This is a genomic window from Streptomyces coacervatus (assembly GCF_029223485.1).
In the GTDB taxonomy this organism is placed as follows: Bacteria; Actinomycetota; Actinomycetes; order Streptomycetales; family Streptomycetaceae; genus Streptomyces; species Streptomyces coacervatus.
Map to the genome: position 1 here is coordinate 57672 of NZ_JARHTP010000022.1, position 55717 is coordinate 113388.

General features: G+C 69.0%; 56 protein-coding genes and 2 riboswitches (2 of these 58 only partly in view). Of the genes, 22 read left to right on the plus strand and 34 right to left on the minus strand.

Going from position 1 to position 55717, the window contains the following annotated elements:
• Nucleotides 1-875, plus strand: partial view of a glycosyltransferase family 39 protein gene (locus P2Q00_RS40920; protein WP_275779672.1) — the 3' portion only. It extends 766 nt beyond the left edge of the window; 875 of the gene's 1641 nt are visible here — the last part of the coding sequence; its start codon lies beyond the left edge, outside the window; the stop codon is at nt 873-875.
• A 24-nt stretch (nt 876-899) separates the two neighbouring features.
• Here the strand turns inward: P2Q00_RS40920 and mnmA are convergent, their stop codons facing one another.
• A complete protein-coding gene (gene mnmA, locus P2Q00_RS40925; protein ID WP_275779674.1) occupies nt 900-2036 on the minus strand; it encodes a tRNA 2-thiouridine(34) synthase MnmA in 1137 nt (378 codons plus the stop codon).
• Between the two features lie 60 nt (nt 2037-2096).
• Between mnmA and P2Q00_RS40930 the strand changes: the two genes are divergently transcribed.
• Both P2Q00_RS40930 and P2Q00_RS40935 read left to right on the plus strand, forming a co-directional pair.
• Nucleotides 2097-2756, plus strand: a complete 660-nt coding sequence (locus tag P2Q00_RS40930) for an N-acetylmuramoyl-L-alanine amidase (RefSeq protein WP_275779676.1) — start codon at nt 2097-2099, stop codon at nt 2754-2756.
• A gap of 186 nt (nt 2757-2942) precedes the next feature.
• On the plus strand, nt 2943-4466 hold the full coding sequence (locus P2Q00_RS40935; protein WP_275779678.1) for a multicopper oxidase family protein: 1524 nt from the start codon (nt 2943-2945) through the stop codon (nt 4464-4466).
• Between the two features lie 20 nt (nt 4467-4486).
• On the opposite strand, the gene P2Q00_RS40940 is transcribed toward P2Q00_RS40935, so the two are convergent.
• From P2Q00_RS40940 to P2Q00_RS40950, 3 genes are all read right to left on the minus strand, one after another.
• Nucleotides 4487-5650, minus strand: coding sequence for a cysteine desulfurase family protein (locus tag P2Q00_RS40940; protein ID WP_275779680.1), 1164 nt, complete (start codon nt 5648-5650; stop codon nt 4487-4489).
• Nucleotides 5651-5766: 116 nt separating this feature from the next.
• Complete coding sequence (locus tag P2Q00_RS40945; RefSeq protein ID WP_275779833.1) at nt 5767-6051, minus strand: DUF4190 domain-containing protein; 285 nt, start codon at nt 6049-6051, stop codon at nt 5767-5769.
• 38 nt (nt 6052-6089) lie between these two features.
• The gene (locus P2Q00_RS40950) at nt 6090-6251 is read right to left on the minus strand and encodes a hypothetical protein (protein WP_030942782.1); all 162 of its coding nucleotides are present in this window, start codon (nt 6249-6251) and stop codon (nt 6090-6092) included.
• Between the two features lie 145 nt (nt 6252-6396).
• On the opposite strand from P2Q00_RS40950, the gene P2Q00_RS40955 reads away from it, so the two are divergent.
• Nucleotides 6397-7023, plus strand: coding sequence for a TetR family transcriptional regulator (locus P2Q00_RS40955; RefSeq protein ID WP_275779683.1), 627 nt, complete (start codon nt 6397-6399; stop codon nt 7021-7023).
• A gap of 60 nt (nt 7024-7083) precedes the next feature.
• Here P2Q00_RS40955 and P2Q00_RS40960 read toward each other — a convergent pair whose 3' ends face one another.
• Entirely contained in the window at nt 7084-7482 is a 399-nt protein-coding gene (locus tag P2Q00_RS40960) for a hypothetical protein (RefSeq protein WP_275779685.1), read from the minus strand.
• 141 nt (nt 7483-7623) lie between these two features.
• The gene (locus P2Q00_RS40965) at nt 7624-8601 is read right to left on the minus strand and encodes a helix-turn-helix transcriptional regulator (protein ID WP_275779687.1); all 978 of its coding nucleotides are present in this window, start codon (nt 8599-8601) and stop codon (nt 7624-7626) included.
• A gap of 114 nt (nt 8602-8715) precedes the next feature.
• Here P2Q00_RS40965 and P2Q00_RS40970 point away from each other — a divergent pair, with 114 nt between their 5' ends.
• Nucleotides 8716-9303 carry a TIGR03086 family metal-binding protein gene (locus P2Q00_RS40970; protein WP_275779689.1) on the plus strand — a complete coding sequence of 196 codons (588 nt, stop codon included), beginning with the start codon at nt 8716-8718 and terminating at the stop codon, nt 9301-9303.
• On the opposite strand, the gene P2Q00_RS40975 is transcribed toward P2Q00_RS40970, so the two are convergent.
• A complete protein-coding gene (locus P2Q00_RS40975; protein ID WP_275779691.1) occupies nt 9290-10150 on the minus strand; it encodes a thioesterase family protein in 861 nt (286 codons plus the stop codon). The genes P2Q00_RS40970 and P2Q00_RS40975 overlap by 14 nt on opposite strands.
• 164 nt (nt 10151-10314) lie before the next feature.
• Between P2Q00_RS40975 and P2Q00_RS40980 the strand changes: the two genes are divergently transcribed.
• On the plus strand, nt 10315-11538 hold the full coding sequence (locus tag P2Q00_RS40980) for an alpha/beta hydrolase (RefSeq protein ID WP_275779693.1): 1224 nt from the start codon (nt 10315-10317) through the stop codon (nt 11536-11538).
• Here the strand turns inward: P2Q00_RS40980 and P2Q00_RS40985 are convergent.
• Nucleotides 11447-12103, minus strand: coding sequence for a trimeric intracellular cation channel family protein (locus tag P2Q00_RS40985; protein ID WP_275779695.1), 657 nt, complete (start codon nt 12101-12103; stop codon nt 11447-11449). The two genes, P2Q00_RS40980 and P2Q00_RS40985, sit on opposite strands and share 92 nt — an antisense overlap.
• A 47-nt stretch (nt 12104-12150) precedes the next feature.
• Nucleotides 12151-13542 (minus strand): M1 family metallopeptidase, encoded by a 1392-nt coding sequence (locus tag P2Q00_RS40990; protein ID WP_275779697.1) that lies wholly within the window; start codon nt 13540-13542, stop codon nt 12151-12153.
• 365 nt (nt 13543-13907) lie between these two features.
• Here P2Q00_RS40990 and P2Q00_RS40995 point away from each other — a divergent pair, with 365 nt between their 5' ends.
• Nucleotides 13908-14432, plus strand: a complete 525-nt coding sequence (locus tag P2Q00_RS40995) for a hypothetical protein (RefSeq protein WP_275779699.1) — start codon at nt 13908-13910, stop codon at nt 14430-14432.
• A gap of 167 nt (nt 14433-14599) precedes the next feature.
• A complete protein-coding gene (locus P2Q00_RS41000) occupies nt 14600-14899 on the plus strand; it encodes a hypothetical protein (protein WP_275779701.1) in 300 nt (99 codons plus the stop codon).
• Nucleotides 14900-14983: 84 nt separating this feature from the next.
• Here P2Q00_RS41000 and P2Q00_RS41005 read toward each other — a convergent pair whose 3' ends face one another.
• The 8 genes from P2Q00_RS41005 to P2Q00_RS41040 all read right to left on the minus strand — a co-directional run bounded on the left by P2Q00_RS41005 (nt 14984) and on the right by P2Q00_RS41040 (nt 24076).
• Nucleotides 14984-16246, minus strand: coding sequence for an ABC transporter ATP-binding protein (locus P2Q00_RS41005; protein WP_275779703.1), 1263 nt, complete (start codon nt 16244-16246; stop codon nt 14984-14986).
• 14 nt (nt 16247-16260) lie between these two features.
• Nucleotides 16261-17358, minus strand: a complete 1098-nt coding sequence (locus P2Q00_RS41010) for an ABC transporter ATP-binding protein (protein WP_275779705.1) — start codon at nt 17356-17358, stop codon at nt 16261-16263.
• Nucleotides 17355-18353 carry an ABC transporter permease gene (locus P2Q00_RS41015; RefSeq protein ID WP_275779707.1) on the minus strand — a complete coding sequence of 333 codons (999 nt, stop codon included), beginning with the start codon at nt 18351-18353 and terminating at the stop codon, nt 17355-17357. Before P2Q00_RS41015 ends, P2Q00_RS41010 begins: the two co-directional genes overlap by 4 nt.
• A gap of 111 nt (nt 18354-18464) precedes the next feature.
• Nucleotides 18465-20255, minus strand: a complete 1791-nt coding sequence (locus P2Q00_RS41020) for an ABC transporter substrate-binding protein (protein WP_275779709.1) — start codon at nt 20253-20255, stop codon at nt 18465-18467.
• Nucleotides 20256-20325: 70 nt separating this feature from the next.
• Nucleotides 20326-21333 (minus strand): ABC transporter permease, encoded by a 1008-nt coding sequence (locus P2Q00_RS41025; RefSeq protein ID WP_275779711.1) that lies wholly within the window; start codon nt 21331-21333, stop codon nt 20326-20328.
• Between the two features lie 309 nt (nt 21334-21642).
• A complete protein-coding gene (locus tag P2Q00_RS41030) occupies nt 21643-22437 on the minus strand; it encodes an enhanced serine sensitivity protein SseB C-terminal domain-containing protein (RefSeq protein WP_275779713.1) in 795 nt (264 codons plus the stop codon).
• 103 nt (nt 22438-22540) lie between these two features.
• On the minus strand, nt 22541-23332 hold the full coding sequence (locus P2Q00_RS41035) for an enhanced serine sensitivity protein SseB (protein WP_275779715.1): 792 nt from the start codon (nt 23330-23332) through the stop codon (nt 22541-22543).
• Between the two features lie 108 nt (nt 23333-23440).
• Nucleotides 23441-24076, minus strand: a complete 636-nt coding sequence (locus tag P2Q00_RS41040; RefSeq protein ID WP_275779717.1) for an AAA family ATPase — start codon at nt 24074-24076, stop codon at nt 23441-23443.
• 191 nt (nt 24077-24267) lie between these two features.
• Nucleotides 24268-24370: riboswitch (glycine riboswitch) on the plus strand.
• Nucleotides 24371-24481, plus strand: a riboswitch (glycine riboswitch).
• A gap of 38 nt (nt 24482-24519) precedes the next feature.
• Here P2Q00_RS41040 and gcvT point away from each other — a divergent pair.
• The 4 genes from gcvT (at nt 24520) to P2Q00_RS41060 (ending at nt 28892) form a co-directional block, all read left to right on the plus strand.
• Nucleotides 24520-25653, plus strand: coding sequence for a glycine cleavage system aminomethyltransferase GcvT (gcvT, locus tag P2Q00_RS41045; protein WP_275779719.1), 1134 nt, complete (start codon nt 24520-24522; stop codon nt 25651-25653).
• Between the two features lie 120 nt (nt 25654-25773).
• Nucleotides 25774-26151, plus strand: coding sequence for a glycine cleavage system protein GcvH (gene gcvH, locus P2Q00_RS41050; protein ID WP_275779721.1), 378 nt, complete (start codon nt 25774-25776; stop codon nt 26149-26151).
• A gap of 14 nt (nt 26152-26165) precedes the next feature.
• Nucleotides 26166-27446 carry a serine hydroxymethyltransferase gene (glyA, locus tag P2Q00_RS41055; protein ID WP_275779723.1) on the plus strand — a complete coding sequence of 427 codons (1281 nt, stop codon included), beginning with the start codon at nt 26166-26168 and terminating at the stop codon, nt 27444-27446.
• A gap of 78 nt (nt 27447-27524) precedes the next feature.
• A complete protein-coding gene (locus P2Q00_RS41060; RefSeq protein ID WP_275779726.1) occupies nt 27525-28892 on the plus strand; it encodes an L-serine ammonia-lyase in 1368 nt (455 codons plus the stop codon).
• Between the two features lie 15 nt (nt 28893-28907).
• Here P2Q00_RS41060 and P2Q00_RS41065 read toward each other — a convergent pair whose 3' ends face one another.
• Nucleotides 28908-30065 (minus strand): AMP-binding protein, encoded by a 1158-nt coding sequence (locus tag P2Q00_RS41065; protein ID WP_275779728.1) that lies wholly within the window; start codon nt 30063-30065, stop codon nt 28908-28910.
• Nucleotides 30066-30213: 148 nt separating this feature from the next.
• On the opposite strand from P2Q00_RS41065, the gene P2Q00_RS41070 reads away from it, so the two are divergent.
• The gene (locus tag P2Q00_RS41070) at nt 30214-31476 is read left to right on the plus strand and encodes an ATP-grasp domain-containing protein (protein WP_275779730.1); all 1263 of its coding nucleotides are present in this window, start codon (nt 30214-30216) and stop codon (nt 31474-31476) included.
• A 101-nt stretch (nt 31477-31577) separates the two neighbouring features.
• Here P2Q00_RS41070 and P2Q00_RS41075 read toward each other — a convergent pair whose 3' ends face one another.
• Together P2Q00_RS41075 and P2Q00_RS41080 are read right to left on the minus strand one after the other, a co-directional pair.
• Nucleotides 31578-32993: an MFS transporter gene (locus tag P2Q00_RS41075; protein WP_275779732.1), complete on the minus strand. Its 1416-nt coding sequence runs from the start codon at nt 32991-32993 to the stop codon at nt 31578-31580.
• Nucleotides 32990-33799 carry an alpha/beta fold hydrolase gene (locus P2Q00_RS41080; RefSeq protein ID WP_275779734.1) on the minus strand — a complete coding sequence of 270 codons (810 nt, stop codon included), beginning with the start codon at nt 33797-33799 and terminating at the stop codon, nt 32990-32992. Before P2Q00_RS41080 ends, P2Q00_RS41075 begins: the two co-directional genes overlap by 4 nt.
• Before the next feature lie 420 nt (nt 33800-34219).
• Here P2Q00_RS41080 and P2Q00_RS41085 point away from each other — a divergent pair, with 420 nt between their 5' ends.
• The 3 genes from P2Q00_RS41085 to P2Q00_RS41095 all read left to right on the plus strand — a co-directional run bounded on the left by P2Q00_RS41085 (nt 34220) and on the right by P2Q00_RS41095 (nt 36574).
• The gene (locus P2Q00_RS41085) at nt 34220-35098 is read left to right on the plus strand and encodes a helix-turn-helix transcriptional regulator (RefSeq protein WP_275779736.1); all 879 of its coding nucleotides are present in this window, start codon (nt 34220-34222) and stop codon (nt 35096-35098) included.
• 92 nt (nt 35099-35190) lie between these two features.
• Nucleotides 35191-35592 (plus strand): LuxR C-terminal-related transcriptional regulator, encoded by a 402-nt coding sequence (locus P2Q00_RS41090; RefSeq protein WP_275779738.1) that lies wholly within the window; start codon nt 35191-35193, stop codon nt 35590-35592.
• Nucleotides 35593-35674: 82 nt separating this feature from the next.
• Nucleotides 35675-36574: a LysR family transcriptional regulator gene (locus P2Q00_RS41095; RefSeq protein ID WP_275779740.1), complete on the plus strand. Its 900-nt coding sequence runs from the start codon at nt 35675-35677 to the stop codon at nt 36572-36574.
• A gap of 58 nt (nt 36575-36632) precedes the next feature.
• Here P2Q00_RS41095 and P2Q00_RS41100 read toward each other — a convergent pair whose 3' ends face one another.
• The 6 genes from P2Q00_RS41100 to leuA form a co-directional block, all read right to left on the minus strand.
• The gene (locus P2Q00_RS41100; protein ID WP_275779742.1) at nt 36633-37325 is read right to left on the minus strand and encodes a M24 family metallopeptidase; all 693 of its coding nucleotides are present in this window, start codon (nt 37323-37325) and stop codon (nt 36633-36635) included.
• A gap of 3 nt (nt 37326-37328) precedes the next feature.
• Nucleotides 37329-39401, minus strand: a complete 2073-nt coding sequence (locus P2Q00_RS41105) for a molybdopterin-containing oxidoreductase family protein (RefSeq protein ID WP_275779744.1) — start codon at nt 39399-39401, stop codon at nt 37329-37331.
• Entirely contained in the window at nt 39398-40279 is an 882-nt protein-coding gene (gene dapF / locus P2Q00_RS41110) for a diaminopimelate epimerase (protein ID WP_275779747.1), read from the minus strand. The genes P2Q00_RS41105 and dapF overlap by 4 nt, the downstream gene beginning before the upstream one ends.
• Entirely contained in the window at nt 40276-40962 is a 687-nt protein-coding gene (locus tag P2Q00_RS41115) for a 2OG-Fe dioxygenase family protein (RefSeq protein WP_275779749.1), read from the minus strand. The genes dapF and P2Q00_RS41115 overlap by 4 nt, the downstream gene beginning before the upstream one ends.
• 42 nt (nt 40963-41004) lie before the next feature.
• A complete protein-coding gene (locus P2Q00_RS41120) occupies nt 41005-42057 on the minus strand; it encodes an iron-containing redox enzyme family protein (RefSeq protein WP_275779750.1) in 1053 nt (350 codons plus the stop codon).
• Nucleotides 42058-42135: 78 nt separating this feature from the next.
• Nucleotides 42136-43860 (minus strand): 2-isopropylmalate synthase, encoded by a 1725-nt coding sequence (leuA, locus tag P2Q00_RS41125; RefSeq protein ID WP_275779751.1) that lies wholly within the window; start codon nt 43858-43860, stop codon nt 42136-42138.
• Nucleotides 43861-44091: 231 nt separating this feature from the next.
• Between leuA and P2Q00_RS41130 the strand changes: the two genes are divergently transcribed.
• From P2Q00_RS41130 to P2Q00_RS41150, 5 genes are all read left to right on the plus strand, one after another.
• On the plus strand, nt 44092-44778 hold the full coding sequence (locus P2Q00_RS41130; protein WP_275779752.1) for a class I SAM-dependent methyltransferase: 687 nt from the start codon (nt 44092-44094) through the stop codon (nt 44776-44778).
• Nucleotides 44778-46274 (plus strand): class I adenylate-forming enzyme family protein, encoded by a 1497-nt coding sequence (locus P2Q00_RS41135; RefSeq protein ID WP_275779754.1) that lies wholly within the window; start codon nt 44778-44780, stop codon nt 46272-46274. Before P2Q00_RS41130 ends, P2Q00_RS41135 begins: the two co-directional genes overlap by 1 nt.
• A gap of 39 nt (nt 46275-46313) precedes the next feature.
• Nucleotides 46314-47705 (plus strand): 3-isopropylmalate dehydratase large subunit, encoded by a 1392-nt coding sequence (leuC, locus tag P2Q00_RS41140; protein WP_275779755.1) that lies wholly within the window; start codon nt 46314-46316, stop codon nt 47703-47705.
• A gap of 11 nt (nt 47706-47716) precedes the next feature.
• Nucleotides 47717-48313, plus strand: a complete 597-nt coding sequence (gene leuD, locus P2Q00_RS41145) for a 3-isopropylmalate dehydratase small subunit (protein ID WP_275779757.1) — start codon at nt 47717-47719, stop codon at nt 48311-48313.
• Nucleotides 48314-48440: 127 nt separating this feature from the next.
• Nucleotides 48441-48998: a GH25 family lysozyme gene (locus P2Q00_RS41150; RefSeq protein ID WP_275779759.1), complete on the plus strand. Its 558-nt coding sequence runs from the start codon at nt 48441-48443 to the stop codon at nt 48996-48998.
• 20 nt (nt 48999-49018) lie between these two features.
• On the opposite strand, the gene P2Q00_RS41155 is transcribed toward P2Q00_RS41150, so the two are convergent.
• From P2Q00_RS41155 to P2Q00_RS41165, 3 genes are all read right to left on the minus strand, one after another.
• Nucleotides 49019-49720, minus strand: a complete 702-nt coding sequence (locus P2Q00_RS41155) for an NADPH-dependent F420 reductase (protein WP_275779835.1) — start codon at nt 49718-49720, stop codon at nt 49019-49021.
• A gap of 130 nt (nt 49721-49850) precedes the next feature.
• Nucleotides 49851-50063 (minus strand): EF-hand domain-containing protein, encoded by a 213-nt coding sequence (locus P2Q00_RS41160; RefSeq protein ID WP_275779761.1) that lies wholly within the window; start codon nt 50061-50063, stop codon nt 49851-49853.
• Nucleotides 50064-50121: 58 nt separating this feature from the next.
• Nucleotides 50122-51069 (minus strand): MerR family transcriptional regulator, encoded by a 948-nt coding sequence (locus tag P2Q00_RS41165; protein ID WP_275779763.1) that lies wholly within the window; start codon nt 51067-51069, stop codon nt 50122-50124.
• 49 nt (nt 51070-51118) lie between these two features.
• Between P2Q00_RS41165 and P2Q00_RS41170 the strand changes: the two genes are divergently transcribed.
• Complete coding sequence (locus P2Q00_RS41170) at nt 51119-51787, plus strand: GNAT family N-acetyltransferase (RefSeq protein WP_275779765.1); 669 nt, start codon at nt 51119-51121, stop codon at nt 51785-51787.
• On the opposite strand, the gene P2Q00_RS41175 is transcribed toward P2Q00_RS41170, so the two are convergent.
• From P2Q00_RS41175 to P2Q00_RS41195, 5 genes are all read right to left on the minus strand, one after another.
• Nucleotides 51741-52340 carry an ADP-ribosyltransferase gene (locus tag P2Q00_RS41175; RefSeq protein ID WP_275779767.1) on the minus strand — a complete coding sequence of 200 codons (600 nt, stop codon included), beginning with the start codon at nt 52338-52340 and terminating at the stop codon, nt 51741-51743. The genes P2Q00_RS41170 and P2Q00_RS41175 overlap by 47 nt on opposite strands.
• A gap of 109 nt (nt 52341-52449) precedes the next feature.
• Entirely contained in the window at nt 52450-53634 is a 1185-nt protein-coding gene (locus P2Q00_RS41180) for a YncE family protein (RefSeq protein WP_275779769.1), read from the minus strand.
• Complete coding sequence (locus P2Q00_RS41185; protein ID WP_275779771.1) at nt 53634-54431, minus strand: polysaccharide deacetylase family protein; 798 nt, start codon at nt 54429-54431, stop codon at nt 53634-53636. Before P2Q00_RS41185 ends, P2Q00_RS41180 begins: the two co-directional genes overlap by 1 nt.
• 88 nt (nt 54432-54519) lie before the next feature.
• On the minus strand, nt 54520-55023 hold the full coding sequence (locus tag P2Q00_RS41190) for an ATP-binding protein (RefSeq protein WP_115905786.1): 504 nt from the start codon (nt 55021-55023) through the stop codon (nt 54520-54522).
• Between the two features lie 282 nt (nt 55024-55305).
• Nucleotides 55306-55717, minus strand: the 3' portion of a protein-coding gene (locus P2Q00_RS41195; protein ID WP_275779772.1) for an enoyl-CoA hydratase/isomerase family protein. The gene runs 356 nt beyond the window's last position; 412 of the gene's 768 nt are visible here — the last part of the coding sequence; its start codon lies off the right edge, out of view; it ends in the stop codon at nt 55306-55308.

Genomic DNA, 55717 nt, shown 5'->3' on the forward strand with positions numbered 1-55717 from the left:
GTGGCGTGCTGCTGGCCGTGGTCACCGCCGTGCTGCTGGGCGCGGGGCTGTACGCCTCCGGGTACCTGGCGGCGATCCAGTCCACCACCACGGCCCGTGCGGCCGGTACGACGCCCTCCTGGACGATTCTGCGGGACTGCGCCCGCTGGGGCGGCCTGGCGGTCGCTGTGGCCCTCCTGGGGGCGTTCAGTTACGTCCGCAGCGGCCGGATGAGCGAGATGCCGGGCTGGCGCGGGGCCCTGCCGGGCGCCCGCTGGCGGGCCGCACTCGGTCTGCTGCTGGTCGGCACGGCCCTGCTCGCACCCGCCTACCAGCTGCACCTGCACACCGAGGTCTCGCTGCACAAGCACATCGGCTACGGCCTGTTCTTCGCCGCACCGCTCGCCGGGGTCGGCGTCACGCGGCTGATGGGCGCGCACTTCAAGTACCCGCAGTGGGCGATCTTCCTGGGCGTGGTCCTGCTGTCCAGCGGCATGTCGCAGGCGTACGACAACTTCCACGCATGGCCCGACTCCAGGGCCCTGGTGGCCGCTCTACGGCCGCATGTCGACGCGCACGGCACGTATCTCGCCGACACCTACGAGGTGCCGGTCTACGCGCTGGGGCGGGACACCTCGTACCGCCGGTGGAACTCGACCTACACGATCGACTACACGAGCCGTTCCGGGCGGCACCTCACCGGGGCCGCGGGCTTCAAGGCCGCCGTGGCGGAGCGGCACTTCACACTGATCGTGCTCGACCGCGGCAACCCGACGGGCCAGAGCACGACCGTCCGTGACGCGCTCATCCACTCGACCGGCTACCGCCTCATCGGCACGGTGCCGTATGCGACGGCCTGGGGCAGCAGCCGGTTCGAGCTGTGGGCGCCTTCCTAAGGTTTCCTAAGGTTTCCTAAGGGCTTACGCGACCGAAGTCGTCGTCCTCGCGCGCGTGGTCGTCGCGATCGTCGCCGAGCCCACCACGCGCGTGCCGTCGTAGAGCACGATCGCCTGGCCGGGGGCGACTCCGCGGACCGGCTCCGTGAAGGAGACCTCCAGGGTGGCGTCGACCAACTCGGCGGTGACCTCGGTCTCGCCGCCGTGGGCGCGCAGCTGGGCCGTGTAGCTGCCGGGACCGGAGGGGGCCGTGCCGCACCAGCGGGGCTTGATCGCGGTCAGCGCGGTCACGTCCAGGGCGTCGGCCGGGCCGACCGTCACCGTGTTGTTCACCGGCGAGATGTCGAGGACGTAGCGCGGCTTGCCGTCGGCTGCCGGGGTGCCGATGCGCAGGCCCTTGCGCTGGCCGATGGTGAAGCCGTACGCGCCCTCGTGCGTGCCGACCTTCGTCCCCGACTCGTCGACGATGTCGCCCTCGGCCTTGCCCAGCCGGCCCGCGAGGAAGCCCTGGGTGTCGCCGTCGGCGATGAAGCAGATGTCGTGCGAGTCGGGCTTCTTGGCGACCGCGAGGCCGCGGCGCTCGGCCTCGGCGCGGATCTCGTCCTTGGTGGTCACGGTGTCGCCCAGGGGGAAGAGCGCGTGCGCCAGCTGCTTCTCGTCGAGGACGCCGAGGACGTACGACTGGTCCTTGGCCATGTCGGAGGCGCGGTGCAGCTCGCGCGTACCGTCCTCGTTCACGATCACCTGGGCGTAGTGGCCGGTGCAGACTGCGTCGAAGCCGAGGGCCAGGGCCTTGTCGAGCAGGGCGGCGAACTTGATCTTCTCGTTGCAGCGCAGGCACGGATTCGGGGTGCGGCCGGCCTCGTATTCGGCGACGAAGTCCTCGACCACGTCCTCGCGGAACCGGTCGGCGAGATCCCAGACGTAGAACGGGATGCCGATGACGTCCGCGGCGCGGCGGGCGTCGCGCGAGTCCTCGATGGTGCAACAGCCACGCGCGCCCGTGCGGAACGATTGCGGGTTCGCGGAGAGCGCGAGGTGGACGCCGGTCACATCGTGGCCGGCCTCCGCGGCGCGGGCGGCGGCGACGGCGGAGTCCACTCCGCCGGACATGGCGGCGAGTACGCGAAGAGGGCGGGGGCGCTGCGAGGTGTCAGTCATAGCCCTTCAAGAGTAAGGGGGCGCGGGAACCGGAGCCCACGAGTATGCGTTGGTGATCACATGGGGGCAGGGAAGAGCGACGCGGACCGGCGGATCGGGCGCCGTGCGCTGCTGGCGGGCGGGGCGGCGGCCGCCGTCGGCACGGCCGTGCTGGCGCGCGGCGAGCTGTCGCACCTGTGGTGGCGGCTGCCGGGGGTGGAGAAGCCGCGGGTGGCGGGTGCGGTCGACTTCCTGGGTGCGCAGTGGGTGGCGGCCTCGCCCGCGAACTACCGGCGGGCCGACCGGCCGGACGACTACGCGATAGACCGGGTGGTCATCCATGTCACCCAGGGCGGCTTCACGAGTGCGGTCAAGGCCTTCGAGGATCCGGACCACAAGGCCGCGGCGCACTACATAGTCCGCAAGGACGGGCACATCACACAGATGATCCGCGAGCTGGACGTGGCGTTCCACGCGGGCAACCGGGAGTACAACGAACGCAGTGTCGGCATCGAGCACGAGGGCTTCGTGGAGCGTGCGTCCTCGTTCACGGACGCGATGTACGCGGCCTCCGCGCGGCTGACGGCAGGGATCTGCAAGCGGTACGGCATACCCGTCGACCGGCAGCACATCATCGGGCATGTGGAGGTACCGGGGACGGACCACACCGACCCGGGGCGGTACTGGGACTGGGACCGGTACATGGGGCTCGTGCGGTCGGCGAAGACAACGAAGTCGTAAAGCCTTCCGCCCGGACGAGGTGTCCGTTGCGTCCCTCACGCCATGCGCGATCTGGCCTTCCTCAACTCGACTTTCCCTCAAGGGAGTTGAGGGGCACCAGACGCTCAGGGCGCCTTCACAGCCCTCGCGGCTGCTTCCTAACTTCGCCCCAGTGCTTACACAGCCCTTAGTTCAACGATCCCGCCCATGACTCACACCACAGAGCACGGCTCGGGCACGGACGGACACGGTGAGAACGCCCGCAAGGGCAAAGGCATGCACCGCCGCAGGTTCCTCGGCGGCATGGCCGGAGTCGGCCTCGGGGCCGTCGCGGGGGCCGGGGCCGCCTTCTCCCTGCTGACCGAGGCGGGGAAGAGCAAGGCCTCCGCCGCGACCAACACCGCGACCCTGACCGTCCCCGACCTGCTGGAGGGCACCACCTCGGACAGCACCACCACCTTCACGCTGGAGGCGCAGACCGGCACCGCCGAGGTGATCTCCGGGGTCACCAGCGACACGATGGGCTACAACCAGTCGTTCCTCGGCCCCACCATGAAGTGGACCAGCGGCGACACGGTCCTCCTCAACATCACCAACAGCCTGGGCGAGGACACCACCGTCCACTTCCACGGTGCCCATGTCCCGGCCAAGATGGACGGCGGCCCCCAGGTCGCCTTCGCCGACGGGGAGACCTGGTCTCCGACGTTCACGGTCAAGGACGACGCCAAGACCCTCTGGTACCACCCGCACGCCCTCGGCACCACGGCCAAGCAGGCCGTGCACGGCCTGGCGGGCATGATCATCGTCGAGGACGACTCCACCGCGTCCTCCGACCTTCCCAGCACCTACGGCACCGACGACATCCCGCTCATCTTCCAGAGCCTCGCCGCCGACAGCGCCGGCGACCTCAAGTACAACCTGACCGGCTATCTGACCAGCGGGCTGGAATTCCCGCTGCTGCTCAACGGCACCAACGTCGACGACACCACGCTCACCTTCACGGCGACCAAGACCCGCACCCGCTTCCGCGTGCTCAACGCCTCGCCGTCGGACATCATCACCATCCAGCGCAGCGACGGCGGCAACCTCAACCAGATCGCCACCGACCAGGGCTATCTCACCGCGGCCACCGAGGTGACCAGCATCCGGCTGGTGGCGGGCGCCCGCGCCGAGTTCGTCCTCGACCTGTCGGACGCGGTCACGCTCCAGGCCGTCGTCACCACCGGCTGGGTGCGCGGCGGCAGCGGCACATACGACGTGCTCGCGATCACCGCGTCCGGCACCGACACCCCGGACGACCTGCCGAGTTCGCTCAACACGATCGACCGGTACGACACCAGCGACTTCACCGCCCGGACCATCACGCTGGGCCAGAGCGGCACCTCGATGACGATCAACGGCTCGGTCGGCACGAGCATGTCCGCGATGGCCATGATCAGCACCACACTGGGGTCCAAGGAGATCTGGACGATCAAGAACAGCACCCAGCTGGAGCACTCGTTCCATCTGCACGACGTGCCGTACCAGTTGATCTCCATCAACGGCTCGGATCCGACCGGTGTCGACCTCGGCTGGTTCGACACCTACGAAGTGGTCGGCGGCGGATCCATCGAGATCGCCATGGAGTTCACGGACTTCTCCGACGACACCTACATGTACATGCTCCACTGCCATCTGCTGCAGCACGAGGACGAGGGCATGATGGCGTCCCTGATGATCACCGACAGCTAGCGCGGTCGGATCGGTGCGCCTCAGGTCAGCCCGGCGGCGCGAGCACGCTCGACCGCCGGGCCGATCGCCTTCGCGACCGCCTCGACGTCCGCCTCCGTGGAGGTGTGGCCGAGGGAGAAGCGGAGGGTGCCGCGAGCCAGGTCGGGGGCGGTGCCGGTGGCCAGCAGCACATGGCTGGGCTGGGCGACGCCCGCGGTACAGGCGGAGCCGGTGGAGCACTCGATGCCCTGGGCGTCGAGGAGCAGCAGCAGCGAGTCGCCCTCGCAGCCGGGGAAGGTGAAGTGGGCGTTGGCCGGCAGGCGGTCCACCGGGTCCCCGCCCAGGATCGCGTCCGGGACGGCCGTACGGACGGCCTCGACCAGGCTGTCGCGCAGGGCGCCGATCTCCCGCTCGAACCACTCGCGCTGCTCGGCGGCCAGCCGGCCCGCCACCGCGAAGGAGGCGACCGCGGGCACGTCGAGGGTGCCGGAGCGGACGTGGCGCTCCTGGCCGCCGCCGTGCAGGACGGGTACGGGGGTGTACTCACGGCCGAGGACCAGGGCGCCGATGCCGTACGGGCCGCCGATCTTGTGGCCGGAGACCGTCATCGCGGCGAGGCCGGAGGCGGCGAAGTCGACCGGGACCTGACCGAAGGCCTGGACCGCGTCGGCGTGCAGCGGGATGCCGAACTCCCGGGCCACGTCGGCGAGTTCACGGACCGGCATGACCGTGCCGATCTCGTTGTTCGCCCACATCACGGTGGCCAGGGCCACGTCGTCGGGGTTGCGGGCGATGGCCTCGCGCAGTGCCTCGGGGTGGACCCGTCCGTATGTGTCGACCGGGAGGTACTCGACGGTGGCGCCCTCGTGTTCGCCGAGCCAGTGGACGGCGTCGAGGACGGCGTGGTGCTCGACGGGGCTGGCGAGGACGCGGCTGCGGGCCGGGTCGGCGTCACGGCGGGACCAGTAGAGGCCCTTCACCGCGAGGTTGTCGGCCTCGGTGCCGCCGGAGGTGAGAACGACCTCGCTGGGGCGGGCGCCGAGCGCTTCCGCAAGGGTCTCGCGGGCCTCCTCGACGGTACGTCGGGCCTGCCGGCCGGAGGCGTGGAGGGAGGAGGCGTTGCCCGTGACGCTCAGCTGGGCGGTCATCGCCTCGACCGCCTCGGGGAGCATCGGGGTCGTCGCGGCGTGGTCGAGGTAAGCCATGGTGGGCCCGATTCTACGGGGCCCCTGTCGTCGGCCGTACGTCAAGGCCGGGCTCGGCGACCGGGCCCCGTCGTCCTCGGGGAGGTCGGCCGTTCGTCATGGTGTGTGCCTCGGGCTCACAGGCTCCAGGAAACCGTGTTGGACATCTGCATGGCGATCACCAGGACCGCCAGGTCGGCGACGCCCAGGCCCAGACCCAGGTACGCACGGCCGCGGCGGGTGGTGCCGCGCCAGAGGGCGACGGCGGCCAGGACGATGGCGACGGGGCCGAGGAAGACGTTCAGCACGAGGAGGCCGAGAAGGCCGAGGATGAAGGACGCGACGGCCATGCCGTCGGCGTCACGGGCGGACTTGCGGGTGGTGGTGTCGGTGCGGCTCGTGGCCGGGGCGGTCAGTTGCATCGTGCTCATCTCCAGTGACGGGAAGTCGGGTCGGGCGGTCAGTTGGCCGAGGTGCGGCGGCTGTGGCGCTCACGGGCGGCGAAGATGCCGAGCCAGACGGCGATGCCGGCGGCCACGAGAGCGGTGACGGTGAGCGGCGCGTGGGCCACGGTGCCCAGGACCACGCCGAGCAGCATGAGTGCGGCGACGAGGAACAGCATGGGATTCGATCCCCCTCCGGGCGCCTTGTGAGGGCGCCTCTCGTTAAGTTTCGGTGAACGGTTGTAGTAACACTTGTTCACTGAACCTGAGTCTAGCGCGCCTCACGGCTTTTCAAATCCAGAGAACAGTTGTTAACTGGATGACATGAGTCACACCCTCGGCATCCGGCAGGCCCAGAAGCAGAAGACCCGGCAGGCGCTCCTGGACGCGGCGCTCGGTCTGCTGGAGGAGCAGAGCCTGAGCAGCCTGGGTCTGCGGGAGGTCACACGCGCCGTCGGAGTCGCCCCGACCGCCTTCTACCGCCACTTCCGCTCCACGGCGGACCTCGGCGTGTCCCTGGTCGAGGAGGCGCTGGGCAGCCTGCACCCGATGATCCGGACGACGGTGTCCGCGGCCGACTCCAGCGAGGAACGCATAGCCCGCGCCATCGAGTTGATCGCCGGCCATGTGGACGCGTACCCCGCCCATGTCCGCTTCATCGCCCGGGAGCGGCACGGCGGGGTCCAGCCGGTGCGGGAGGCCATCCGGGACCAACTGGCCCGGTTCGTCAAGGAGGTGAAGGCCGAGCTCGCCAAGGACCCCGTGTCCGCGGGCTGGAACGACGACGACCTGCTCATGCTGGCCCATCTGTACGTGGACCAGATGCTGATCACCGCGTCGTTGTTCCTGGAGGCGCTGGAGGGTCCGAGGGAGGAGCGCGAGCGCGTGGCACAGGTCGCGACCCGACAGATGCGGCTGATCAGCATCGGGCGGCACCACTGGCTGGACTGAGCCCGGGAAGCACGAAGGGGCGGCACCCCCGTTCACCGGGAGTGCCGCCCCTTGCCGTGGTCAGTTCTTGGTCGCCTGCGCGGAGGGGGCGCCGCTGGGCATCGCACCGCCGCCCCCGGCACCGCCCTGACCGCCGCCGCAGCCCCCGCCCTGACCGCCGCCAGGGCCGCCCTGACCGCCGCCGGCGGCCGAGCCGGCGCTGGGCGCACCGCTCGGCATGCCCGAGGGGGCACCGGACGGCTTGGCGCCGGCCTTGCCGGTGGGGGCACCCGAAGGAGCACCCGAGGGGGCGCCGCTCGGACGCCCGGAGGCGTTGCCGGTCGGTGCCTGACAGGCCTGCTGCTGGCCGGAGTTGCCGCTGTTCGAGGACGACGACGAGTCGCTCGAACCGCAGGCCGCCAGGACCAGAGGCGAGAGCGCCAGCAGGGCGACTGCGGGGACGAGACGCACACGCTTCATGAGAAACAACTCCAAGGAAGATGAGGGAGTCTTGAGTGCGGGAACTCAATCAACGGCGCTTAGGGCTTCCTTGAGCCTCCACTGTCCCCGGTCTGTGATTCAGGTAAAGCGCACCTCAAGACATCGCCCTGAACTGCGGATTCACAAACCACGCTCGCCTACTCGCTGGTACAGGTCCGTGACAGAAGCGGCCGCCGCGGCCAGCTCCGCGCGCACCTCGGGAGGCGAGAGGACCTCGACCCGGTCGGTGAACGCGAGCAGCGCGCGGGCCTCGCGGACAACTCCGTACGACAGTCGCGCCGTCACCCACTCGCTCTCGCCGTCGTCGTCGGGGAGTCCGGCGAGCTGCGAGGCGTTCAGGCGCAGGAACATGTCGAGGCGGTCGCGGCGGACGCGGACGGTGACATCGAGTCCGCCGGGGCGCTCCTCGACCTGGCGGCGCAGCACCTCCCAGACATCGGCGAGTTCGACGCCGGGCCGCCGCTTCACGGCGTCGTCCAGGACGGTGGCGGACTGCACCCGGTCGGCCCGGAAGAGCTGCGGTTTCGTACGGCGGTCGGCGACGAGGTACCAGACACCGGCCTTCGACACGAGGCCGTACGGATCGACGGTGTACGTCCGCGCCTCCTGCTCCCCGCTGTGCCGGTAGCGCAGCCGCAGCCGACGGTCGGCGAAGACGGCGTCCTGCAGGGTGCCCAGGTCGACGACGGGCTGCGGGCCGCCCTTCCAGCGTGTGGCGTCGACGAGGATGCGACGGGAGGTCACCTCGGCGGCCGGGCGGTACGGCGCCGGCAGCGCGGCCATCACCTTGCGCAGCGCCGAGCCGAGCGCCGCGTCCAGGCCGAGCGCGGCGTGTGCGCCCTGCGCGGCCAGGATGAACAGCGCCCGGGACTCGTCGGCGGTCAGCCCCGTGACGTCCGTACGGAACCCGGCGAGCAGCTCGATGCCGCCGTGCCGCCCGCGCTCGGCGTAGACGGGGACCCCGGAGGCGGACAGGGCCTCGACGTCCCGGTAGATGGTCCGCACCGACACCTCCAGCCGGTCGGCGAGTTCATGCGCGGGGACGCGGCCGCGGGTCTGCAGGAGCAGCAGGATCGAGAGCAGGCGGTCGGACTTCACAGCACCAGAATCGCGCCGCGCGAAGGTCTCCGGCAAATGTTGACGGAAACTGTCAGGTTATGCGGCGAGTCTCTGACCCGAGAGCCCGTCAGAACCCGCCGAGGAGAGGCCCCCATGAACGCCATCGACCCCCGCCCCCTGTACACCCGCGCCACCGAGCAGATGGCGGCGCTGATCAAGACCGTACGCCCCGAGCAGCTGACGGGCCGGACCCCCTGTACCGAGTACGACGTCCGCACCCTGCTCAGCCACATCGTCGGCGGCACCCTGCGTATCGCGGTGGTCGGCGAGGGCGGCGACGGGCTCGCCGTACGCCCGTTCGCGGACGACGTGGCGGACGACGACTGGACGGCGGTGTACGACGAGGTCCGCACCCGGGTCCTGAAGGCCTGGGAGAGCGACGCGCGCATGGAGGCGCCGGTGCGGGTGCCGTGGGGCGAGGTCCCGGGCCGCGCGGCCCTGTCCGGCTATGTGATGGAACTCGTGACCCACACCTGGGACCTCGCCGAATCCCTCGGTCGCCCTCTTGAACTCGACCCGGAACTGGCCGAGTTCGCCCTCGCCACCGCCCGCCGGGTCCTGCCCGCCCCGGAGCGCGACGAGCAGACTCCCTTCGCCGGGGCCCTGTCGGCCCCCGAAGGAGCCGACATCTACGGGCAGTTGGCGGCCTGGCTCGGGCGGGCGCCGCTCAGCGGAGCCTGACCCGGGCGAGCTGGCGGGACTGGGCGACCAGGCGGTCCGCGCTGTCCCAGACCTCGGCGTCCTCCTCCAGGAAGCCGCCGGCGAGGTTGCGGGTGGTGATCGAGATGCGCAGCGGGCCCGGGGCGGGGCGGCAGCGGACGTGGACGGTCAGCTCGACCGTGGGGACCCAGCCCTTCAGGCCGAGCTCGAAGGCGGTGGGCGGGAGCGCGTCCACCGCCAGGAGGAGGGAGAGCGGGTCGGCGTCCCGGCCGTCCGCCAGGCCGAACCAGGCGCGCATCTCGCCCTTGCCGGACGGTGCACCGAGTGCCCAGCCGAGGGTGGCGGGGTCGAGCTTGATCATCAGACGGTCGGCGATCGCCGAGCTGCCCGAGACGGGCGCCGGGCCGTCCGAGGGGCCGAAGCACTGGTCCAGCGGCGGGATCGCGGGCGGCCGGGCCGTCGTACGGACGTCCTCGGGCAGCGAGTCCAGGTCGCCGTAGGAGGCGAGGACGCGGATGCGTTCCACCTCGCGGCCCTGCTCGTCGTACTGGAAGAGGGAGGCCTGGCCGGTCGAGAGGGTGCGGCCGGTACGTACGACGTCGGTGCGGACGACCGCCGGGCCCGGCTGGGACGCGGTGAGGTAGTGGGCCGAGATCGTGAACGGGTCGGAGTGCGGCAGGGCGTCCGCGAGTGCGCGACCCAGGACGGCCAGCAGATAGCCGCCGTTCACTGCGTTGATGATGGTCCAGCCGGCGGAGAGGTCGATGTCGTACACGCCGGGTGCGCGCGGGACGAGCGCGGTGTCCCGGTCGAACTCGCTGTCGCCGATGGCGGCCCTGACGGCCTGCGCGGAAGCTGCTTCTGACATGCCTGAACCGTACAATGAGAAACTACTAAGCGGTAGCTTTCTGAGTTACGGCTGCGTGACACGTTCGTGCCACCGCCACCCTCCCGGGTGAGGTTCCGGCAATTTCTTGGTAAGTGTCCGCACTCGTCCTCAACCCGGGGCCCCTTCTCCCCCTCTATGGGGACATGAGCCTCACCGGGACTCCGTTCCTCTACACGCTGATCGTGTTGTTCGCGGTCGCCCTGATACTGCCGCTCGCCCTGTGGACGCGGATGCGCGGGCCGAAGGCCCTGCGCACGGCTGCCCGGATGCTGATGCTGCTGTTCGCCCAGGGGACGGCGGTCGCGCTGGTCTTCACGCTCGTCAACAACGCCAACAACCTGTACGACAACTGGGACGACCTGCTCGGCACGGGCAACCATGTGCAGCAGGCCGCCAACCTCGGCGCCGACGGCACCGGCGGAATAGCGCTGAAACGGTTGCCCAAGGTCAGGCAGAACTTCACCCCGGCCACCGGACCGGGGATGCGCGACGTGAAGGAGACCCAGCTCAAGGGCCGGGTCTCCGGTGTGAACGCCGAGGTCTACGTGTGGCTGCCGCCGCAGTACGACGAACCCGCCTATCGGCACCACAAGTTCCCGGTGGTGGAGCTGCTGCCCGGCTACCCGGGCTCGGCGAAGGCATGGTTCGGTTCGATGAAGGCGACCCAGCAGCTGGCCCCGCTGATGCGCAGCGGCCAGGTCGCGCCGTTCATCCTGGTCGCCCCGCGCACCAACCTGCTGGCCGGCGTCGACACGGGCTGCGCGAACATCACCGGCCAGGTCAACGCCGACAGCTGGCTCAGCATCGACGTACCGAAGATGGTCATGGACAACTTCCGCGCCGAGCCGGGCCCCAAGGGCTGGGCGACCGCCGGGTACTCGGCCGGGGCGCACTGCGCGGTCAAGCTGGCGGTGGCGCACCCGAACCGCTACATGGCCGCGATCAGCATGTCCGGCTACAACGACCCGATCGGCGAACGCAATTCGCTCGCCGCGCAGAACCCGACGGTCAGGGCCGAGAACAACCCCTACCTGCTGCTGCGGAAGTCGCCCACCCCGCCCCGGATCGCGCTGTACGTCTCCGGCCAGCCGCACGACGGCTACGAGGCCGGCGTCGCCCTCGAACAGACCGCGAAGGCCCCGACGACCGTGCACGTCATCTTCATCCCGAAGACCGCGGGCGGCCACACCATGGCGCTGTGGCGGCCGCAGGTGGTTCCTTCGTTCCGCTGGCTCACGGTGGAGATGGGCCAGCACCACCTCCGGACCCGGGGCGCTACTCCTCACGTACCGTCGACCGCCGGTTCCACGCACGCGGCGCTCGCCAGTGGTACTTCATCGCGAGCAGCCGCAGGACAAAAGCGGTGACGACCGCGAGCCCGCTGGTGAAAGGGGTCAGGGCGTCGTAGCGGATGCACAGGACGGCCATGGTGGCGCCGACGATCGCCGGGACCGCGTACAGATCGCGGTCCCAGCGCAGCAGCGACGGCACCTCGTTGGCGAGTACGTCCCTGAGCACCCCGCCGCCGACGGCGGTGGCGAGGCCGAGGGTCGCGGACTGGGTGAGGCCGAGCCCGTACTCGTACGCCTTGGTCGTCCCGGCGACGCAGAACAGGCCGAGGCCGGCCGCGTCGAAGACATTGACGGCGACCTGGATGCGCTCCACCTGCGGGTGGAGGAAGAAGACCAGGAGGGCGGCGAGGAGCGGGGTGAGGAAGTAGCCCAGGTCCGTGAAGGCGGCCGGCGGCACGGCCCCGATGATCAGGTCCCTCAGCAGCCCTCCGCCCAGCGCGGTGACCTCGGCGAGTACGGCCATCCCGAAGATGTCGAAATTCTTGCGGACGGCCAGCAGCGCGCCGGAGATGGCGAACACGAAGATGCCGACGAGGTCGAGCGTGTGCTGGACGGAGGGACTGAACAGTTGCGGGAACACCCATACATTCTTACCTATGAGAGGGTGCTCCCCTTGCAATACAAGGGTCAGAGGGTCGGTTTCCCTGTTGTGAACAGCCAGGTCTGGAACAGGTCGTCCAGTCGCTGACCACTGACCTTCTCCGCCAGCCTGATGAAGTCGGCCGTGTTCGCGTTGCCGTAGCGGTGGATCCTCGTCCAGGTCGGCAGCAGCTTGAAGAAGGCGGTGTCGCCGATGCGTTCGCGCAGCATCTGCAGGGTCATCGCGCCGCGCTGGTAGACGGCGGAGGTGAACATGGTGTCGCGCTGCGGATCGGCGACGACGGTCTGCCAGAAGGCGCTGTCCGCCGGGCGGGCGTTGTAGGCGGCCAGGAACGAGTCGTGCGCGCTGCGCGTGCCCTGGTGCTCGGCCCACAGCCACTGGGCGTAGGTGGCGAAGCCCTCGTTGAGCCAGGTGTCCTGCCAGCGCTCGACGGAGACCGAGTCGCCGAACCACTGGTGGGCCAGCTCGTGCACGATCGTCATCTCGCTGCGCACGGCCGAGTAGGCGGGCTTGCTCTGCACCTCCAGCGAGAACCCCGCCTGCGGCATGTCGTCGACGATCGCACCGGTCTCCTCGAACGGGTACGGGCCGAAGACCTGCGACCAGTAGTCGGTGGCGGCGGCCGTGACGGCGTACACGTCGACGCTGTTGCTGTTCGCGAGCACCGGGTCGATCGCGACATAGATCGGGATCCCGGACGGCGTCCGGCCGGTCTTCACGTCGAACTTCCCGATCGTCGCGGTCGCAAGGTAGGTCGCCATGGGCTTGCTCTCGCGCCAGTGGGTGTACGTCGAGTCGCCCTTGTCGTACGTCGAGACGAGCCGGCCGTTGGAGACGGCGGTCAGACCCTTGGGGGCCTTGATGCGGATGTCGTACGTGGCCTTGTCGGAGGGGTGGTCACTGGACGGGAACCAGGTGGAGGCGGCGTTGGGTTCGCAGACGACGAAGACGCCGTCCGCGGTCTTCATCCACCCGTATGGGGAGCCGAAGATGATCGGGCCGCCGAGGGGTTCGGGGACGCCGCCGTAGGTGACGGTGACCATGAAGTCGCGGCCCTCGGGAAGGGCGCCGCGCGGGGTGATGTGCAGTTCGTCGCCGTCCCGGGTGAACTCGGCGCGTCTGCCGTTCACTTCGACCCCGGCGACCTCCAGTTTCTGCAGGTCCAGGTCGAAGGAGGAGAGGCTCTGGGTGGCGCGGGCGGTGAGCGTCGTACGGCCGTCGAGGCGGTCGGTGTCCGGGTTGTACGCCACGTCGAGGGCATAGTGGCGGGCGTCGAACCCGCCGTTGCCGAGATTGGGGAAGTAGGTGTCGCCGATACCGGGGGCGCCCGGAGTGGAGGCGGAGGAGGCGGCGATGACGAGGAAAGAGGCCGCCGCTGTCGCGAGGGCCCCTAAACGTGCCGAACGGGAGAGTGCCATGAGTCGTCCCTTCGGGATGTGTTCCGATCAGACGGACGGACCCGACACTGCACCCCGCCGATCGGTCATGGACATGACTTTGCCAACTTGTCATGCCCAACGCGACAGTTGACTCCTGATGACCGGCCCCCGAATGTCCGACTTACGGGAATTAGAGCCATCAATTGATTGAGGATTACTTGAGGGCAAATCCACGGGCATGAATCATTTGAGGTTCACCTGAGGTTGCCGACAAATTGATGGCAACGGGATTGCAAATTACCTATTGCGTGATCCGGCTCATGCACTAACTTCACAACCACGGGGGAGTCACCACACGGGGTGGTTGACGGGTCTCCTCCATTCCTCGATGAGGGACCAGAATCTTGACGCAGTACGCGAGAACCATGACTGTCGGTGCGGCAATGCTCGCCCTGGTCGCCGTAGGTACGACCTCGGCTCAGGCCGCTACGTCCGTGACAACGCATCCGACCAATTGCGGCACGGGCTCGGTATATGAAGTCAGCAATATCCACTCCGACCGGATCGGGATGATCCCCCCGTCCAGCGCACCGGGCGGACACACCCTCGGCATCACCCTTACTGCGGGGACCTCGGTCACCGGCACCATCACCGGCTCCGTGTCGGCCGAAGAGGGCGTCATCTTCGCCAAGGCCAAGGCCAGCGTGAGCGTCTCGATCGCGGTCTCGATGTCGGCGTCGGTCTCCTACTCGGACACCTGGAAGGTGCCGTCGTCGTGGCGGGAGGGGTATCTCCACGCCGGCGCCGACCGGAAGGTGATGAACTGGGACGTCGGTCACTACGGCGCGAATTGCAAGTGGGTGATCTCGCGTAAGGGCGTCGCGAAATTCCCGTACCACATTCCGGCATTCTGGAACACCAGGGGATGATTCCCATCGCCGGAGTTCGTTTCTCGCAATGCGCGGCGCGTCTGGCCGTACTGTCCATGGCGTTGATATCCGTGGCGGGCTGCAGCGGATCGGGTTCCCCGGCGCAGCGGCCGGCACCACGAACGACAGTGCCCGCCTCGCCGGCCGCGGTAACAACGCTGCCGACGATGGAATCTCTCAAGTCCCCGGTTCCGCCCGGGGAGCTTCGGGTCGCGCGGAGCGGGCGGGGTGCCGAGCAGTTCGATGTGCCCCTGGCGAAGACCGGTTCCACTGTCACCGTGCGGCTGATCTGCCTGGGGCCCGGTGCCGCGAAGGTGACCGACGGATCCGGCGGTTCCGTTCTGGAGGTGGCCGGTTGCAACGCCACGGCGGCGTACACCACGGGATTCACCGGCGCGAAGAGTGACCGGGTGATGCGGCTCGCGGTGAAGCCTTCCGTGTCGTGGCGGGTGCTGGTCTGGGGGTGACCCAGGTGCCCGACAAGAAGGAGCCCCTGCCATTGCTGGCAGGGGCTCCTTCTTGTCGGGCTGCCGGCCCGGGCACACAAGTGGTCAGTTCTGCCCGTCGGTCGACTCCTGGGCCCCCGCTTCCGCCTCTGTGGAGCCAGTGCTGTCGGAGGTCTCGTCAGAAACCGCGGCCGCCTCGGAAGAAGCCTCCGCGACCTCCGCCGCCACCGCCGCCGACGTCTCCGCCGACTCGGCGAGCACCTCGTCCGCGACCAGCTCGGCCGCCTCCTTGGCGACCGTCAGCAGCACGGTGTCCTGCGGAGCCTGGTCCTCGAAGTTCTCCGGGTGGTGGCAGGCGACCTGCTGGCCGGTCCTCAGCTCCACGAGGATCGGCTCGGTCGTCTTGCAGATCTCCGTCGCCTTCCAGCACCGGGTGTGGAAGCGGCAGCCGCTCGGCGGGGAGATCGGCGAGGGCACGTCGCCCTTGAGCAGGATGCGCTCGCTCTTGGCGTTCTTGCGCCGCGGGTCCGGGATCGGCACCGCCGACATCAGCGCCTTGGTGTACGGGTGCATCGGCGCCCTGTACAGCGACTCGCGGTCGGCCAGCTCCACGATCTTGCCGAGGTACATCACCGCGATCCGGTCCGAGACGTGCCGGACCACCGAGAGGTCGTGCGCGATGATCACGTACGTCAGGCCCAGCTCCTGCTGGAGGTCGTCCAGCAGGTTCACCACCTGCGCCTGGATCGACACGTCCAGAGCCGACACCGGCTCGTCCGCCACGACCAGCTTCGGGTTCAGGGCGAGCGCGCGGGCGATGCCGATGCGCTGGCGCTGACCGCCGGAGAACTCGTGCGGATAGCGGTTGTAGTGCTCGGGGTTGAGGCCCACGACCGACAGCAGCCGCTGGACTTCCTTCTTGATGCCGCCCTCGGGCTCGACGCCCTGCAGTCTGAAGGGGGCGCCGACGATCGTGCCGATGGTGTGGCGCGGGTTCAGCGAGGAGTACGGGTCCTGGAAGATCATCTGCACATCGCGGCGCAGCGGACGCATGCCGCTCACCCCGAGGTGCGTGATGTCCTTGCCCTCGAACTCGACCTTGCCGCCGGTCGGTTCGAGCAGCCGGGTGATCAGCCGGCCCATCGTCGACTTGCCGCAGCCGGACTCGCCCACGACACCGAGCGTCTCGCCGGCCTTGACCTCGAAGTCGATGCCGTCGACCGCGTGCACGGCGCCGACCTGCCGCTGGAGCAGGCCCTTCTTGATCGGGAAGTGCTTCTGGAGCCCGGTCACCTTCAGCAGGGTATCGCCGGGGGCGGCGTCCGCCTTGGTGACCAGGGGGCCTTCGCTCTGCGCAGGGATGCTCACTGCTTTGTCCTCGCTCACAGCTTCGGCGCAATCTCTTCGGTCCAGATACGCTCCCGCTGCTCCTGCGTCATGTGGCAGGCGGCCCAGTGCTGGCTGCCGACCTCGGTCAGCTCGGGGCGGACCGTGCGGGTGACGTTGTCCTTCGGGATGTCCGCGTACGGGCAGCGCGGGTTGAAGGCGCAACCGGACGGGACGTTGATCAGGGAGGGCGGGGAGCCCTTGACCGGGATCAGGCGCTCCTGCTGCTCCCGGTCCAGGCGCGGCATCGAGCCGAGCAGGCCCCAGGTGTAGGGGTGGCGGGGCTCGTAGAACACCTTCTCCGCCGGACCGCGCTCGACGCAGCGGCCGCCGTACATCACCAGGATGTCGTCGGCGAGCTCGGCGACCACGCCCAGGTCGTGGGTGATGATGATGACCGCGGAGCCGAACTCCTTCTGCAGATCCCGGATCAGGTCGAGGATCTGCGCCTGGACGGTCACGTCCAGGGCGGTCGTCGGCTCGTCCGCGATGAGCAGTTCGGGGTTGTTGACCAGCGACATCGCGATCATCGCGCGCTGACGCATACCGCCGGAGAACTCGTGCGGGTAGCTGTCCACCCGCTTGTCCGGCTGCGGGATGCCCACGCGGTCGAGCATCTCGACCGCGCGCCGCCTGGCGGTCTTCTTGTCGACGTCGTGGTGGATGCGGTACGCCTCCACGATCTGCTGGCCGATCGTGTAGTACGGGTGCAGCGCGGACAGCGGATCCTGGAAGATCATCGCCATGTTCCGGCCGCGCAGCTTGCGCACCTCGTCCGGGTCGGCGGTCAGCAACTCGGTGCCGTCCAGCCAGATCTCGCCGGAGATCTGCGCCTTGCGCTTGCCGTACTGGCCGGCCGTGTGCAGGCCCATGATGCCGAGCGAGGTCACCGACTTGCCGGAACCCGACTCGCCCACGATGCCGAGGGTCTTGCCCTTCTCCAGCTTGAAGGAGAGCCCGTCGACGGACTTGACCAGACCGTCGTCGGTCGGGAAGTGCACCTTCAGGTCGCGCACTTCCAGGAAGGAGGTCGGGGCCGGCGAGGCCGAGGTGGGTTCGCCCACGGCTGCTCCGGTCTTGCTGAGTTCGGTCATGCGAGCCTCACTCGGGGGTCGATCACGGCGTACAGGACGTCCACCACGAGGTTGGCGATGAGTACCGCAAGGGAGGTGATCAGGGTGACGCCCAGAATGATGGGCAGGTCCTGGTTCTTGATGGCGGTCAGCACCGCCTGGCCGAGGCCCGGCAGGCTGAACGTCGTCTCGGTCAGGATCGCGCCGCCGATGAGGGCGCCGAGGTCCATGCCGAGCATGGTGAGGATGGGCGTCATCGTGGAGCGCATCGCGTGCTTGCCGATGACGACCTGCTCCTTGAGGCCCTTCGCGCGTGCCGTGCGGATGTAGTCCTCACCGAGGATCTCCAGCATGGTGGCGCGGGTGATCCGGGCGTACATCGCCGCATAGAGGAAGGCGAGGGTGACCCAGGGCAGGATCATGCCGCCGAGGTAGCCGCCGACGCTCTGGGAGAGGGGCACGTACTTGCCGTCGATCCAGCCCAGTCCGTAGCTGAAGATCGCCAGCGACAACAGACCGGTGAAGTAGATCGGCAGGGACACACCGCCGAGGGCGATGACCATGGCGCTGCGGTCCCACATGCTGCCCCGCTTGAGCGCGGAGAGCACACCGGCCGCGACACCGAAGACCAGCCACAGCACTGCGGCACCGAGCGCGAGACCCAGGGTCACCGGGAAGCGGTCGGTCAGCACCGGCCAGACGGCCTGCTCGCTGCGGAAGGAGTAGCCGAAGCACGGGGCGGAGCAGTGGGTGACATCGCCGCCGGCCGCGTAGGTGCGGCCCACGAAGATGCCCTTGAAGAAGTGCCAGACCTGGATGAAGATCGGGTCGCTCAGACCCAGCTTCGTCCGCACGGCCTCGACCGCGGCGGGGTCCGCCTGCTTGCCCACGAAGCTCGTGGCGATGTCCACGCCCGCCCACTTGGGGACGAGGAAGAAGATGCTGAAGACCACCAGGATGATGACCGCGAGCATCACTGCGGCGGCGAAGAGCCGCCTGAGGAGATAAGCGAGCACAGCTAACGGCCCGCCGCGGGGCCGCGGGCCGCCGGAGGTCTTCCGGTGGCCCGCGGTCCCGCCGCGCCGGCCTTCACCTGCCTTTCGTGCCGTTCGGCGGGTGTGCCGGGATTACTTCGAGGACTTCAGACCGATGTTGACGAAGTCGTAGTAGCCGCTGTACGCGTTCGTCGTGTACACGTTGGCGATCCGCGAGGAGCGCCAGTTCAGCAGCCGCTCGAAGGTGAAGGGCAGGTAGTACGCGCCGTCGCTCACCTTGTGGTTGATCTCCGTGGCGATCGCGGTCTTCTTCGTCGCGTCCAGTTCGCTGTTGTACTGGTCGAACAGGCCGTCGATCGTCTTGTCCTTGATCAGGGCGTAGTTGTTGTTACCGCTCTGCAGGATGTAGTTGCTGCTCCACAGCGGGATGCCGTAGCCCTGGACGGTCGGGAAGTCCGGGCCCCAGCCCATGATGATGATGCCGAGCTTCTTCTTGGCGACGTTCGAGGGGCTGCCGATGATGCCGGCGCTCTGCGAGCCGTCGTACTGGTAGATGTCGGCCTGGATGCCGACCTTCTTCAGCGCCGCCTGCAGGGACGTGGCCGTGGCCACCTCCTGCGTCTTGTTGTTGCGGACGGCGATGGTGGTCTTGAAGCCGTTCGGCTGACCGCAGGCCTTCAGCGCCTGCTTGGCCAGGTCGTCGTTGCCCGTCTTGTTGGCACCGGCGATCTTGTACGGGTCGTACTTCTGGCCCTCGCCACCCGGGATCGACGGCGGGAGCATGTTGGTGCCGATGTCGCCACCGGCGATCGGGCCACCGCGCGCGGTCTGCAGCGACACGTGGTCGGCCGCGTAGATGACGGCCTTGCGGCACTCGATGTTGTCGAACGGCTTGACGCTCTGCGGGAAGACCGCGTAACGGATGAAGCCGGAGACCGGGTTGTCCAGGTTGTCCTTGTGCTGCTTCAGGGCGATGGTGCGGCCCTGCGGGCCCAGACCCGTCTGGCTGGCGTCTATGTCGTAGTCGCCGTTGATCAGGCGCTGGTCCATGTCGCTCTGGTTGGTGGAGATGTCCAGAGTGATCTTGTCCGGGTACGCCTTGCGGACCGGGTCCGAGGACGCCTTCCAGCTGGTGTTGCGGACCAGGACCAGGTTCTTGCCCGGGCTGTACGACTCGAACTTGTACGGGCCGGAGGAGAAGGGCTTCAGGCCGTACTTGGACTTGGTGTCCTTGTCCTGGCGGACCGGGGAGGCCGTGACCATCGCCAGCACCTGCGCGAAGTCGGAGTTCGCCTTGGGCAGGTGGAAGACGATCGTCTTGGCGTCGGGCGTGTCGATCGCCTTCAGGCCGAGCTTGTCCTTGGAGGTGTCCTTGTACGGACCCTTGTAGGTGCCCTTGGGGTCGAGCATCTGCTGCAGGTAGATCGGGCCGCCGGACAGGACGTCCTGCGCCCAGACGCGCTCGATGCCGTACTTGATGTCCTGGGAGGTGATGGCCTTGCCGTCCTCCCAGGTGACCCCGTCGCGCAGCGTGAACGTGTACGTCTTGCCGTCGGCCGAGACCTTGCCGGTGTCCGTGGCGAGGTCCGGGGTGAGCTCGGCGCCCTTGGCGCCCGGCTCGGTCTTGTACGTGAGCAGCTGGCGGCTGTAGTAGCGCGAGAAGTCCCACATGAAGCCGTAGTAACCGCGCGTGGTGTCCCACGAGTCGGCGTCCTGGGCCGTGACGAACTTCAGCGTGCCGCCCTTCTTGACCTGATCGGCCTGGGCGACCTTGTTGTTCGCCGCGTCGAAGCCGGCCGCACCGCTCTTCGAACCGCCGCCGTCGTTGCCGCCGCCGCACGCTGCCATGGTCAGCATGCCGGCGACCGCGGCAGCAGCGGCCAATGCCTGCTTGCGCCGCCCTGAGGTGCGTTGGGTAGTCACGATCTCGGATCCTCCGGTTTTGATGAGAGACCCCGTGGAGGTGCTCACGGGACGCTTGGGGTACGGCAGTTCAGCGCGAGCCCTTCGGGTCCAGCGCGTCCCGCACGCCGTCGCCGAAGAGGTTGAAGGCCAGAACGGTGATGAAGATCGCCACGCCGGGGACGACCATGAACATGGGGTCCGAGTCGTAGTAGTCGATCGCGGTCGAGAGCATCTGCCCCCACGAGGACGTGGGCGGCTTGACGCCCACGCCCAGGAAGCTGAGTGCCGCCTCGGTGAGGATGTTGGTGGGGATCATCATCGTGGTGTAGACGATGATGGGCGCGACGAGGTTGGGCAGCAGTTCCTTGAACAGGATGTAGAACTGCCCGGCCCCCAGCGATCGGGCCGCCTCGACGTACTCGCGCTCACGCATCGAGAGAGTCTGGCCGCGCACCACGCGTCCGATGTAGGGCCAGCCGAAGAAGCCGATGACCAGGATCATCACGAACACGCGCACGCTGGAACCGCTCAGGCCGAGCATCTCGTTCGGCATGACGGAGACCAGCGCGATGATGAAGAGCAACTGCGGGAAGGCCAGCAGGCCGTCCATGATGCGGCTGATGACCGAGTCGACCCAGCCGCCGAAGAAGCCGGCCAGGATGCCGAGGACCGTGCCGAGCACGACGGCGACGATCGCGGACAGGAAGCCGACCAGGAGCGAGATCCGGGCGCCGTAGAGGATGCGGGCGAAGATGTCGCGGCCGTTGACCGGCTCGACGCCCAGCAGGTGGTCGCCGCTGATACCGCCCAGCGACCCCTTGGGGGTGCTGAACAGCGGGTCGATCAGGCCCTCGTGGTAGACGTCCGGGTCCTGCCCGATCAGGTTCGTGATCACGGGCGCGAGCAGGGCGACCACGACGAGGACGAGCACGACGATGCCGCCCGTGAGGGCGAGCTTGTCCCGCTTGAGGCGCTCCCAGGCGATCCGGCCCAGGGAACGTCCCTGTACGGCCTTCTCGCCGGCGCTGGCTGCCGCCGCTTCTTCGGCCGCGCTCGGGGCCGCTTCCGCGGTCGGCTCGTGCAATGGTGCCGTCATCTGGCAGGGACCCCTCTCAACCGGCGGTAGCCGGCCCGCACTTTGCCGCGGTGGCGGCGTGATCAGTCCGTCGTACACGGGGGCGAACCCCCCTGGAGCGGGAGTCTTCAACGCTTTGGCGATCTGTTGCCAGACTTGGCGGTGAAAGGATGCGTAAACGTGATGCGGGCTGGAGGGTTCCGTTATCCGGACAGCGGGTAACGCCGGTCGGACGGGTAACATTTCGGACATTTAACGCACGGACGGATCTTCCGGAGTGATCTACGCGCGCAGACCAGCTCCCGGCCCGGCATGGACCAGGCCTCCGTCTCAGTATCCGCCGTGCACCGGCGGGTACCCGTACCCGCCCGCCGGAGCCTGCGCCGGAGCCGCCGCATGGGCCTCGCGGTCGTAGAACGGGCGGGCGCTCGCCCGCATCCACAGGGCGACCGGGTCGTACTCGTCGGACATCGCCACCGTCGACACCGGCAGCCCGTCCGGGACGGCGCCGATGGACTGCTGCATCATCGCCCGCACCGAGTCCACCGCCGACGGGCTCGTGTCGTACACGTCGAGCCCGATGGCGAGGTACGGCGCCCCGAGCGCCGGCTGCACCCAGGCACGGCGCAGCGAGCGGACGGCCGGGGTGCGGTGGGCGTTCTGTGCGAGCAGGGCGTAGAACTGCGGGATCTCGATGGCGGGTTCCGACATCCGCAGGGGGCCGGCGGCCTGGCGCTCCAGGCCGGTGGCAATACGGCGGAGGTCCAGCCAGGGGATGCCCACGCCGCCGCCCGGGGCGTGCGGGTTGAGCCAGAGACCGAAGTGGTCGGGGTAGAGGGTCCGGGCCACGTCCAGTCCGTCGACCACCTCGTACGACCTGTTCCAGCCGCTGGCCGAGAGTTCCTGGGCGGAGGTGACGCACGGGGCGTACCCGTACCCGTCGACCTCCATGTTTCCGTACTGGGCGTCCGGGGAGCCTGCCTGACCGTGCCACAGAAGCATCCAGACCTGGCCGGAGCCCGGGGTCGCCAGGGCGCGGAGGAGTGCCTCGTAGGCGTCGTAGCGCCCCGGCGTCACCTGGCGCAGCATGTGCTCGACCTGCCCGGTCGTGGTGCTGGCGCTCACGTGTGTGCCCCTTCTGGTGGTTGCCCCGCGTATGCCAACAGCTTAAGCGCCCAGGGGGTCGGGGCTCATTGTCCGCGATACGGCCCCGCGCCCCTGGGGAGTCCTAGTGACCGTACTGATAGAAGGGGCGCACGCTCTCCCGCATCCAGTTCGCCACCGGGTCCTCCGTCACATCCAGGAGGACCAGGTTGACCGGCCATGGCGTCGGGGCCTTGGCCAGGGCCCGTTCCAGGGCCTGCAGGGGAAGGGCCCTCATGTCCCCCTCCCACTGGGAGAGTTCGACGCCCACGAACATCACCGGGTCCGCCGTCTCGACGGCGGCAAGGCAGCGGCGGGCCGTCACGACCACGCCGGTTTCCGCGAACTCCGCCGACGCCGCGGCGAGGAAGTCGATCGGGTCGTCCTGCCAGTCCGGTTCGAAGAGCTTGACGCGGCCGCCGGATGCCGGGCCGTCCAGCGGGGTGCGGCCCACGCGGCAGAGTTCGGCGACGGCGGGCGGCGGGAGCGGGACGCCGACCACACCGTCCGGGTTCACGGCGAGGCCGACCTGCGGGGGCAGACCGCGGGCGAACTCGACGGCCGGAGCGACCGTGAACGACATATGGGAGCCGACGACCTGCCGGAACTGCTCCTCGGAGCTGAACACCGGGACATACGCCTGCCCTTCGATCTCCAGCGTGGGCAGATCGAGCGGACCGCTGTGCGGACCGCCGCCGTTCGGCAGCGGCACCCAGACGAAGCTGCGGCCGAGCACCTCGATGATCCGGCCGCCCGCCGAGGGCATGCCCAGGGAGGCCGACAGCACCTCCTCCAGCTCGTTGCCGGGCCATCCGCCGTGCGGATGGGGGTGCGCCTGCATGGGAAAGTCCGCGGGAAGATCCGCTGGGAAGTCCATCTGTGTCCGACCGCCTGCTGAGAACCACTGCTGAGGCTGGAAAGGCTAGCGGGTGGGACGGACAAAGGGGTCGGCCCGTGCGACGTGAGAACGAGAAACGAGTACGGGTCAGCCCGTGAACCCGATCCTGCGCAGTACGTCCGCAGCGTCCCGGTCCAGCAGCACCGCCGAGCCGACGCCCTCGGGCAGGTCGCCCTGCTCCACCGAGCGGATCAGACGGGCCGCCGCGGTGCGGTGGCGCAGGAACGCGTAGCGCGAGACGCCGCGGCCGCGCTCGCGCTGGCCCTCCAGGGCCGTGCCCGGCGTGACGTCGAGGAGCAGCAGGTGCAGGGTGCCGCCGCGGCGCCGGGCCTCGCGGGCCAGCCAGCCGCGCACCCAGGACTGCGTACCGCAGTCGTGCACGACGACACCCTCGCCGCTGCGCAGGGCGCGGCGCAGTCCGGCGTAGTGGGCGAGGCGGACGAGGGGGCGGTACAGCGCGTACGGCAGGAAGCGGGGGACTCGGGCGTCCCAGCGGTCGCGGGCGTCCTGGGAGTCGATGCCGATGCCCCGGACCGCCCGCGCCATCAGCGTGGACTTGCCGCTGCCGGGCAGGCCGGTGATCACCACGAGGTCGCGGGGGCCGAAGAGCAGGGCGTGCGGACTGTGTCCCGAGCGGTCGCGCAGGTCGCGGACCACGGGTGCCGGTCGCGTCCCGCACGCCTGTCCGGCCGGGGCCGTGGCGTACGCCGTGGTCGTGTTCACCGTGATCGTCCTTCCTGCGGGGTCAGGAAAGCTTCTCCCCACTGTTTGTAAAGGGAAGGTAATGCATGGTGTCTCGCGGTTCCGTTCGGTTCCGGCCACAGCCCAGTTACAAAAGGGAGGTGCCGGATGCGGCCCTGCCGGACGCGGACGAGGCGTGCAATGATGTGCGCGCCAACTGCATACCGGCCGTTCGAATCCGCGCGGGAGAGTCCTCAGCAGTACGTCTGTCGCTGGGGCGCCGAAGGAGCAAGTCCCTCCCTTGAATCTCTCAGGCCCCGTTACCGCGCGGGCGAGGCACATCTGAAAAGCGGGCCACTGTGTCGGTGGCCCCACCCAAGGTGCAAGCCAGAAGCCACACTTGTGGTCATGGCGAACCTCTCAGGTTCCGATGACAGATGGGGAGGAACGACCTCGCCCGTCATGCCTTGGGAGACGACCGTCCGATGAGCAGCACCGCACCCCGTCATACCGCGCTCGATGCCCTGCATCGTTCGCTCGGCGCGACGATGACCGACTTCGCCGGCTGGGACATGCCCCTGCGCTACGGCTCCGAGCGCGACGAGCACCTCGCCGTCCGCACGAAGGCCGGCCTCTTCGACCTCTCGCACATGGGCGAGATCACCGTCACCGGCCCCCAGGCGGCCGACCTGCTCAACTACGCCCTGGTCGGCAACATCGCCTCGGTCGGTATCGGCCGCGCCCGCTACACCATGATCTGCCGGGCCGACGGCGGCATCCTGGACGACCTGATCGTCTACCGGCTCGCGGAGACCGAGGCCGGGTCTTCTCACTACATGGTCGTCGCCAACGCCTCCAACGCCCAGGTGGTGTTGGACGCGCTGGTGGAGCGTTCGGCCGGCTTCGACGCCGAGGTGCGCGACGACCGGGACAGCTACGCGCTGCTCGCCGTGCAGGGCCCCGAGTCCCCCGGCATCCTCAAGTCCCTCACCGACGCCGACCTCGACGGCCTGAAGTACTACGCCGGCCTGCCCGGCACCGTCGCCGGTGTCCCCGCCCTCATCGCGCGCACCGGCTACACCGGCGAGGACGGCTTCGAGCTGTTCGTCGCCCCCGGTGACGCGGAGAAGCTGTGGCAGGCGCTGACCGAGGCCGGCGCGCCCGTCGGGCTGGTGCCCTGCGGGCTGTCCTGCCGGGACACGCTGCGCCTGGAGGCGGGCATGCCGCTGTACGGGAATGAGCTGTCGACCTCGCTCACGCCCTTCGACGCCGGGCTCGGCCGGGTGGTGAAGTTCGAGAAGGAGGGCGACTTCGTGGGGCGCGAGGCGCTCCAGGAGGCGGCCTCCAGGGCTTCGGAGAACCCGCCGCGGGTCCTTGTCGGCCTGGTCGCCGAGGGCCGCCGGGTCCCGCGCGCGGGGTACGCGGTCGTCGCCGGCGGCGAGGTGATCGGCGAGGTCACCTCAGGTGCCCCCTCCCCCACCCTGGGCAGGCCGATCGCGATGGCGTACGTCGACGCGGCGCACTCGGCGCCGGGCACCGAGGGTGTCGGCGTGGACATCCGGGGCAGTCACGAGCCGTACGAGGTCGTGGCGCTGCCGTTCTACAAGCGCCAGAAGTAGACACTGGGGCGCGGCGGCTCCGCCCCCGGGTGTGACCCCGCACACGTTTTCCCAGCTCACAAGCGTTTTCCTCAGTCACCCATTCACCGTCACTCCCCCGCGTACAGGAGAATTCAGGCCATGAGCAACCCCCAGCAGCTGCGTTACAGCAAGGAGCACGAGTGGCTGTCGGCCGTCGAGGGCGGCGTCTCGACGGTCGGCATCACGGAGTTCGCGGCGAACGCGCTCGGCGATGTCGTCTACGCCCAGCTTCCCGAGGTGGGCTCGGCCGTGACCGCGGGCGAGACCTGCGGCGAGCTGGAGTCGACCAAGTCGGTCAGCGACCTGTACTCCCCCGTCACCGGTGAGGTCACCGAGATCAACGAGGACGTGGTGAACGACCCGTCGCTGGTCAACTCGGCCCCCTTCGAGGGCGGTTGGCTCTTCAGGGTCCGTGTCACGGAGGAGCCGGCCGACCTGCTCTCCGCCGACGAGTACACCGCCCAGAACGCCGGCTGAGGAGCCGTAGACGCATGTCTGTACTGAACACGCCCCTGCATGAGCTGGACCCGGACGTCGCCGCCGCGGTCGATGCCGAGCTGCACCGCCAGCAGTCCACCCTCGAGATGATCGCCTCGGAGAACTTCGCCCCGGTGGCGGTGCTGGAGGCCCAGGGCTCGGTCCTGACCAACAAGTACGCCGAGGGCTACCCGGGCCGCCGCTACTACGGCGGCTGCGAGCACGTCGATGTCACCGAGCAGATCGCCATCGACCGCCTCAAGGCCCTGTTCGGCGCCGAGTACGCCAACGTCCAGCCGCACTCCGGCGCCTCCGCCAACCAGGCCGCCCTGTTCGCGCTGGCCCAGCCCGGCGACACCATCCTCGGCCTGGACCTCGCCCACGGCGGCCACCTCACCCACGGGATGCGGCTGAACTTCTCCGGCAAGCAGTTCAATGTCGTCGCCTACCACGTGGACGCGGCGACCGGCCTGGTCGACATGGCCGAGCTGGAGAAGCTGGCCAAGGAGCACCGGCCGAAGGTGATCATCGCGGGCTGGTCGGCGTACCCGCGCCAGCTGGACTTCGCGGAGTTCCGCCGGATCGCGGACGAGGTCGGCGCGTACCTGTGGGTCGACATGGCGCACTTCGCCGGGCTGGTCGCGGCCGGTCTGCACCCCAACCCGGTCGAGTACGCGGACGTGGTCACCTCCACCACGCACAAGACGCTGGGCGGCCCGCGCGGCGGCATCATCCTCGCGAAGAAGGAGTTCGCGAAGAAGCTCAACTCGTCGGTCTTCCCGGGCTTCCAGGGCGGTCCGCTGGAGCACGTGATCGCGGCGAAGGCGGTCTCCTTCAAGGTCGCCGCGTCGGAGGAGTTCAAGGAGCGTCAGCGCCGTACGGTCGAGGGCGCGAAGATCCTCGCCGAGCGGCTGACCGCGCCCGACGCCCGCGAGGCCGGGGTCAATGTCCTGTCCGGCGGCACGGACGTGCATCTGATCCTGGTCGACCTGCGCCACTCCGAACTGGACGGGCAGCAGGCCGAGGACCGTCTGCACGAGGTCGGCATCACGGTCAACCGCAATGCCGTCCCCGACGATCCGCGCCCGCCGATGGTCACCTCGGGGCTCAGGATCGGCACCCCGGCGCTGGCCACCCGCGGCTTCGAGGCGGAGGACTTCGCCGAGGTCGCGGACGTCATCGCCGAAGCCCTGAAGGCGCCTTCTCCCTTCGGGGAGGCCGACGTGGAGGCGCTGAAGGCCCGGGTCGCGGCCCTGGCCGACAAGCACCCGCTGTACCCCGGTCTGAACAAGTAGTTCCTTTTTGTGGGGTGTCCCGCACACTCATAAGCGTGCGGGTCACCCCGGCTTCACCCCCCGTATTGAGGAGTCACCGTGGCCATCTCGGTCTTCGACCTGTTCTCGATCGGCATCGGCCCGTCCAGCTCCCACACGGTCGGTCCGATGCGCGCGGCAGGCATGTTCGCGCGCCGACTGCGCAACGAGGGGGTGCTGGGCTCCGTCGCATCGATACGTTCCGAGCTGTACGGCTCCCTGGGCGCGACCGGCCACGGCCACGGCACCCCAAAGGCGGTGCTGCTCGGTCTGGAGGGCGCCTCGCCGCGGACGGTGGACGTGGAGACGGCCGACGAACGGGTGGAGGAGATCAAGTCGTCCCGCCGGATCCGGCTCCTCGGCGAGCACGAGATCCCCTTCTCCTTCGACGACGACCTGAAACTGCACCGCCGCAAGACCCTCCCCTACCACGCGAACGGCATGACCCTCTGGGCGTACGACGCCTCGGGTACGGAGCTGCTGTCGAAGACGTACTACTCGGTGGGCGGCGGTTTCGTCGTCGACGAGGAGGCGGTCGGCGCGGACCGCATCAAGCTGGACGACACGGTGCTGAAGTACCCCTTCCGCACCGGCGACGAGCTGCTGCGCCTGACGAAGGAGACGGGTCTGTCGATCTCCGCCCTGATGCTGGAGAACGAGCGGGCCTGGCGCACCGAGGACGAGATCCGCACGGGACTCCTCGACATCTGGCGGGTCATGCAGGCATGCGTGTCCCGCGGCATGTCCCGCGAGGGCATCCTGCCCGGCGGTCTGAAGGTACGGCGCCGAGCCGCACTCTCCGCCCGCCAACTCCGGGCGGAGGGCGACCCGTTGGCGCATGCGATGGAGTGGATCACGCTCTATGCGATGGCCGTGAACGAGGAGAACGCGGCGGGCGGCCGGGTGGTCACCGCCCCGACGAACGGCGCCGCGGGCATCATCCCGGCAGTCCTCCACTACTACCTCAACTTCGTGCCGGGCGCCGACGAGGACGGCATCGTCCGCTTCCTGCTCGCCGCGGGCGCTATCGGCATGCTCTTCAAGGAGAACGCCTCCATCTCCGGCGCCGAGGTCGGCTGCCAGGGCGAGGTCGGCTCGGCCTGCTCGATGGCGGCGGGCGCACTGGCCGAGGTCCTCGGCGGCTCCCCCGAACAGGTCGAGAACGCCGCCGAGATCGGCATGGAACACAACCTGGGCCTCACCTGCGACCCGGTCGGCGGCCTCGTCCAGATCCCCTGCATCGAACGCAACGGCATGGCCGCGGTCAAGGCGGTCACGGCCGCCCGGATGGCAATGCGGGGCGACGGCTCGCACAAGGTGTCCCTGGACAAGGTGATCAAGACGATGAAGGACACCGGCGCGGACATGAGCGTGAAGTACAAGGAGACGGCTCGGGGCGGGCTCGCGGTGAACATCATCGAGTGCTGACGTATGCCGAGATCATTACGGCACGGTTCGCCAGATCGCGGCCGGCGTCTTGTTCGTCCTCGTGATGCGGCGCAAGCGGTCGACCCGGCGGGCGGAGATCGCCTCGGGGTGCTGGCTGTCGACGGTGCCGAGGCGCACATGGCTCCCCGTCAGCCAGCTCCGGACGGCTTCCGGGGCGGCCGTCCCGGTGTATTCGACGGTCATCGAACGCGCCGAGTCGGCCGCGTCGGTGTCGCGGACCAATACGAGCTGGGCGTCCACGACGTCCGGGCACTGCCGGGCCCGGTCGACGATATCCGCGATATTGACGTAGTTGCCGAGAAGGCCGAAGCCGTCGTCGGCACGGCCCAGGACCCGAAAGGCCTCGCCGCGTCCGCAGCGGCATTCCGCCGCCCCAATGCGGTCGCCCAGGCGATAACGAACGACGGGCACGGTCCATCCGTCGCCGGCTCGGGTCAGCAAGGCACCCGCGTCCTCCAGCTCGAAGATCTCGTCCGCGAGCAGATGGAGCGTCGTCTCGTCGCACTCCGGCCCGTTGGATCCCATCGCCCAGGTCTCGACCGAGCCGTAGATGCCCCACAACTGCACATCGGGAAAGGCCTGTCGAACCAGCTCCCGCTTGGACTCCGTCCATGCCTCGCCCATCCAGATGATGGTTTTGACCGGCGGCTTCACGCCAGTCTTGAGCACGGTCTCGGCGAAGTCGGCGAGAACGGACGGAACGCTGGCCAGAACGCTGACGCCGACCTCACGGAGCATCGGAAGCCGGAGTTCGAGTTCCTCGACCGTCATCGGCCCCGAGGGGATAACCGTGGATTCGGTGCGCTCGGCGAGTTTCTGGACGAAATAGTGGGTGCCCCACATGCGGCCCGCGTCGTACAGATTGAGTACGACGTCGCCGATGCCCAGCGGGCGCCAGACCGGCAGGAGCCGGTCGAAGGCCATGTGGTGAGGGAGGTAGGTCAGCTTCGGGGTGCCCGTGGTGCCGCCGCTGGAGACGAGCACGCTGCCGTCACGTTCGGCCGCCGCCCTGGTCATCGCCGTTATCTCGGCAGGACCGCAGATCTCCAGGTCGGAAAGCTCTTTCGCCCCCTCGGGGACTGCCTTCCCGCCGGACGAGGCAATCATCCGGGCGTGCGCGAGCAGGATATCCCGGTCGATGGTTCCGATCATGATTCTCCTGGCAGATCGATAAACTGGGTCAAATAAATCCTAGGCAACCCGCGACAGAGTGGTCCAATAACGATTTTTAATCGGCCGATAACAATCCCTGCAAGCATCCGGCATTGTCGACGCACTGTTGTGCAGGGAAAATGGCGGGATGAATACTAAGACCGTTGTGCTGGTGGGAGTCCCGTGGAGCGTCCACGAACTGAACAACGCCATCCGTGACGCGGCCACGGTCGGCGCCTCGCTCCTCGTCGTCGACACGCCTGAGTCCCTCGCGCAGCTCGGCGAACAAACCGCCGTACAGACCCGGACCGTAAAGGCGCTCGACCCGCTGCTCATCGCCGACTGCGTGCGCGACACCGAGCCGGCGACCGTCCTTGCCATCACCGAGTTCTGCATGGAGCTGGCAGCGGCCGTGCGCGAGCAGCTCGGCATCCCCGGCACGCCGTCCGCCGTCGAGGCCCGCGTCCTGGACAAGGCGCAGACCCGCGAAGTGCTGCACGAGCACGGGCTCACCCAGGTTGGTTTTCACCGGACTTCTCTGCTTTCCCCGGAGGACCTGCTCGGGGACCTGGAGCCGCCGGTGGTGGTCAAGCCTCGCTCGTTCAGCGGCAGCCACGGCGTGACCTTCGTCGCCGACCGTTCCGAGCTGGCGCGCGTCTTCGAGCCGTACGACCTGGCCGAGTCCAATCGCGACGACCGTGACACCCGGGTGCCTCACCTGGCCGGGGACCACCGTACGCACGAGGTCATCGTCGAGGAGTACGTGCCGGGCCCCGAAATCAGCGCCGAGGGGCTCGTCGTCGACGGCCGGCTCACGCTGTTCACCCTGACCGACAAGTTCAACACCGGCATGCCGTACTTCGAAGAAGTCGGCCAGATGGTGCCCAGCAGGTACACCCAGGAGCGGACCGCGCAGGTCGAGGAGTACCTCCAGGCCGTCGTGTCGGCGCTGGGCTTCGTCACCTCGCCGATGCACGCCGAGATCAAGCTGCTCGACGACCGGATCGAGCTCGTCGAGATCCACACCCGTTACGCCGGCGGCCGCATGGTCGAGCTGCTCGAATCGGCGTACGAGATGCGTCCGTACGAGGTGTACTTCGACGCGATGCTCAACGGCCGCACCCCGAGCCGGCCTTCACTGACCGGCGACCACTATGGCGTGGGCTTCTTCACGGGCCGGACCGACGCTCCCCTCACCTGGCCGTCCTATGCCTTCCCGCACCCCGAGGCCGTCGTCTCGATCGATCTCGACCGCCGCCGGGCTCCGAAGGTCTTCGCGTACGAAGGCCTGCGCATCCGGTGGTGGTTCGCAGGCCATGCCCTGTTCGCGGCCAAGGACCACGCCGCCGTCCACGAGAACATCAGCTTCCTCCTCGACAACACGCCCGGACAGAGCGGTTCTGGAAGCTAGCCCGACCAGATGAGAGAGGAGTGCTGCCGACCCGGGACGACGGGACTTGTCCAGAGCCCTGTTCGCCGCCGGGAAAGCCGCACTCCTCAGGTCGGTCGCCGTCAGTCCGACGGTACTGGCTGTGCATGCACGGCCGGCTCGGCCTGCTCGGCCGCCTCGCGCGGCAGCGCCAGACAGGCCATGGCACCGAGCGCCAGCACCGCGATCGGCAGGACCATGGCGGCGCGCATCGCCGGGCCGCTGCCGCCTGTCACCGATTGCAGCCCCTGCACCAGCGCCACGGCGCCCGCGGTGAAGACCATCGCGCCCAGCTGACGCATCGTTTCCAGGATCCCGGAGGCCGCACCCGTCAATGCCTGGGGCACTTCGCGCATGGCGACCGTCGTCCTCGGCGCGATCGAGCAGCCGTTGCCCGTGCCGATGACCGCCATCGGGGCCAGGAAGGCCGTCCAGTGCACCGAGCCCGTCATCAGCAGCGCGGTCCACAGGATGCCGGCACCCTGTACGACCATGCCGGTCAGCAGGATGTACCGGCCCTCGATCCGGTCGGCCAGCCGACCGGCGACCAGGGCGATCAGCATGGACATTGCCGACGCCGGCGCGAGTATCACCCCTGCCCGGAAGGCGCTCAGGCCGAGTACCGACTGGAAGTACAGCGCGGCAACCACCGTGATGGCGAAGGTGGCACCGGTGCCCGCCGCGGCGATCCCCAGCGTCACGGTGTAGCTGCGGATCCGTAAGAGGGCGAAGGGCACCAGCGGATCGCTGTCCTGGCGCTGCCGCTGGCGGACGGTGAAGCCGGTGCCGAAGAGCGCGGCTGCCGCCAGCAGTGCCCAGATGAGGGGGCCCCAGTGGTGATCCGCGCCGTTGGTCACGGCGTAGGCGAAGCAGGCGAGGGCCACCGAGGCGATGCCGACGCCGAGCACGTCCAAGGAGTGCTGCCGGCCCGTCCGCAGGTCGGAGACGATCGTCAGGCCCGCCACCACGACGAGCACGCCGATCGGCAGGTTGATGAGGAAGATCCACCGCCAGCCGGCCGCATTGACCAACAGTCCGCCGAGAGCGGGGCCGAGCACCGAGGCCACCCCGCCGATCGCGGCCCACACCCCCAGTGCCGTGCCGCGTCGCTCGCGCGGGAAGGATGCCACGATCAGGGTCAGGCTCTGCGGCATCAGCAGCGCGGCGCCGGCACCCTGGAGTACGCGCGCACCCACCAGGATGCCGGGTCCTGTCGCGAGCCCGCACAGCAGGCTCGCGACGGTGAAGAGCAGGACGCCCACGACGAATATCTGCCGCGGGCCGTACCGGTCGCCCAACCGGCCCGCGGTGATCAACAGTACGGTGATGGCGATGATGTAGCTGTTCAACGCCCAGAGCACCTGGGGCAGCGTGGCGTGCATCGAGTCGATGATGCTGGGGATCGCGATGGTGACGATCGTCGAGTCCAGCAAGGTCATGAAGTAGCCCAGGGACAACACCACCAGCGTCGCCCAGGGGTTGCCGCGCAGCCGGTTCACTCGCCCGCCGTCCCGTCCATGAAGTCGCGCAGCACGCGGACGAACCGGTCCGGTTCCTCCAGGAAGGGAGCGTGGCCGCTCTCCGGGAACATCTCAAGCCGGGCGTCGGGGAGCGCACCCAGCAGCCACTTGCCGACCTCGGTGGGGAAGATCCGGCTCTTCGCCCCGTGCAGCAGCAGGGTCGGCAGCGTCAGTACACCGATCCGCTCGCGCCAGTCCTGCGTGAGGACCCCGCTCCACAGGGCCAGCAGCGCCAGCCGCGAGGTCTTCAGCGATTCTTCCAACAGCGGCCGCAGCGTGCCGGGTTCGGGGTCGCTCCCGGACGCGAAGCAGTTCTCGACCAGGGCTGTGAGGTACGCGTCCGGGTCGGTCCACTGCTGCTGGGTGGCCTGCAGCGCGCCGGCCGCGTCCAGACCGCCGAACGCCGCATGCTCCCAACCCTCCTCCCGCAGCAGGTGCGGCGACATCTCCACGGAGACCAGGCGGGAGACCCGGTCGGTCCCGTACCGGTCGAGGTAGTTGTAGGTGACGGTCGCGCCGAGCGACCACCCGACGAGCGTCACGTCATGGAGGTCGAGCTGCTCGACGACCTGTGCCAGATCGGTCGCGGCGTCCTCGAGGGTCCAGCCGAGCGGGGGTTCGGGGCTGGCCCCGTGCCCGCGCAGGTCCACGGTGACGATGTCGTATTCCGGGCCGAGGGCGGCCGCCATGTGTGCGAAACAGTGCGAGGTCATTCCCAGGCCCGGGACGAACAACACGGTCGGCCCCGCACCGGGGCGCCGGGCATGATGAATCACTTCGAGCATGGTGAGAAACTCCCATCGGTCCCCCCGGATGCAATGATCAAAATATACGGCCGGCCCACGAAATTACGCTCCGGATAACGATCAAATTTTCTTATGCCCGACCGTCGCACAATCGCGCATTTCGAAGCGCCGATAAAGAGGTTTTATAAACGCAGGTCTATGGCGTATTACCGGCCGAGAGCGGATTTGTCGGAATATTCCGGGTTGCCCCATCGCACCCGGTCAAGATCAGCCAACGGCATAAACACACCCTTGCGGCACAGAGATCGAGCGTCCAGGATCACCACGAACTCGGCTCGGTCCTCCGGCTGTGCAGCCTGCATCGGAACCTCCCGGGGCCTGGCCGCCGTCCTCAGGGCCGTAGTCACCAACGCGTTACCAGGGTGGGGTGCTTGTGGCTTGTGCAGGGTGGCTTTGCCGATGAACGAAAACACCGAGTCGACCACACGGGAGGCGCTGGCCGATTTCCTGCGCCGGCGACGTGATGCTCTGTCACCAGAGGTGGTCGGGCTGCAGTCCGGCCAACGGCGCCGGACACCGGGGCTGCGCCGGGACGAGGTGGCACGCCTGGCGAACATGTCGACGACCTACTACGAACGGCTGGAGCAGGGGCGTGGCCCGCAGCCGTCGGCCGCCATCCTCGCCGGGCTGGCCAGCGCATTGCGGCTGGCCCCGGACGCGCGCGCCTACCTGTACCTGCTGGCCGGCCGCAACGAGCCCACGGCGGAGAACCCGGACGACGTCGTCGATCCCGAACTGTTCTCCGTGATGCGGGCGGTGGAGGCGACGTGCCCGGCGTTCGTCACGGACGACCTCGGCACCCTCGTGGCACAGAACGAGTTGCACACAACGCTTTTCGGTCACCTCGTCGGCCTGCCCGGCTGGGAGGGAAACCTGTTCTGGCACTGGTTCTGCTCGGGAGACGGCTGGCGGCAGCTGGCGCTGAACTCGGCGGAGCAACAGGAGGCCATGGGCCACAATTACGTTGCGCACCTGCGCCTCATCCTGGCCGAGCGCGGCTATGACCCGGCCGCTGCAGAACTGGTGGCCGAACTGCGCGGAACGAGCGCGGAATTCTCGCGGATGTGGGACGAGCACCACGTCGCCAGGGCTGCCGCTGCGATCGTGAGCGTGCTGGACGACCGGGTCGGCCGCTTGGACTTCAAATATTCGCTGATGTTGGGTACACGGTCACGGCAGCGTTTGTTTACGTTTCATGCAGTTCCGGGCACACTGACCCAACAGCGGCTGGCCGGGCTTCTATACGTGCCGGGCGATGCGGTATCCACTCATCGATAGTGCGTGGCTCAGTCCGTCGATCGACCGTAGCGTTTTGCGTGGCACCTGGACCGGCCGGGAGCGTAGGGGAATTCCGCACACAAAGATCCCACTTGACATCGTTGTCCTATTTCGTATTTGGCCGCCAGCGGCGCCTTCACGTGATCGTCCGGCTGTCTGTCCCGATCGGCAGGGCCGGGTGTTCTTCATCATTCGACCAGCATGACAATCTCAGATTGGTTCGAGTAATGTGCAACATTTGCGACCAGAGGCGGCACGGCGCCATCGCCGAGAACCGCCACGAAAGACTGATCGCCTTACTGGCCACCGGTCATACCGACGCCAGCGCGGCCCGGCAGCTCGGTGTCAGCCGTCGCACCGTGACCTACATGCTCCGTTCCATGATGGACGAGTTAGGCATCAACAACCGCTTCCAGCTCGGCATCGCCGTTGGCGCCCGCAGCCGCACCTGCACCACCTGCCCGGGCCCGCGCCGACCTGCCATGACGAACTGAAGATCAATTCGAATTACGGGGGATGTTCCAGGCGGCCTGCCGAGTGCGAAAGTGAAGATTTATGAGTTCAGAACGAACGATCATGTCTCGTAATCTCGACGTGAATCAGCTGCGAACGCTGAACACGATAGTGGAAACGGGGAGTTTCCGGCGGGCGGCCGATGCGCTCGCGCTCACTCAGCCCGCGGTAAGCTATCACATTCGCCGGCTTGAGGCCCTTCTGCACGGCCCGGTCTTCGTCAGAACCAGGGGCCGGCTCGAACTCAGCGATGCCGGTGAGGAACTGCTTTTCTATGCTCGCAAAATGCTCACCGTCAATGACGAGGCAATGGCCCGGCTGACTGCACCGAGGGACGGCCTCCGGCTCACCATAGGCGTCTCGGAGCAATTGGAGGACGTCCTCCACGACCTGCTCGTCGGCCTCAGGCGCGCGCTGCCCCGGGTCACGCTGACCGCGCGGATCGGCGCCAGTGAGCACATTGCCGCGCGGACGGCCGAGCAGGAGACCGACGTCGCCGTCATCATCGGCGCCTCCCACGGTGAACGGCGCCGCTCGCTCGGCTCGCTGCAGTTGGCCTGGTACGCACACGACGCCGCGGGCCTGGCCGCCGGCCGTTCCCTTCCGATGGTGCTGCCCGTCGAGCCGTGCAATACGCGAACCCACATCGTCAGCGCCCTCGAAAGCCAGGGAGTTCCCTGGCACCTTGCCTACGAAGGCCCCGACCTGGCCGGCCTGCGAGCGGCCACCCGGGCCGGACTCGGCGTCACCGGCCTGCTCGCGGGCGGCGGCGAGAAGTGGAATCTGACGCCCGTCCCCGCAGGCATGTTGCCGTTCAGTCCCGGATCCGTGCCGGTCTCCTTCGTCTGCGCGCCGGGCACGCCGGCCCACGTGGTCGAGCCCGCGTTCTCCGTCGCCCAAGCGGCGCTTCGGCGGTTCCCGTTGGTCGACGAACCCGCATGGGTGCCCGGAAACGCGGCCTGACCGGCTCCGTGACGTTCGGGTCATCGGCCGCCGCGGACATGGCGGCGGCCGTACGCCATCAGCCGAGGTCGAGCAACGCCTCGTAGAAGCCGCCGAATCCTCGGGGCCGGTCGACGAGGTGGATCTCCAGAATCCAGTGGCACAGCCGCCCGGCGCGGTCGGGGCGGCGCATCGGCTCGTCGCTGCCGGTGGTGATGTAGTACTCGATGTCGTCGCCGTTGATGCGCTCGTGCGGGAACTCCCCGACCAGGTGTCCGGCGTGGGTGGCGCCGATCTCCCAGCCCGCCCCGCCTGCCAGCCGTTGGATCTCGGCGAACAGCTGGCCGCCGGTGATGTCCGGCCGGCCCTGGAAGTAGCGGCGGCCGGCGTCGAAGATGACCGGCAGGTCGTCGCGGAGACGATGCTTCACCGGGTCGTCACCGAGCACGTACGTCCGGCCGAAATCGGCTTCCCACTGTTCGAGGAGTGGCCCGAAGTCGCAGAACACGATGTCGTCCTCGGCGATCAGACGGTCCGGGGGGTTCACGCGGTAGGGGTGCAGGGTATTCGGGCCCGCGCGCACGATGCGCTTGTGCCAGAAGCGTTCGATGCCGAACATCTCGTGCGCCAAGTCCCGGATCTGATCGCTGAGTTCCCGCTCACCCTTCCCGGCGACGATCAGCTGCCGGTACCCGATCTCCTCGAAGAGTTTCTCCGCCTTGTCCTGTGCTTCCAGGAGGAGCTCCGCGCGCCCTGCCTCGTTGTCGTCCATTCCTCACCCTCGCTGCTCGGTCGCGGACACCTCGACGCGGTTGTCGTGGTAGACGGCGCCACCGCCCATGTCCGAGTCCCGCTCGGCCACGGTGGCGTTGACCCCCGCCCGATTCCCGGTGAGTTTCGCCCACCAACCCTTGGTCGTGCGGGCCACCCCCGGCCGCACCGAATCGCTCACGTGCAGCTGCGCGGTGAAGGCGCCCCGGTCGTTGAAGATCCGCACCTGCTGCCCCTCGACCAGCCCCCGGGCCGCAGCATCGTCGGGATGCAACTCCACGAAGGGTGCCCCGGCCCGGCGTACCAGTGATTCCTTGTTCGCGAACGTCGTGTTGAGGAAGAAGTGCGAGGCCGACGAGATGAGCACCAGCGGCAGCCGGCGTGCCAGCTCCGAATCCGCGGCCTCCTTGGGAGGCGTGTATCCGGTCAGCGGGTCGTACCCATCGGCTGCGGCCGTCGCGGACACGAACTCCAGCTTCCCCGACGGTGTGGGAAAGCCGTCCGCGAACGGAACGAAGGGGCTGGGATAGTTGAGCCGGACGTAGCCCTCCCGGCGCAGCCGGTCCAGGCCGACGCCGTCCAGGGACGGGTGGCCGCCGGACAGCAGCTGCCGGGCGAGGTCCTCGTCGGAGTCGAAGAGGCTCGGATCCGTCAGGCCCAGCCGCGCGGCGAGCCTGCGGAATGTCTCCGTGGTCGACAGGCACTCACCGGGCGGAGCGACCGCGGGCTCGTTCCAGGTGATGTACATGTGCCCGTACCCGTCGAGCAGATCGGTGTGCTCCGTCTGCATCGTGGCCGGCAGCACGATGTCGGCGTAGTCCACCGTGTCGGTGCGGAAATGCTCCATGACCACGGTGAACAGGTCTTCGCGCAGCAGGCCCGCATGCACCTGGCTCTGGCCGCCCACCGCCGTGGCCGGGTTGGCCCCGTAGACGAACAACGCCTTGACCGGCGGATCGTCGACCGTGGTGAGCGCCTCGCCGAGGCGGGTCATCGAGAGGCTTCGTACCGGCCCCGGCAGCAGGTCGTCACGGAAGAGGGCTTCACGGTCGCCGCCGAAGTAGCCGTCCGTCGAGTAGGCCAGACCGCCGCCCGGGAGCTTCCAGTCACCCGTCACCCCGGGCAGCGCCGCCAGCGTACGCAGCGCCATGCCGCCCCCGGCGTGCCGCTGGATCCCCTGCGCCGCCTTCATCCCGGTGGGCCGGGTGACGGCCAGGCGCCGCCCGAGTCTCTCGACCGTCTCCACCGGCAGCCCGCAGATCTCCGCCGTACGCTCCGGCGTGAACTGCTCGATGCGTGCGCGGAACTCGGGCCAGCCCACCGTGTGCTCCGCCAAGTACGCACGGTCCTCGGCGCCGAGCGATATCACCACGTTGAGCAGCCCTAGGGCGAACGCGGCATCCGTGCCGGGGTTGAGCGGCACATGCTCGTCGGCGAGCCGGGCCGTCTTCGTCAGGACCGGATCGATGGCCACGACGTACGCCCCGGACCGCTGCGCCTGCGACAGCACCTTCCACAGGTGGTGGCTCGTGGTGAGCGTGTTGCAGCCCCACAACAGGATCAGCCGGGCGTGGCGCAGATCCTCCGGGTCGATGCCCCGGCTGGTGCCGAGCGTGTAACCGGTGCCCACCAGGCCCGCGATCGAGCAGATCGTCAGGTCGTGGCGGGAGGCGCCCAGGGTGTTCCACAGCCGGCTGCCGGCGCGCCCCTGGAGGCCCTGCAGATAGCCCAGGTTCCCGGTTCCCTGGTAGGGCCAGACGGCCTGTCCGCCGTACCGGTCGATCACCTCCGTGAGGCGGTCGGCGATCTCGTCGAGCGCCTCGTCCCAGCCGATCCGCTCGAACCGCCCCTCGCCCTTGCGCCCGGTCCGGCGCAGGGGATGCAGCAGCCGGTCGGGGGCCCGGGTGTGCTCCAGGTACTGGTTCACCTTCACGCACAGGGTGCCGCGGGTGTACGGATGGTCCGGGTTTCCGCGCAGCCGCACGGCGACGCCGTCCTCGACCTCGACCTGCCAGGAGCACGCGTCCGGGCAGTCCAGCGGGCAGCCGCCGGGAAGGATCTTCAGGGCCCGGTTCACTGCGGCCCCTCCGCGCCCAGGTGCGGCACGAACTCGTCGGCCAAGGTCACCCGGCCGACGCAGGAACTGGGTCCGGAGAGCAGCACCCGCTCGTCCTTCGTGATCTCCACGGCCACGGTGCCGCCGGGCATGACCACGGTCACCGAGGGATCGGTGAGCCCCAGCCGGTGGGCGGCGCAGGCGGCTGCGCAGGCACCGCTGCCGGAGGCCGGAGCGTAACCGACACCCCGCTCCCAGATCTGGACCCGCAGGGTGCGCCGGTCCTCGACGGTGAGCAGCTCGGCGTTGGGCCGCTCCGCGAAGCCGGCGTACCCGACGATCGCCGGGCCGATCCGGGCCGCGAGCTCGGCGGTCGCGTCGTCGACCAGCGCGACCAGATGCGGCACGCCGTTGTGGACCGCCGTCGCGTTCACTTCGGTGCCCGGCTCGATCTCCAGGGGCACACCGATCAGCTCCGCACCGCCGGCCAGTGCGGGACTGTGGTGCGTCCACGAGCCCAGGTCGATCGTGCTGGCGGCGGTGACCGGGCTGCCGAGCCGCACCCTCACGTCTCCGCCGGGTGTCCGCAGCGTGATCTCGTCGCGGCGGGTGCGGCCGTGCTCGCGCAGGTAACGGGCGAAGATACGCAGACCGTTCGCGCTGCGCGCGCACTCGGAACCGTCGGCGTTGAAGACCCGTACATCGAACGTGTCCTGCGTGTCGGCCACCGGACCCGCGGCGGGGAGCGGGCCGTACAGCACCCCGTCCGCCCCGACGCCGGTGCGCCGGTCGCACAGGGCCCGGGTGGCCGCGGCGCCCGGCGCGGGCGCGCCGAGCTCCGGGTCGGCAACGAGGTAGTCGTTGCCGAGGGTGTGGTACTTCACGAGGGTGGTCGTCACCGGCCCTCACCGATGGCGTCCTCCTCGAAGGCATCGCCGTACCAGCGCTCGCCCCAGCGCGAGAACGACACCACCGTGATGTCGCGGTGGCCCTCCTCCTCGATCGGCACGATGTCGGTGACGTAGTGCCACAGCGCACGGTCGTCGAACGCGATGGCCTGCCCCGCCGGCAGGGTCGCGGTGTAGATGGGCTTTTCCTTGTCGTCGCCGCTTCGCAGGGTCAGCTCGGCGCCGGTGATGCCGACACGGTTGTAGACGGAGATCACCACGAACTCGTGGCCGTCCTGGTGCACGCCCTCCGGGACGACGACGCCCTGCAGCTCCTTGTTGGCGATGACCCGGTACTGGTGGACGTTGATCTGCCAGACGTCGTCCTCGGGCAACGGAATCTGGGCGCAGGCCTCCCGGATGTGCTCGACCAGGTCGATCTGGATCGGCTGGTAGTGCCGCCGGATCCCGCCCGCTATCGGGTTGAACTTGGAGTAGGTGACATACGGGCGGTGCGGGAGCCGCTCGAAGTCCCAGGCGCCGTCCCGGTGTTCGAGCCGGTACTGGGAGAAGCGGCGCCAGCGGTTGCCGTTGCCGATGTACTCGTCGAAGGCGAGGTCCTCGAAGCTCTTCAGAATGTCCTCACCCGTCTCGGGGAGGTCGAAGACCTGAAAGTGCTGCGCGTTGAGAGTCACGGTCGATGCCTTTCGAGGGGAGGGAGGCGGGGCAGCAGTGGTTCAGGCTGGCTGGGGCTGCTTCAGACACGCATCGAGGACCCGGTCGAGGTAGTGCGCGGAGGTGTTGAGCCGCACGAAGGTGCCGAGCGCCACCTCGCGGCCGGCGGCGGGGTCGCGCTCGACGACCGGCCCGATGACGTTCTTGTACCAGCCGGCCGCGTGCTGGGCGTCGATGTTGATGTGGATGTCGTGGTAGACCTTGCCCTCCGGCGGGAGCCCGAGGCGGTCCCATGCGGTGACCAACTGGCGGAAACGCCGGGGGGCGAGGAACTCGGTGACGCCGAAGTAGCCGATGGCGCGCAGGTAGTGCCGGCGGCTGAGCGCGAGGCCGGCCGAGATGTTGCCGCATTCCTTGGCGACGAGCAGCAGATTCGACTCGACGTAGTCCTGGTCGACGCCGATCGAGGTGAGGCACTGGGAGAAGAGCGTCGTATGGACGTCGGCGAAGTCGCCGTTGCCCATCTCGTCCCAGTAGTTCGCCGCGATCTCCATCTTCTCGGCGCCGGTCGCGCCCAGCTGCATGACTGCGAGGATGTCGTCGAAGCGGGGGTCCAGGGAGGTCTCCTGGGCCAGCAGGAAGCGTATGTCCTCGACGGTCGCCGAGTTCGCCAGGTGCTCGGAGTACATCGGGTGGGCGCTCGCCGGGTGGTCCTGGATGAGGGCCTTGAGCCAGCGCACGTACTCCTTCTCGCCGGTGGGATAGCCGCTCAGCAGTTCCTCGGGCACCTGCCGGAACTCGTTGTCCAGCACGGCGTTCTCAAGGATGCTCGTGACGTCCCGCAGGATCGGCTGGGGGTCCTGGTCGGGGTTGCGTGACGCGGACTGGCTGAACTCGTGGGCGTAGACGACCGCGAGTACGTCGTGCAGATGGGTGCGCGCCGCGGCGTCCTGGCCGAAGAAGGCCAGGTCCGCAAGGCGTCGGCACTCCCCGGCGAGCTCGGCGCGATGGGCGTAGTCGTCGACGAGTTCCTGCCATTTTCCGAAGGTTGACGTGGTGAGCGCCGCCGTGAAATCGGCCAGGAGCGGATAGCTGTTCTGCTGCGGATCAGGCATGCCGTAATTCCTCTATTCCCTTCGGAGAAACGCCGAATACACTGTCGACTTCGTTTCGCGCCAGCCTACCCAGAGGCATCACGAACGGTCCAAGTCCATTTGTTTATCGCGCCCATAAATAGATTTGTTTACGATGCCGACGGCGGCGCCGAGTTCCGCTGCGACGGTGTCTTCGCCGGTACCGACGGCCCAGGTCCCGCCGCTGTTCAGATAGGCAATTGCCTGGCCGTCGGGCAGTTCGTGTGCCGTGGCCGCGGTGATGGTGAGTTCCAGGCCGAGTTGGGTGAGTGCGTCGGCGAATGCAGGCAGCGGCTCGGTCCCGGTCAGGGGTATTTCTTTGTCGATGCCGTCAAGACTGACCGTCACGGAGGACGGCGTGTGGTCGAGGAGTCGCAGCGGGCCGGGTGCGGGTGTGTACGCGGTGTCGAAAAGCTCACGCAGTTGTGGCGGGCTCAGTTCGCCGCCTTCGCGGTCCGTGACCTGCTGGACCAGGACGGCGAACTCCGCACGCAGTTGCTGGGGCAGCCGCAGACCGTAGGAGTCGTTGAGCACGAACGCCACGCCGCCCTTGCCGGACTGCGAGTTGACCCGGACGACCGGTTCGTACTCGCGGCCGACATCGCCGGGGTCGATCGGCAGGTACGGCACTTGCCAATGCTCGTCGCGCAGGTCGCCGCCGCTGGACCGGGCCTCGTCGGCGAGTGCCGAGATCCCCTTGCTGATGGCGTCCTGGTGACCGCCGGAGAAGGCGGTGAAGACGAGCTCGCCGCCCCAGGGATGGCGTTCGTGCACCGGCAGTTCCGTGCACTCCTCCACGACCCGGCGGACCTCGCCCAGGTCGGAGAAGTCGATCTCGGGGTCGACGCCGCGGCTGAACAGGTTCATGCCCAGCGTGACCAGGCAGACGTTGCCGGTGCGTTCGCCGTTGCCGAACAGACAGCCCTCGATACGGTCCGCGCCGGCGGCGAGGCCGAGTTCGGCGGCGGCGACGGCAGTGCCGCGGTCGTTGTGCGGGTGCAGCGAGAGAAGGACCGAGTCGCGCCGCTCCAGATTGCGGCTCATCCACTCGATGGAGTCGGCATACGTGTTCGGGGTGGTCATCTCCACCGTGGCCGGCAGGCATATCGTGGCCGGGCGCTGCGGGGTGGGCTGCCAGACGTCGAGGACGGCGTTGCAGACCTCGGCCGAGAAGCCCAGTTCAGTGCCGGTGAACGACTCCGGCGAGTACTGCAGGCGCACATCGGCACCGCTCAGCGACTCGGCGGCCGCGGCGAGACGGCGGGCCGACGCGACGGCGAGCTCGCGGATCTCCGCCCGCTCCTGACGGAAGACCACCCGGCGCTGCAGCTCGGAGGTCGGGTTGTAGATGTGCAGGGTCACCTTGCGCGCCCCGGCGACGGCCTCGACCGTGCGGTCGATGAGCTCGGGCCGGCACGGCGAGAGGACCTGGATGCGGACGTCGTCCGGGATGGCGTCGCTCTCGATGATCTCCCGGATGAAGGTGAGATCCGTCGCGCTGGCCGCGGGGAAGCCGACCTCGATCTCCTTGTAGCCCATCCGCACGAGCAGTTGGAAGAAGCGGTGCTTGCGGGCCGGGTCCATCGGCACCGCGAGGGCCTGGTTGCCGTCGCGCAGATCGACCGAGCACCACAGCGGGGCACGGGTGATCGTCCGGTCCGGCCAGGTCCGGTCCGGCAGCAGAACTGGTTCGACCTCCTCGGCGTACGGGCGGTAGCGGTGAGCCGGCATGGGGCTCGGCCGCTGCTCATTCCAGATCGGGCGGGCCGCGAATTCGTTCGTCATGGACACTCCTCGCGCATAAATTGCAAAGCATGCTAACCACCGATGTAGCGGCCATCCAGAAAACTGCGCAGAAGCGAAGACGGGTAAGAAAATGGTTAAAAGGAAGTGCCATTGCGCTTTACCGCAACGACCTATTGCGCTTTACGGCAACGGCGTTGACGCCACTTCTTTGGCGCCGTAATACTCACCACGGTTCCGCATCAGCGGCATGGTGACGAACGGAGAGAAGACGTGACTCAAGCATTTGAGATCAAGGGAAATGACCTCTGGGACCCGACCACGTTCGACGCGCTGCGTCGTCAGCTGATCCCGTCGTTCGACCTGATCTACGAGGCCGCGGTACGTACCGTCGCGGCGACCGTGCCGGCCGCGCCACGGGTACTCGACCTCGGCGCCGGCACCGGTCTGCTGAGCGCGGCGATCCTCCGTGAACTCCCCCGGGCGAACGTGGTACTTGTCGACCGCTCGGAACTGATGCTGACGCAGGCCCGTAGCCGTTTCGCCAGCCAGGAGGGGGTCACCGTGCAGACCGGCGACCTGACCGACCCGCTGCCGGAAGGGCAGTTCGACGCGGTCGTCTCCGGTCTTGCGATCCACCATCTGAGCCACACCGACAAGCGCCACCTGTTCGGGCGCATCCGCGACGCGCTGCGCCCCGGCGGCGTCTTTGTCAACGTCGAGCAGGTGCAAGGCCCGCTGCCGCACCTGGAATCCCTCTACGACAGTCAGCACGAACTGCACGTGGCCCGTGAGCAGGCGCCGGCGCACGAATGGGCGGCCGGCCGCGAGCGGATGAAATTCGACGTCTGCATCGACCTGGAAACCCAATTGCAGTGGCTGCGCGACGCCGGATTCCGCAGCGTCGACTGCCTCGCCAAGGACTTCCGCTTCGCCACCTATGCGGGCTGGGTCTCCTGATGACGGAGCTCTACACAGCAATTCGCGAAATCGCGCGCCGCCGGCCGGACTCGATCGCAGTCGAGACCACGGCCGGCGAGCGCACCTCGTACACCGAACTGCTCGCGCAGGCCGACCGGATCGCGGTCGGCCTGCGCGCCCGCGGCGTCACCGAGGGCCGCGTGGTCGTCTGCTCGGGGCTGGCCAACGACGCCTCCTACATCGCCTTCCTGCTCGGACTGTGCGCGGCCGGTGCCGCCTATGTCCCGCTGCTCGCCGACTTCGACGCCGCCGCCGTGGCCCGTGCCCTGCGGATGACGCAGCCCGCGCTCTGGGTCGGCCCCGAGAACCACCATCGCGCAGGCGTCACTCTGCCCCGGGTGGACCTCGCCGAGCTGGGGGCCTCCGCAGCCGCGGCCGACGCTGCGCCGGAGGGACGGGCGTCCGCGCCGGAGGGACGGGCGTTCACGCCGGGAACCTTCCGGATGCTGTGGACCTCCGGCTCGACGAAGGCGCCCAAGCTCGTCACCTGGCGCCAGGAACCCTTCGTTCGCGAGCGCCGGCGCTGGATCGCCCACATCGAAGCGACCGAACACGACGCGTTCTTCTGCAGGCACACCCTGGACGTGGCGCACGCGACCGACCTGCACGCCTTCGCGGCGCTGCTCGCCGGGGCCCGTCTGATCCTCGCCGACCCGGGCGCGGAACCCGCGACGCTGCTGTCGCAGCTGGCCGCGACCGGTGCCACGTACACCAGCATGCTGCCCAACCACTACGAGGACCTGATCGCGGCCGCCCGGCAACGGCCCGGCACCGATCTGACCCGGCTGCGCCGCCCGATGTGCGGCGGCGCGTACGCGAGTCCGGCCCTCATCGCCACCGCTGCCGAGGTGCTCGGCATCCGCATCCGCCACATCTACGGCTCGACCGAGTTCGGCCTCGCCCTGGGCAACATGGCGGACGAGGTGCAGACCGTCGGCGGTATGCACGAGGTCGCGGGCGTGCGCGCCCGTCTGGAGCCACTTGCCGGGTACGACCGGGACGGCCTCGGCCATCTGGTGCTCACCTCCGACTGCACCAGCAACGGCTACCTGGACGACGCCGAGGCCAATGCGGCCACCTTCCGTGGCCCCGACTTCTGGACCGGCGACGTCGCCCAGCGCCTGGCCGACGGCGGCCTCCGCCTGCTCGGGCGCGTCACCGACCTGGTGCTGGCCACGGACGGTCCCCTGGCCACTCCTCTCCTCGACGAACTCATCGCGCAGCACTGCCCGGTCGCCGAATCCGTCAGCCTCGCCGCCGACACGGACATCCTGAGCAAGCGCGTGCTCGTGGTGCTGCGCGCGACACCGGGGACCTCCGACGACGACGCCGTCACCGCTGTCGACGAGCTCCTCGCCGCGCACGGGCTGACCGGTGCGGTCCTGGCGTTCGACCGGATCCCGCGCACTGTCGTCGGCAAGGCCGACCGCGCGCTGCTCCGCCGCCGCTACATCCCGGCCCCGAGTTCCTCCTGACGCACCCGCCGTCGGCGGCATGCTGTGAAAGGGCAAGTCATGACCCGGAAGACCCTGGTAGACAAGATCTGGGACCTGCACGTCGTGGAGCCCGGGGCAGCGGACCTCATCTACATCGACCTGCACCTGCTGCACGAGGTCAGTTCGCCCCAGGCGTTCGCCGGGCTGCGCGAGGCAGGCCGCCCGGTACGCCGCCCCGCCCTCGCGGTCGCCACCTCCGACCACGACGTCCCGACCGACGGGCGTGAGCTGCCGTCGGACGCGGGCGCCGCCAAGCAGTTGCAGGTGCTCACCGACAACTGCCGCGACAACGACATCGAGCTGCACCCGATGGGCAGCCCGGGGCAGGGCATCGTGCATGTGATCGGCCCGCAGATGGGGCTCACCCGGCCCGGCACGACCATCGTCTGCGGCGACAGCCACACCGCCACCCACGGCGCGTTCGGGGCCATCGCGTTCGGCATCGGCACCAGCGAGATCGAGCACGTCCTCGCCACGCAGACCCTGCGGGCCCGTAGACCGGAATCCATGGCCGTCACGGTCACCGGCGAACTCCCGCCCGGTGCCACCGCCAAGGACCTCGCGCTCGGCATCCTCGCGGCCGGCGGCACGGACGCGGGCACGGGAACGCTCATCGAGTTCCGGGGTCCCGCCGTACGCGCGCTGTCCATGGAAGGGCGGATGACGCTGTGCAACATGGCTGTCGAGATGGGCGCGCGCAGCGGTCTGGTCGCTCCCGACGAGACCACGTTCGCGTACCTGAAGGGCCGCCCCCGTGCCCCGCGCGGTGAGCTGTGGGACCAGGCCGTCGCCGAATGGCGGACGTTGTGCAGCGACCCGGACGCGGTCTTCGGCCGCGAACTGGTCTTCGACGCGGGGTCTTTGGTGCCGCGGGTGACCTGGGGCACCAACCCCGGGCAGAGCGTTCCGGTCGACGGCGTGGTCCCCGACCCCGCCGACAGAGCCGATCCCGGCGAGCGGGCCGCCGCCGAGCGCGCCCTCGCCTACATGGGCCTGCGTCCCGGCACCCCGATGCGCGAGGTCGGCATCGATGTGGTCTTCATCGGTTCCTGCACCAACAGCCGGATCGAGGATCTGCGCGCCGCGGCCGACGTGCTGCGCGGGCGGCGCGTGGCCGACGGCGTACGCGGCCTGGTCGTCCCCGGCTCGATGCTCGTGCGTCACCTGGCCGAACAGGAGGGGCTGGACCGGGTCTTCACCGCGGCCGGCTTCGAATGGCGCATGCCGGGTTGCTCGATGTGTGTCGGCATCAACGGCGACACCGTCGCACCCGGTCAGCGCTGCGCGTCGACCTCCAACCGCAACTTCGAAGGCCGGCAGGGCGCCGGGGCCCGGACGCATCTCGTGTCACCCGCCACGGCCGCCGCGACCGCCGTTGCCGGACGTTTCGCCACGCCGGCCGACCTGTAGGGAGACGCCGTATGGAACCGCTCATCCATGTCACCGGGCGTGGGGTGCCCCTGGACCGGCCCAACGTCGACACCGACCAGATCATCCCCGCCGCGTGGCTGAAGAACACCACCCGCACCGGTTACGCCGACGGCCTCTTCGAGCAGTGGCGCCAAGACCCGGGCTTCGTCCTCAACCGGCCCGAGCGTGCCGGGGCGGCGATACTGGTCAGCGGCCCGAACTTCGGCTGCGGTTCGTCGCGTGAGCACGCGCCGTGGGCGCTGCACGAGTGGGGTTTCCGGGCGGTGATCGCGCCGGGGTTCGCGGACATCTTCCGCAACAACATGCCGAACGCCGGGCTGGTCCCCGTATGGTGCGAGCCGGCGGCAGCCGCTGCTCTGATGGCCGCCACCACTGCCGACGCCACCGCCGAGATCAGCATCAACGTGGCCGAGCGCACGGTCACCTGCGAGGCGGCGGGCGTCCGGGCGGCGCCGTTCCGGCTCGACGACGACGCCCGCGACAGACTGGTCTCCGGGCTGACCCAGCTGGAGGTGACGTTGCGCGCCGCCGACCGGATCACGGCGTTCGAGCGGGCTCGCGCCCCCTGGCTGGACGTTTCCGCGTGAGGCCGGCTTCTGTGGCCGACCGGAGCGGACGTTTCCACCCCGTTTCCACATCCGGAACGGATCACCCGTGCGAAGGTGGGAAGACATCAACCGCTCTCCCCCCACCGGCACTTCAGGGAGTCCTTCCATGCTGCGCGGCATCGACGTAAGCGCCTACCAGTCGTCCTCGTACGCCACGGACGGCCTCTCCTTCGTCTTCATCAAGGCGACGGAGGGCCGTTCGTACATCAACCCGAGAGCCGGCGCCCAGACACAACACGGCCGCAACGCCGGCCTCGTCGTCGGCTTCTACCACTTCCTCTGGCCGGGCCATCTCCAGGCCCAGGCGGAGTACTTCGTCGAGCAGGCCCCCTCGAAGGCGGGCGACATCCTTGCCGTGGACTGGGAGACGACCAGCGACGGCTCGCACGCGAGCAACGCGGAGAAGGACCTGTTCCTCCGCAAGGTGAAGGAACTGCGGCCCAACCACCAGGTCGTGCTGTACACGAACCGCGACTACTGGCTGAACGTGGACACCACGTCCTACGCCGGTGACGGCCTCTGGATCGCCGACTACGTCACGGCGGGCAAGCCCCGTATCAAGGCCAAGTGGCGCTTCCACCAGTACAGCAGCGAGCCGCACGACAAGGACGTCGCGGACTTCGCCGACAAGGCCGCACTGAAGGCGTGGGCCGAGGGAGCCTGACCGGGGAGCCGGTGGAGCGCCTACCCCCGGAAGTCCGCCGGGCGTTCCGGTGACGCCTCCGCCAGGGCCTTGGTGACCGTGTCGACGCCGGCCTGCATGCCGTACACGGGTGTGCCGGGCTGCTGGCGCCAGGAGTCGTCCAGGCCGCCGGAGTCGACGGTGTCGAAGCCGAGTTCGTCGATCAGCGCCCGTACCTTCTGCTTCGCCGCCGCGTCGTCGCCCGCCACCGGGAGCGCCATGCGGTCGGGGGCGCCGGCCGGGCGGGGGCGCTCCAGGAGGTCCGCCGCGAACGTCTCGTTGAACGCCTTGATCACGGGGTGGCCGATCTGGCGTTCCGCCCAGCGGCTCTCGGTGAGGCCCTCGTCCTCGATCGCCACGATCCTGCCGTCGCGCTGCGGGTAGTAGTTGCCGGTGTCGATGACCACGACGCCGCCGGCCGCCTCGTCCAGCAGGCCGGACGGGAGGTCCGGGAGCGCCTTCAGGGGGATCGTGACGACGACGATCTCCGCGCCGCGGGCCGCCTCCTCGACCGGCACGGGGGTCGCGCCGGTCTCCTCGGCCAGTGCGGTGAGCGTCTGCGGGCCGCGGGAGTTGGCGACGGAGACGTCGTGGCCGAGGGTGGTGAACCGCCTCGTGAGGTTGCCGCCGATGTTGCCCGCGCCGATGATGCCGATCTTCATGTCGTACTCGCCTCGCCCTTCCGGGGGTCGGTCGGCGTCCATCACGCCGATGCGCAGCACCAACCTCCGAACGGGGCGAGTTGTTCCGGCGACGGGGCAGAAGAGTGAAACCCTGCGCATGACGAAGGGGCGCCCGCGGCCGACAGCCGGCCGGGCGCCCCTTCCGCGCCTGTCACTTGTTCAGGTACGCCCAGAACTCGTCGAACGACAGCACCTTGTCGCCGTTCAGGTCACGCGTCTTGATGATCGCCTCGGCGACCGACTCGGTGACGTTCCAGTCGCCCTCCTGGGCGAGGGCGGCCTTGAACTCGGCGGCGGTGATGGATCCGTCACCGTCGGTGTCGATCCGCTGGAACTGCTTGCGTGCTTCTTCGATGTCCGCCACCGATCCGCCCCTTTTCTCCGAAACTGCGTATCTTGCTGTCGTACTGACGCAGGTCAGATTAGCTGGCCACGCGAACCTTCAGTGCGGCGACCACCCAGGCGAACTCCGGCTCGTACGCCGACTGCGGGCCGAGCCCCGCCACGACCGCCCACAACTGGCGGTACCGGGCCACGCGGACGTTGGAGCCCGCCTTCAGCCGCCTCAACACCTCGGCCCGGTCCGCGTCGCCGAGCAGCCCGCGCAGGAGTTCCTCGGCCTCGGGCGCCTCGGGGGCGATGCCCCGCTCCAGGGCCTGCCCCGCGAGCTGCACCAGGCGGCTCATGAACCACAGCGAGGTGCCCGCGGGGACGTCCGGGCCGCGGTCCGCCGCGTTGAACTCGATCATCCTGCGCATCAGGCCCCGGAACTCGGGGTCCTGCATCATCTCGGCGAGCTCCACCCAGGCGTCCACCTGCTCGGGGGTCGGCTCGTCCGGCAGGTCCGCCGGGGCGAACCGCAGCCGCTTGCGGATGTCGGGGTCGGCCGTGTCGAGCCCGTCGAAGATCTCCGTCGTGAAGTCCTCGACGATACGGGCCCGCTCGGCGGCCGACAGCCGCGCCAGTTTGTTCATCAGGGTCATCTCCTCTGCGGTCGAACCGCGTCGCGCCACGGTCGACAGCACCGCACGGGTCACCTTCAGCGAGCGGATCTGCGCGTCCAGCGCCACCACGTGCGCCGCCGCGACCTGAGCGACCGTCCGCTCCCCGTCCAGCACCTTGCGCACGTCGTCCAGGCCGAGGCCCAGCTCACGCAAGGTGCGGATCAGCTCAAGGCGGGCGGCGGACTCGGCGTCGTAGAGCCGGTAGCCGCCCGCGGAACGGGTCACGGGGGTCAGGACGCCCTCGTCGGACCAGTAGCGGATGGTGCGCACGGTCAGTCCGGTGGACCGCGCCAGCTCGCCGATGGTGAAAAGTCCGGTGCCGTCGTACGGGGGGTCTGGGGGGTCTCCCCCCGGATGGCTCAGCATGTGTGTGAGTCTGGGCCTTCCAGTGGGTGGAGACTCAAGGAGCGCGGTGGTGGAGACTCTCCGGGAGATTCTCGACGCGGCGGCGCGGGGTGTCTTCCCGCCGGCGGACGGCGGTACGACCGTCGTGCCGCAGGCCTCGCACCGGGACGCCGGGGTCATCGCCTTCACCGCGCACTCCGTCGTCTTCACCGACGAGGATCCGGCGTGGGTCTACGAGACGCTGCGCGCCGTCGACTGCGACGAACTGGCCGCGAGCATGAACGCACGGTTCCTCACGGCCCTGCTGGAGCGGACGGGTCGCCGGACCGACACGATCGACGCGCTCCTGGTCGGCGATCCGCTGCCGGGCGACCCTCCCCTGGCCCTGACGGAGATCACCGACGCCGGTCATCCCCGGGCCGCCCGGGCCCGTACGCACCGCGACGACGTGCGGCTGTGGGCTGCGGAGGGCGGCGTGGTGCTGCTGGGCCGCGGGGTCGCCGGGCGGCTGGAGGTCGCGGTCGAGGTGGACGAGGAGGTACGGCACCGGGGGCTGGGGCGGCTGCTGGTGACGGCGGCGCGGCACCTGGCCGAGGAGCCGGTGTGGGCCCAGGTGTCACCGGGGAACGCCCGCAGCATGCGGGCGTTCCAGGCTGCGGGCTACCGTCCGGTGGGTGCGGAGGCGCTGCTGCTCAGTGCCACGGCTCGTAGTACGGGTTGCTCTGGCAGTCGCTCATGATCTCGGTCTTGGTCTTCTTGTCGACCGGGCAGACACCGATGATGTACTGCCGCGCGATGCCGCCGGGGAAGGCCACCTCGACCTGGTCGGCCCATTTGTGGGTGTCGCCGATGGTCTTGTTGACGTCGACGCCGCCCGGAGCGTCGATGTAGTAGTTGAAGCCCGATTTGTACCAGGTCTTGTACAGGTCGTGGTCGTACGACGTCGACACGTACGGGGAGGGCTGGTTGACGAGGACGTACTGCTCGATGTCGTACTGGCCGTTGATGACGTCCTTGGGGTGGAAGCCCTGCTCGAAGACGAGTGCCGGGCCGCGGCTGTCGCTGCGGTAGAGGGTGCCGCAGGTCTTGCGCCAGACCGGTTCGGGTGTGATGCGGTCGACGTCGACGCGGCGGTCCACGGCCGCCTTGACCGGGTCGGCGAACTGGGGACAGGCAGGAGCGGCGGCCTTCGCGGGGGTGGCGGTGGGGACGGTCGCGGCCGTCGTCGCGAAGACTGCCGCGAGGGACAGGACGACGGCAGCGGCCCGCCGCCGCAGGCGAGTTGTGATCATGGAGTGGACGATCCCCGTCACACGGCGGCGGAATGCGTATGGTCACTCGTTCGGCGGCGTGTCCCCCGCCTTTCTCAGCCTTTCTCGGTTTTTCTCAACTCGCCGTGTTTCAGCGGAAGATGCCCGTGTGGCCGAGGGAGTAGCGGCCCGGCTGCGGGTACACGGCGAGGCCGTGCGGGCCGCTGCCGACCCTGATGCGGGCGAGTTGCTCCCCGGTGCGGGTGTCGATGGCGTACACCTCGGAGTTGTAACGCCCGGACAGCCACAGGACCTTGCCGTCGGCCGATACGCCGCCCATGTCGGGGCTGCCGCCGTTCGGCAGGTGCCATTTCGCGGTGAGCCTGTTCTGCGCGAAGTCGAAGATGGAGATGGTGCCTTCGCCGCGGTTGGAGATGTACATCACGCGCGAGTCGCGGCTGACGTAGAGGCCGTGGGCGCCCTTGCCGGTGGGCAGGAGGGTCGGCGTGGTGAACTTGTCGCCGTCCAGGACCCATACGCCGTCGGCCATCATGTCGGCGATGTAGAACCTCCTGCCGTCGGGCGAGATCTTGACGTCCTGCGGCATCGCGCCGTGGAACGGCAGCTTCTCCTGCCCGATCACCTTCATCTTCGCCGTGTCGACCTTGAGCAGTTCGCCGCTGAACTCGCAGGAGACGATGAAGTAGCGGCCGTCGACGGAGAAGTCGGCGTGGTTGACGCCGTAGCAGCTGACCGGGACCGTCTTCTCGACCTTCATGGTGTGCGCGTCGCGGAAGACGAGAGCGCGGTCGAGCGAGGCCATCACGATCGCGTACTTGCCGTTGGGCGTGAAGTAGAGGTTGTAGGGGTCGTGCACATCGACGGCCTTGCCGGCCTTGCCCGTCCTCGGGTCGATGGGGGTGAGGGTGTTGCCCCGGTCGTTGTTGACCCACAGCGTCTTCATGTCCCAGGAGGGGACGACGTGCTGGGGCTGGGTGCCGACCGGGATCGTCTCGATGACCTTGTACGTCTTCGGGTCGATGACCGAGACGGTGTTGGAGTTGGTGTTGGGGACGTAGACCCGGGACGGGAAGTCCCTTACCACCGGGGAGAGTTGGTTGGGTCGGTCGGCCGCGTACACGTCGCGCGGATCGAGCACCGGCGGCATTCCGGGCAGGCCCAGGACGGCCGTCTTCTTCTTCGCCGGGGCGACGGCGGCCTTGCTGCCGAGGGCCTCGTCCTGGTGGTGCGAGCCGCTGGTGCAGGCGGCGAGGGTGGTGAGCGAGGCGAGCGCGGCGGTCGCGATCAGGGCGCGGGTGAGCCGGGTGGGGTTCATCAGCTGAACAGCTCCGTGGTGGTCACCGCGGCCAGGCCGCGGCGGGCGAGTTCTTCCAGTACGACGGGGAGGGCGGCGACCGTGTCCGGGTACCCGAAATGCATGCTCACCACGGATCCGTTGCGGACCTCGTCGAGGACCTTGCGCCGGACGGCGTCGGCGCCGGGCCGGGTGTAGTCGAGGGAGTCGACGTCGTACGAGAGGACGTGCGGATAGCCGGCGCTGCGGGCCAGGCGTACGACCAGCGGCGACGCGAGGGGGGCGCGGGAGGGGCGGAACCAGGTGCCGATGGAGCCGGTGAGGTGCCGCAGGCGGTCGGCGCAGGCGGTGATCTCGCTGCGTGCGTCGGCCTCGGACATGTCGTTGACGGCCAGGTGGCGCTGGGTGTGGTTGCCGAGGTCGTGGCCGCCGTCGAGGATGCGGCGGGCCATGTCCGGGTGTTCGTCGAGCCACGTGCCGACGGCCAGGACGGTGAGGTGGGCGCCGTGCTTCTCGGCCGCGGTGAGGAGGGCGTGGGCGATGGCGGGGTCGCCCTGGCCGTGGAAGGTGAGGGCGACCCTGGGGTGGGTGCGGGGGCCGTGGGTGAGCTGGGCGGGTTGGCCCGGGTAGCTGCGGGGGGTGGGTGCGGCGGACGGTGTGGGGGGAGGGGAGGAGGACGGCGGGTGCGTCGGCGAGGGTGAAGTGGGGTGCGCGACGGCGCCGTTCGGACCGCATCCTGCGGTGAGGGCGCCTGCGGCGAGGAGGCCGGCGCCCGTGCGTAGCGCCGTACGGCGGTCGGTCGGGGTCACCCGCACCATTTAAGAGGCGAAGAGTAAGAAAACGGCCGATTGACCCGATCGGGGGACATTTTTCGGGTCGCGGTAAACCTGGCCGGTTCGGGGGCTCCTAGCGGTCCGCCACCCTCATCTCGAACCAGGTCGTCTTGCCGCGCGGCAACAGGTCGACTCCCCAGCGGTCGGAGAGCTTGTCGACGAGGAACAGGCCCCGGCCGCTGATGTCCGTCTCCTGGACCGGCATGAGACAGGGCAGGCCCCGGGAGGGGTCGCGGACCTCGATACGGATCCAGCCCCGGCGGCGGCGCATCCGGAGACCGAAGACTCGGGCGCCGGTGTGGCGGACCGCGTTGCCGACCAGTTCGGAGACAAGCAGGACGGCGTCTTCCGTCATCTTGGGGGTGAGACCCCACTGGCGCAGGACCACGACCTGGGTGAGACGGCGGGCGGTGGCCGCGGACTCCGGGCGGGACGGCAGCGGGACCTCCGCCTCGGTCGGGTTGCCGAACAACTCGAGTGCCTTGAGGGCCCGTTCGTCCTCGACCGCGGGTGACCAGCGCGCCGCCGTCGCACGGCCGTGTCCCCGCGGCTGTTCGATGCCCTCCAGCCCCGCCATGCCCCCATCATGGCCGCCCAGAGCGTCCTCCGGGGCCGTTCCGGAGGAATACGCCCCCCGGAATACGTCGCTCCGAATAGGTCGTTCGACATATGCCACAGGCAGTTCGAAGGCTTCCATGGCCCGTCTGAGCTGCGGTGAAGGCTCCGCTGAAGGCAATCGACGGTCTCCCTCGACAAGGCAGACTTAAGGTTGCCTTAAGGCTCCCATAAACCGCCCCATCGAGGGACCCGGATCAGACACCGCGTCAATTGCAAGCGGTTCAGCGGTACTCAGAGAAGTTCAGAGGAACTTGGCCTTGCCCGGCCCCTCCTCCACGAAGCTCCGCATCCCGCGCTCACGGTCCTCCGTCGCGAACAGCCCCGCGAACCAGTTCCGTTCCACGGCCAGGCCCGTCTCGATGTCCGTCTCCAGTCCGGTGTCGACCGACTCCTTCGCGGCCCGGAGCGCCATCGCCGGGCCCTGTGCCAGCCTCGCCGCCCACTCGTGCGCGGCAGTGTAGACCTCCTCGGCCGACACCACCCGGTCCACCAGACCCAGCGTCAGCGCCTCGTCCGCCTTGACCATACGGCCGGTGAAGATCAGGTCCTTGGCCTTCGACGGGCCGATCAGACGGGACAGCCGCTGGGTGCCGCCGGCGCCCGGGATCAGGCCCAGCAGGATCTCCGGCTGCCCCAGCTTGGCGTTCTCGGCG

Coding starts and splice junctions, on each gene's coding strand:
- P2Q00_RS40990 (WP_275779697.1), bottom strand. CDS start 13,542: ATGGCACTCTCCCGTTCGGCACGTTTAGGGGCCCTCGCGACAGCGGCG.
- P2Q00_RS41010 (WP_275779705.1), bottom strand. CDS start 17,358: ATGACCGAACTCAGCAAGACCGGAGCAGCCGTGGGCGAACCCACCTCG.
- P2Q00_RS41150 (WP_275779759.1), top strand. CDS start 48,441: ATGCTGCGCGGCATCGACGTAAGCGCCTACCAGTCGTCCTCGTACGCC.
- P2Q00_RS40930 (WP_275779676.1), top strand. CDS start 2,097: ATGGGGGCAGGGAAGAGCGACGCGGACCGGCGGATCGGGCGCCGTGCG.
- P2Q00_RS41155 (WP_275779835.1), bottom strand. CDS start 49,720: ATGGACGCCGACCGACCCCCGGAAGGGCGAGGCGAGTACGACATGAAG.
- P2Q00_RS40945 (WP_275779833.1), bottom strand. CDS start 6,051: ATGCAACTGACCGCCCCGGCCACGAGCCGCACCGACACCACCACCCGC.
- P2Q00_RS41065 (WP_275779728.1), bottom strand. CDS start 30,065: ATGATCGGAACCATCGACCGGGATATCCTGCTCGCGCACGCCCGGATG.
- P2Q00_RS41190 (WP_115905786.1), bottom strand. CDS start 55,023: ATGGCGGGGCTGGAGGGCATCGAACAGCCGCGGGGACACGGCCGTGCG.
- P2Q00_RS40980 (WP_275779693.1), top strand. CDS start 10,315: ATGAGCCTCACCGGGACTCCGTTCCTCTACACGCTGATCGTGTTGTTC.
- P2Q00_RS41085 (WP_275779736.1), top strand. CDS start 34,220: ATGAACGAAAACACCGAGTCGACCACACGGGAGGCGCTGGCCGATTTC.
- gcvH (WP_275779721.1), top strand. CDS start 25,774: ATGAGCAACCCCCAGCAGCTGCGTTACAGCAAGGAGCACGAGTGGCTG.
- P2Q00_RS40970 (WP_275779689.1), top strand. CDS start 8,716: ATGAACGCCATCGACCCCCGCCCCCTGTACACCCGCGCCACCGAGCAG.
- gcvT (WP_275779719.1), top strand. CDS start 24,520: ATGAGCAGCACCGCACCCCGTCATACCGCGCTCGATGCCCTGCATCGT.
- P2Q00_RS41120 (WP_275779750.1), bottom strand. CDS start 42,057: ATGCCTGATCCGCAGCAGAACAGCTATCCGCTCCTGGCCGATTTCACG.
- glyA (WP_275779723.1), top strand. CDS start 26,166: ATGTCTGTACTGAACACGCCCCTGCATGAGCTGGACCCGGACGTCGCC.
- P2Q00_RS41180 (WP_275779769.1), bottom strand. CDS start 53,634: ATGAACCCCACCCGGCTCACCCGCGCCCTGATCGCGACCGCCGCGCTC.
- P2Q00_RS40960 (WP_275779685.1), bottom strand. CDS start 7,482: ATGAAGCGTGTGCGTCTCGTCCCCGCAGTCGCCCTGCTGGCGCTCTCG.
- P2Q00_RS41025 (WP_275779711.1), bottom strand. CDS start 21,333: ATGACGGCACCATTGCACGAGCCGACCGCGGAAGCGGCCCCGAGCGCG.
- mnmA (WP_275779674.1), bottom strand. CDS start 2,036: ATGACTGACACCTCGCAGCGCCCCCGCCCTCTTCGCGTACTCGCCGCC.
- P2Q00_RS41095 (WP_275779740.1), top strand. CDS start 35,675: ATGTCTCGTAATCTCGACGTGAATCAGCTGCGAACGCTGAACACGATA.
- P2Q00_RS40975 (WP_275779691.1), bottom strand. CDS start 10,150: ATGTCAGAAGCAGCTTCCGCGCAGGCCGTCAGGGCCGCCATCGGCGAC.
- P2Q00_RS41175 (WP_275779767.1), bottom strand. CDS start 52,340: ATGATCACAACTCGCCTGCGGCGGCGGGCCGCTGCCGTCGTCCTGTCC.
- P2Q00_RS40950 (WP_030942782.1), bottom strand. CDS start 6,251: ATGCTGTTCCTCGTCGCCGCACTCATGCTGCTCGGCGTGGTCCTGGGC.
- P2Q00_RS41135 (WP_275779754.1), top strand. CDS start 44,778: ATGACGGAGCTCTACACAGCAATTCGCGAAATCGCGCGCCGCCGGCCG.
- P2Q00_RS41185 (WP_275779771.1), bottom strand. CDS start 54,431: ATGGTGCGGGTGACCCCGACCGACCGCCGTACGGCGCTACGCACGGGC.
- P2Q00_RS41070 (WP_275779730.1), top strand. CDS start 30,214: ATGAATACTAAGACCGTTGTGCTGGTGGGAGTCCCGTGGAGCGTCCAC.
- leuD (WP_275779757.1), top strand. CDS start 47,717: ATGGAACCGCTCATCCATGTCACCGGGCGTGGGGTGCCCCTGGACCGG.
- P2Q00_RS40935 (WP_275779678.1), top strand. CDS start 2,943: ATGACTCACACCACAGAGCACGGCTCGGGCACGGACGGACACGGTGAG.
- P2Q00_RS41080 (WP_275779734.1), bottom strand. CDS start 33,799: ATGCTCGAAGTGATTCATCATGCCCGGCGCCCCGGTGCGGGGCCGACC.
- P2Q00_RS40940 (WP_275779680.1), bottom strand. CDS start 5,650: ATGGCTTACCTCGACCACGCCGCGACGACCCCGATGCTCCCCGAGGCG.
- P2Q00_RS41000 (WP_275779701.1), top strand. CDS start 14,600: ATGGAATCTCTCAAGTCCCCGGTTCCGCCCGGGGAGCTTCGGGTCGCG.
- leuC (WP_275779755.1), top strand. CDS start 46,314: ATGACCCGGAAGACCCTGGTAGACAAGATCTGGGACCTGCACGTCGTG.
- P2Q00_RS41035 (WP_275779715.1), bottom strand. CDS start 23,332: ATGGACTTCCCAGCGGATCTTCCCGCGGACTTTCCCATGCAGGCGCAC.
- P2Q00_RS41100 (WP_275779742.1), bottom strand. CDS start 37,325: ATGGACGACAACGAGGCAGGGCGCGCGGAGCTCCTCCTGGAAGCACAG.
- P2Q00_RS40955 (WP_275779683.1), top strand. CDS start 6,397: ATGAGTCACACCCTCGGCATCCGGCAGGCCCAGAAGCAGAAGACCCGG.
- P2Q00_RS41165 (WP_275779763.1), bottom strand. CDS start 51,069: ATGCTGAGCCATCCGGGGGGAGACCCCCCAGACCCCCCGTACGACGGC.
- leuA (WP_275779751.1), bottom strand. CDS start 43,860: ATGACGAACGAATTCGCGGCCCGCCCGATCTGGAATGAGCAGCGGCCG.